The sequence below is a fragment of the Dactylosporangium cerinum genome (genome assembly GCF_042653625.1).
GTDB lineage: Bacteria > Actinomycetota > Actinomycetes > Mycobacteriales > Micromonosporaceae > Dactylosporangium > Dactylosporangium cerinum.
The window spans coordinates 40,646-95,527 of sequence record NZ_JBHSIU010000008.1 but is presented as its reverse complement, the minus strand read 5'-3'; the positions used below and the strand labels follow the sequence as shown (position 1 = coordinate 95,527).

Sequence of the window (54,882 nt, the reverse complement as noted above, 5' to 3'; positions counted from 1 at the left end):
AGAACAGGCGCGGACGCGGACGGCAGAACAGGCGCGGACGCGGACGGCAGAACAGGCGCGGACGCGGGAACGGGCGCGGACGTCAGAGCAGGCGTGGACGTCCGAGTGGTCGCGGGTGCGGGCACCGGAACGGGCGCGGACGTCGGAGCGGGCGCACGCGTCGGAACGCTCGTGGACCGGGCGGGCGTGGACGCCACCACCAGAACACGCGCCGCGGAGGCCGGAATGGTCGCGGATGCTGACGTTGTCGAGGGTCTGCTGGTGCGCCTCGCGGTTTGTGATGCCGACACGGTGCATCCCGGCGTTCTTGCCGCCCGTAAGGCGTGGACGGCCGAGTCGCGGGCTGCGTTCGCGCTGGAGCTCTTCGAGCGCTGGCTCGCCGCCGGTGCACCCGCCGCCGACGGCTGGTGCATGCAGGCCGTCGGGCTCATCGGCGACGATGCCGGTGCCCGCCGGGTCGCTGCCGACGCCAAGCACTGGCCCGGCCAGGGCGCCAGCGCCCGTGCGCAGGCCGCGCTCGACGCGCTGCGGCACCGCGGCACCGACGCCGCTCTCATCGAGCTCAACCTGCTCGCCGAGAAGTCGAGGTTCCCCGTGTTCAAGAGCGTCGCCCGTCAGCACATCGAGGCGATCGCGGACCTGCGCGGCCTCACCCCCGACGAGCTCGCCGACCGGCTCGTGCCGACCCTCGGCCTCGACGACGACGGCGGCGGCACGGTCGACACCGACGCCGGTGTGTTCCGGATCGCCTTCGACCACCAACTCCTGCCCGTCGTCCGCGACGCCACCGGCCGGGTCCACGCCGAGCTGCCCAAACCGGCCCGCGGCGAGGACAAGCAGCGGCACAAGCGGGCGAAGGACCGCATCGCCGCGCTGCGCAAGGAGGCCCGTGCCTCGGCGGCGCTGCACGTGTCCCGGCTGGAGCGGGCCATGTGCACCGGCCGCCGCGTTCCCGCCGCCATCTTCCTCGACCGGTTCGCCACCCACCCCTGGATGAGCCACCTCGCCCGCCGCCTCGTCTGGGGCGCCTTCGACGGCACCACCCTCGTGTCCACGGTCCGCGTCGCCGAGGACGGCACCCTCGCCACCGCGACCGACGAGCCCGCGACCCTGCCACCCGGCGCGACCCTCGGCGTCCTGCACCCGCTCGAGTTCCCCACGGGCACCCTTCCCACAGGCGCCCTCCCCACGGGCACCCTTCCCACAGGCTCCCCCGCCACTGGGACCCTTGCCGCCTGGGTCGAGGTCTTCGCTGACTATGAGTTGCTCCAGCCGTTCGAGCAGCTCGGCCGGCCCTTCTATGAGATCGCTGCTGCTGAGCGCAGTGCCACGGGCATTGATCGTTTCGCGGGGCACAAGACGACGTATGCCGTGCTGCGTGGCTTGGAACGGCATGGCTGGACGCGGTGGTACGACGTTGGTGTCCAGATGGCCAAGCCGCTCGGCGGCGGCGTGCACGCGGTGCTGGAGACCGACCCGGGCTGGCATGCCTCGGACACGGTCGACTCCGCGCTGCCGCAGACGGTCGGCGTGGTGGTCCTCGCGGGTGCCGGCAGCCGGACGTTTGCTGACCTGCCGCGGGTTGTCTTCTCTGAGCTGATCCATGACCTGCGGATCGTGACCTGAGCCCGGGCTGCGGCTTTCGCCTGGCCCGGTTGATGCAGTTTGTACCCCGCCGTGTTTGTTGCCTTGCGTTGCGGTTCGGGTGGGTTTTTCGACCAGACCTTCAAATATTCGCCCAACGTTGCGGGGACTTGATGGCACCGCCCGGCCTTCGGCCGTGCGACAGGGTTGCGTGGTCACCCTCGTAGCCGTCTCGCGGTGATCCCAAGCCAGGTCCGCACTCACATGATCCACCGCCGTCGAGGTCATCATTCGGTGCTACAACACCGCCTGCAGCCAAGAAACGAAAACCATCGATCACTGGACCGGTCGGTACCAGCGCTCCCGAACGGAAATCTTGAACTACCCGGTGGATTACCCCCCGTGGGACAACAGCGATTCACCGGGTAGCGAGGATCCACCGGGTTGTTTGTGACCGGCGGCGGTGTGGGACCACCGAATGACGACCTCGACGGCGCTGGATCATGTGAGTGCGGGCCTGGCTTGGTATCACCGCGAGACGGCACGGACCGGGACCACGCCACCCTGTCGCACGGACGCGCCAGCGGCCGGGCGGTGCCATCAAGTCCCCGCAACGTTTGGGCGAATATTTGAAGGTCATGCTGACCAGAACCGCGGACCGCAACCACGGTCACTCGGTGCGCAAGACCTCCGCGATGGTGAGCCGGGCGGCGGCGCGGGCCGGGACCAGAGCGCCGAGGACCGCGATCACAGCGCCGGTGACAGCCAGGAGCAGCAGGGTCCCCGGCTGCCACACGTCGAGCAGCGCGAGCGGGACGTCGACCTTCGCCGCGCTCGTGGCCAGCGGCACGACGAACCGGTAGGCCAGCACGCCCACGGGGACGCCGACCAGCCCGCCGAGCAGGCCGAGGCCGGCCATCGACGTCACCGTCATCACGACGACCTGCCGGGGTGTCATGCCGATCGACTTGAGCATGCCGAGGTCGCGGCGGCGCTCCCGGACGTTGAGCAGCACCGTGTTGAGGACGCTCAGTGCGGCCACGACGCCGAGCATCAGCGACAGCGCGGTCGACAGGCTGATCATCGAGACGGTGAACGAGTTGACGCCCACGTTGTCCCACGCGTTGAGGCCGGGGTCGGCCGCGCGGACCGACGCGAGATAGGCCGGGATGCCGGTGCCGGGGGTGACGGCGATCTCGAACATCACCTCGTGGTTGGCGATCGGCTCCTGCGGGTCCAGTCGCTGCAGGGTCTCCCAGGCGGTGAGCAGGCCGGGGTCGCCGATCGAGGCGCTCATCGTCTCGCCGACGACGGTCACCTCGGTGCGGTGGCCGTCGAGTTCGAGCGTGAGCCGGTCCCCGATGTGGATGCCGCGCTCGTGCAGCAGCGCCGACGGCACGACGACCTCGCCGGCGCCGCGCAGCCAGCGGCCCTCGACGAGCGACTCCTTGAGCCCGACCTCGTCGCGGTCGCCGCGCAGGAAGACCACCGGGATGGCCTGGGTCTGCCCGACGACGGCGACCTCCTTGCCGAGCACGGCGGTGACGTGCCGGGTGCCGGGCAGTGACCGCAGCAGCCGCTCGATGTCCTCGTCGGAGCGGGTCGTCGTGCCCTGCTGGAATTCCGGGTTCAGCGCCCGGACCGCGATCGGCGCGGTCTCGTTGCGGTCGGCGATGGTGGAGTACCGCGCGACGGTGGTGGCCAGGCCGCTGGCGAACGTCACCGTCGTCACGCCGAGCACGACCGCAGCCACGGTCAGGGCGGTGCGGGCCGGCCGGGCGAAGGGCAGCCCGAGCCCGAGGCTCACCGACCGGGGCAGCCGGGCCCCGCTCAGCCACCGCTGCACCCGCAGCCCCCGGCCGCTGCGGGGGGCGCTGCCGGCGCTGATCGCCTCGGCGGCCGGGAGCCGGCGGGCCCGCAACGCCGGCAGCAGCGCGGCGAGCAGCACCACGACCAGGATCCCGGCGGCCGCCGTGACCTGCACCCCGAGGCCGTTGCCGACGTCACCGTGGAAGCCGAGGCCCTGGAAGGCGTTGGACAGCAGTGGGCGGGCCGCGTATTCGCCGGCGACGCTGCCGAGCACCGCGCCGACCACCGCGGGGACGGAGACCATCGTCAGGTAGACCGCGACGACCTGGACCGGGGTGAAGCCGAGGGCCTTGAGGACGCCGATGTGCCGGTAGCCGGAGACGACCGCCCCGCTGACGACGTTGGCGACGACGAGGACGGCGACGAGCAGCCCGAGGATCCCGAAGACGATGAGGAACGGCACGTAGGCGCCCGGGCCGGCCGCCACCGCCTCCTTGATCACCAGGTAGGAGCTGGTGGCGAGCAGCCCGCCGGAGGGCAGGGCGGCGGTGAAGGCGGCGACGGAGGGAGCGTCGGGTTCGCCGCGCAGGCGGTACAGCACCTGGACCGTGGTCGGGTGCAGCCGCGCCAGCTGCGCGGGGGCGACCCATGCGTCGGCGGTGCGGCTGACGCTGTAGCCGAAGCCGACCACCGTGAGCGCGGTGCCGTCGCGCAGGTGCATGACGGTGCCGACCTGCGACTGCGGGTGGTAGCCGGCCGCCGGCGGCAGGTCCGCGATCACGATCTCGCCCGGCGCGGTCGCCCAGCGGCCGTCCCACAGCTCGACCCGGTCGACCGGTCCGGCGGGGTCGGCGCGCCCGACGACGGTCAGCGAGTCGGACAGGTGTATCCGGCCCGTGTCCGTCGGCGCGGGCAGCACCACCTGCTCGAACGGCCCGGCGACCGCGACGGCGCCGGCCGGCGCGGTGGTGGACCCGGCGGCGCCCGGCTCGTAGACGGCGACCACGTGGGCGCCGGCCTGGTCGTTGAAGACGCGGTCGAACGGTGCTGTCGACGCGTCCAGCAGCCGCAGCGCGACCACGAGCGTGGCGGCCGAGAACAGCACGACGATGCCGATGACGACGGTCTGCAGCTTGCGCCGCCGCACCGCGGCCCGAGCGGCCCGCCACACCGCGCTCATGCCGCCACCTCCGCTACGCTCCGGCGACGGCCCGCGCCTGCACTGAGCCCCTGGTTCACGGCCCCTCCGCTCCGCTCCGGACCGCTCACAGCGAGCGCTCCAGGCTGCGTTCGCCGACGATGCGGCCGTCGGCGACGGAGACGACCCGGTTGGCGCAGCGCTCCGCCAGCCGCTCGTCGTGGGTTACCAGTAGCAGCGTCTGGCCGATCTGGTTGAGGTCGAGCAGCAGGTCCATCACCTGCTCGCCGGCGTGGCTGTCCAGCGCGCCGGTCGGCTCGTCGGCGAGCAGCAGCGCCGGGCGGTTCATCAGCGCGCGGGCGACCGCGACCCGCTGCCGCTCGCCGCCGCTGAGCACCGCCGGGTAGGCATTGCGCCGGTCGGCGATGCCGAGCTCGTCGAGCAGCTCCAGGGCCCGCCGCCGGGCCTGGCCCGCGGAGACCCCGGTGAGCTGGGCGGCGAGCGCCACGTTCTCCAGGGCGGGCAGGTCGTCCAGGAGGTTGAAGAACTGGAAGATCATGCCGATCCGCTTGCGGCGGAACAGAGCCAGCCCGGTCTCGGTGAGCCGGCCGAGGTGCTCGTCGTGCACGACGACGTTGCCGGCGGTCGGGCGGTCCAGGCCGGCGATCATGTTGAGCAGTGTCGACTTGCCGCAGCCCGACGGGCCCATCACGGCGACGGCCTCGCCCGCCCGGATCTCCAGCGACACCCCGTCCAGCGCCGTGGTGTCGCCGTATTCCTTGCGCACCCCGTCGAGCCGCACCACCACACGTCCCTCGTCCACGCTCATACCCAAGAACGTAGGGCCGGTCACGGCGCCGGCGCGTCCTTCCCCAGATCCACTCACGGCGGGCAAACGTCATCCCGTGGGAGTACGCGACGCGGGAGGCCGTCTGCGAAGGTGGGCAGGTGTGGACCTCTGCAGCACTCGGCGTCGCGCTGGCGGCCGTGTGCGCCGTGGCCGCCGGGCTGGCGCTGGCGCTGCGGCGGGCCCGACGCCGGCACGCGCAGGCCCTCGGCGAGCGCGGCTGGCTGCTGGAGCGGGAGCGGGAGCTGGCCGCGCGGGCCGCGGTCGACGCGGAGCGGGCCAGGATCGCCCGGGAGCTGCACGACATCGTCAGCCACACGGTCAGCGTGATGGTCGTGCAGGCGTCCGCGGCCCGGGAGGTGCTGACCACGATGCCCGGCGAGGCGGCGACCGCGCTGCGTGCCGTGGAGGACGCGGGCCGGGGCGCGCTGACGGAGCTGCGGCACCTCCTCGGCCTGCTCGCTCCGGGCGCCGCCGGTGGGGACGATCCGGAGGACGGCGGCGACGCCCTGGAGCCGCAGCCCAGCCTGCACCGGCTGTCGGCGCTGGTGGACCGGGTCGCGTTCGCCGGGCTGCCGGTCGAGGTCCGGATCTCCGGCGAGCCGCGGCCGCTGCCCGCCGGGGTGGACCTGACCGCGTACCGGATCGTGCAGGAGGCCCTGACCAACGCGCTGAAACACGGCGACGGCGGCAAGGCCGAGGTGACGGTCCGCTACGCCGAGCGGTCCCTGCGCGTCGAGGTCCTCAACTCCGGGCCGAGCGTGCTGAAGGCCGACCCTCCCAGCCGGCCGAAAGGGACCGCCGGGCGCGGCCTCGCCGGCCTGCGGGCCAGGGTCGCGGTCTACGGCGGCGACCTCGACGCCAGGCGGAGGCTCGGCGGCGGCTACCGCGTCCGCGCCCGCATTCCCCTGGACCCGCCATGAACCCTGGTCCCGCCATGAACCCTGAACCCGCTATGAACCCTGAACCCGCCATGAACGAAGAACCACGACAGCCCGGCGTCCTCATCGTCGACGACCAGGAGCTGATCCGGACCGGGTTCCGGCTCATCCTGACCGCCCGCGGCATCGACGTGGTCGGGGAGGCGGCGGACGGTGCGCAGGCGGTCGAGGCCGCCCAGCGACTGCGCCCCGACGTGGTCCTGATGGACATCCGGATGCCGGTCATGGACGGGCTGGAGGCGACCCGGCGGATCCTGGAGCTGCTGCCCGCCTGCCGGGTGCTGATGCTGACCACGTTCGACCTGGACCGGTACGTGTATGCCGCGCTCCGTCTCGGGGCGAGCGGGTTCCTGCTCAAGGACGTGACCGCCGACCACCTCGCCGGCGCGGTCCGGCTCGTCGGCACCGGCGACGCGCTGCTCGCGCCGTCCATCACCCGCCGCCTGGTGGAGCGTTTCGCGGCCCAGGACGAGCCGGCGAAGGCGCCCCAGCCGACCGGTGAGGCCCTCGCCCCGCTGACGCCCCGCGAGCGGGAGGTCCTCGCCCTGATGGGCCGCGGCCGGTCCAACGCCGAGCTCGCCGCCGACCTGTACCTCAGCGAGGCCACCGTGAAAACCCACGTGGCCCGCATCTTCGCCAAGCTCGCGTTGCGGGACCGGGCGCAGGCGGTGGTGGTGGCGTATGAGACCGGCCTGGTCGTGCCCGGGGACAAGTAGTCCCCGGATGAGCTGAGCCTTCATCCACCCGGCCGCCGGCCCGACGCTGGACGGCATGACCCTCGATCTCACCGTTCCGGACCTGACCGGCAGGCTCGCGATCGTCACCGGCGCCAGCGACGGACTCGGCCGGGCACTGGCCGGGCGGCTCGCCGCCGCGGGTGCCGAGCTCGTCCTGCCGGTGCGGGACCTCGCCAAGGCCGGACGGACCCTCGCCCACATCCACGCCAAGACGCTGCGACGGGCCGACCTCGCGTCGCTGGACGATGTACAAGCGTTCGCCGAGCGCGTCGACCGGCCCGTCCACCTGCTGGTGAACAACGCGGGCGTGATGGCGCCGCCGGCGCGGCAGATCTCCCGCGACGGGCTGGAGCTGCAGTTCGCCACGAACCATCTGAGCCACTTCGCGCTCGTGCACCACCTGCTGCCGCGACTGCGGGAAGGCCGGGCGAGGGTGACATCGGTGGTCAGCTTCGGCGCACGCGACGGCCGGATCGCCTGGGACGACCTGCAGAGCGAACGCGCCTACCGGCCGATGCGCGCCTACAACCAGTCGAAGCTCGCGCAGTTGCTGTTCGCGCTGGAGCTCGACCGGCGCAGCACCGGCAACGGCTGGGGCATCACCAGCAACGCCGCCCACCCCGGTCTGGCCTCGACCAACCTGCAGGCGGCGACGCCGCTGGACCGCTGGTTCAAGCGCCTGTCGCGGGCCGGGATCCTGGTGCAGACCGCCGACCGGGGCGCCCGGCCGGCGCTGTACGCGGCGACCAGCCCGGACGCGCGCGGCGGCGGCTTCTACGGCCCGGGCGGCCCCGCGCACCTCGCGGGCGCGCCGGTGGAGCAGCGGCTGTACCGCAGCGCCCGGGACCTGCGGGACGCCGAACAGGTCTGGGCCGTCAGCGAGAAGCTCATAGGGTGAGTGGCATGGACCGGGCACAGTTGGCGGCCTTCCTGCGCACCCGGCGGGAGGCCCTGCAGCCGGAGGACGTCGGGCTGCCCCGCGGCCCGCGCCGCCGCACCGGCGGCCTGCGGCGGGAGGAGGTCGCCGCGCTGTGCGGCATGTCGGCCGACTACTACGGCCGCATCGAGCAGCAGCGCGGCCCGAACCCGTCGGAGCAGATGCTCGCCGCCCTGGCCCGCGGCCTGCGGCTGTCCGTGGAGGAGCGGGACCACCTGTTCCGGCTCGGCGGTCATCTGGCGCCGCACCGCTTCGCCCGCGCCGACCACGTCAATCCCGGCATGATGCGGATCCTGGACCGGCTCGGCGGTCATCTGGCGCCGCACCGCTTCGCCCGCGCCGACCACGTCAATCCCGGCATGATGCGGATCCTGGACCGGCTCGACGACACCCCGGCGCAGGTGATGAACTCGCTCGGCGAGACGCTCGTGCAGACCCGCCTCGCGGTCGCCCTCTTCGGGGACGAGACGGCGTTCGAGGGCCGGCCCGCAGCGTCGTGCACCGCTGGTTCACCGATCCCGCCTCCCGCGACGTGTACCCGGCGGAGGATCACCCCACGCACGCGCGGGTGTTCACGGCGTTGCTGCGGGAGGCGTACACCCCCGCGAAGGCCGAAACGGCAGGGCCGCGACGCTGGTGCAGACACTGCTGACGGCCAGCCCCGAGTTCGCCGCGGCCTGGGCGGCGCACGACGTCGGGGCACGCCACACGGACCTGAAACGGATAGCGCACCCGGAGCTCGGCGTCCTGGAGCTGTATTGCCAGACGCTGCTGGACCCGGACCAGTCGCAGGCGCTGCTGGTGTTCACCGTCGTCCCGGGGACCGAGAGCGCGGAGAAGCTGGCGTTGCTGCGGGTCATCGCCCCGTAGCGACCTGCATGGTGGAAAGGTACGCGAGCGTGGACTCCGCGCCCTGGTTGAGGTTGGGCCCGTCCTGGGTGAGGCCGTCGAACCCGCCGCCGGTCAGCGGGTCCCACATCGCGACGCCGCCGTCGTTGTCGCCGAGGAACCAGCCGGCCGCCTGTCGCACGACCAGGTCCCAGTGGCGCTGGCCGGTCGCGGCGGTGGCCGTCGCGGCGGCGTCGGCGAGCGCGGCGACCTCGATCGGCTGCTGGTCGTAGCGTTCGCGCGGACCGTCGCGCCGCCAGCCGGTGGCGGCGACGACCGACAGCCTGCCGTCGGACTCCTGGACGCCGTGCAGCCAGCGCAGCATGCGCAGGCCACCGGCGAGCAGCGCGTCGTCGCGCAGGAGGTGACCGGCCGCGACGACGACCTCGGCGAGGGACGCGTTGCCGTAGGTGAGCCGCTCCAGCGGCCAGGGCCACAGCGGGTCTTCGGCGGGCCAGCCGACCGCCGCGGCCGCGTCGCGCAGCAGGACCGCGGCGACGGTGTTCCCCGGGTCGGCGCGTAGCACCTCGGCGGCGCCGAGCCCCGCGTAGGCCATCGCGTGCACCGCGGCCGACCGGCGCGTGGCGCCGAGCAGGAACATGCCCAGCGCCTCCTGCCGGATCCACGGTGCAGTGCTGCGCGCGGCGGCGGTGCCGAGTCCCCACACGGCCCGGCCCCACCAGTCGCCGAGGCCGGGCTCATCACTCCAGCGCCGGTCGTGGCCGAGGCGGTTGTGGAAGGCGCCGGTGCCGTCCTGGGCGTGCGCGAGGAACGTCAGGTAGCACTCCGCGAGCCGCAGCACCGCCGGTGACGGGTCCGGCTCGCGGCTGGTGACCAGCAGCCCCCGGGCGACGTCGTCGGTGCAGTAGCCGTGCCCGCGCCGCACCGTCGCGTGGCGGGCGTGCTCGAACAGCCCGGTGTCGTCGGTGAGCCGGATCAGGTGAACAAAATCGGCGGTCACGCCGCGACTGCGGCGAGGCCGGACCGCGTGCGGATCAGGCCGCGGGCGAGCTCCGCGTAGCGCTGCGCGACGACCGGCCACCGCGCCGCCGCGGTCAACGGGCGGCCGCGGCTGGTCAGGTCGGCGGCCAGGCCGGGCTCGGTGAGGATGCGCCGGATCGCGCCGGCGAGGGCGGCCGCGTCCTGGTGCGGCACGACGAGGCCGGGCCCGTCGGCGAGGAGCTCGACGGCATGCGGGAAGGCGGTCGCGACGACCGGGATCCCGGCGGCGACGGCCTCGACGAGGACGCCGGAGGTCACCTGCTCGCGGGAGTCGTACGGCAGGACGACCACGTCGGCGGAGCGGACGAGCCCCGACAGGGCAGCCCGGTCCAGATACTCGCCGCGGAACCGGACGAGCTGCGCCATGTCCAGCAGGTGCGTGAGCCGTTGCAGCCCGGACCGGTACGCCTCGCCCTCATGCTCGAGCACCTTCGGGTGGGTCTGCCCCGCGATCGTGTAGGTCGGTTTCGGGTCGAGGTCGCGCAGCCGCGCGAGGGCCCGCACCGCCCACTCGATGCCCTTGCCGGGGCCGAGCAGGCCCCAGGTCAGCAGGTGCGGCTGGGCACCGTCGCGAGCCGGGTCGGCCACCGGGGTGTCGACGCCGTGCGGGATGACGTTGACCTTGGCGGCGTCGACCGCGTAGCCGGCGAGGAGCCGGTCACGGGCGGTGCCGGTCAGCGTCACGACGGCGCTGGCGGCCACCATGATCTTCTCCAGCAGCGTCCGCTGCGCGTGGCTCGGCCGGGTCAGCACCGTGTGGAGCACGACGATGCTCGGCACGGTCAGCCGGCGCAGCAGCGGCAGCACGTCCTCGCCGTCGCGGCCGGGATAGATGCCGTACTCGTGCTGCACGACGGCGACATCGTAACCGCCGAGCACGTCGGCGGCGCCGCGCCAGCCTTCACCGGGTCCCGAGCGCCACGTGTGGGTGACGTCCGCCCTCGCCCGCTGGTCGTCGCCGGCCGCGGTCACGCGGACGATGCCGTGCGGCCGCCGCTCGGCGGGCAGCTGCCCGGCGAGGGCCGAGTTGAAGCTGGCGAGCCCGCAGAGCGTCGGCGGATGCGTGCTGAGAAAGCCATAACTGATCGCCATGTGGCCGAACCTCTCGCCGGCGCCGCGGCAAGCACCGGAAGGAGGGCACGGTGACCGTCAAGACGACCGAGAACGCCGGGATTGCGGAGCACCTGGGAGGGCCGCTGGTTTCCGGGATGCCCCGAACAGTACACCCGGTGACGCCCCGGGAGCCCTGGCGAAGGCTCCCGGGACGCGGGTCACCCTTGCGTGACCAGGCGGAACGACTGTGCGGGGCCGCCCGTGCAGCCCCACTGCTGCAGCAACGCACCGTCAGCGGTCGAAACGTCCCGGACGTCGAGACATTTCCCACTGTTGCGGGCGGTGAAGCGGAACGCGCCACCGCTCAGCGCGGCCGGCAGCCACTGCTGGTTGGTGCCGCCGCCGTAGCCCCAGAGGTGGACCTGGGCGCCGTCGCCGGTCGCGCCGGCGCCGCCGTTGACGTCCCAGACCAGGTTCGGCGCGAACCGGTTGACGACCTGGTAGTAGCCGTTGCTGGTGGGACGGAACTGCCACTGCTGGTTGGTCGCGGCCGCGGCGCCGCACGTCCACTGCTGCAGCGCGGTGCCGTTGGCGGTGCCCCAGCCGGCGTCGTCCAGGCACTTGCCGCTGTTGGTGTTGATCACCTGGTACCACTTGCTGGGGTCGATCGAGGTCGCCGGCGGCTGCGACGTGACGGGCGGTTGCGACGTCGGGGTGACCGGGCCGCCGGGCCAGGTGAAGGTCGCCATGGAGCCGCCCGGCAGGTTGTAGCCGAACGACGAGCCGCCGAAGGACACCTGGAAGTTCTGGGCGCCGCCGGAGTTCACCGCGACGAGGACGATCGAGCCGTCGGGGTTGCGGAAGGCGACGTTCTCGATGCCGCCCTGCCCGTAGCCGGTCGATTCGATGCGGACCGCGCCGGGCTTGACGAACTTCGCGAGGTGCCCGAGGACGTAGTACTCGGCGTTGTACGTGACGCTGCCGCCGTTGACGGTGACCACGCCCATGCAGTTGGTGCAGCTGCCGATGACCGGGCCGTGCGAGGGGTTGAGCGCCAGGTTCCAGGTGGTGACGGTCTTCGCCCAGTTGCGGGTGGCGCCGATGGCGAGGTTGCGGCCCTGCCACAGCAGCGAGTCGGCGAAGGTGTTGCCGGACTCGACGCCGGAGCACTCGGTGAAGAAGATGTCCTTGTTCGGGTACGCGTTGCGCACCGTGCTCTGCCCGCTCGGGTCGCCGCCGTAGCAGTGCCACGCGGTGCCGGCGGTGTTGTTGCCGGTGGCGGCGAGGACCTGCTGCGGGAACGACGTGTTGTCCCAGTTGTGGTCCCAGGCGAGGATCTTGGTGCTGAGCCCGGCCGCGGACAGCTTCGGCGCGAGGTTGTTGATGATCGCCGCCTGCTGCGAGGCCGACATCAGCATGCCGGGGTAGCCGGGCGGGGAGAACTGCGGCTCGTTCTGGATGCTGAGGTACTGCACCGGCACGCCCGCCGCCTGGTACGCCTGGACGGACTTGACCAGGTAGTTGGCGAACGTGGCCTCGTAGCTGGTGCTCAGCGAGCCGCCGACCAGGTTGTTGTTGGTCTTCATCCAGGCCGGGGCGCTCCACGGCACGACCATCGTGGACAGCGACGGGTTCAGCGACCGGGCCTGGGTCAGCAGCGGCAGGATGTACGCCTGGTCGTGCGCGACCGAGAACCGGGTCAGGTTCGGGTCGGCGGCGCCGTCGTCGTACGTGTAGAAGTTCAGCGAGAAGTCCGACGCGCCCAGCGGCTGGCGCAGGAAGCTCAGGCCGATCCCGCTGGACGGGTTGAACAGCGCGTTCATGACAGTGTTGCGGGCGGACGAGTTGTAGATCAGTGAAGCGGACGAGTCGGTGAACGACGCACCGAAGCCCACCATCGACTGGTAGGTCGTGTTCGGGTTGACGGTGATCGTCGAGCCGCTGCCGGCGGTGCCGAACGCGACGTCGGCCTTCTTCGTGAGCTGGTTCGCGCGGTCCGGCGTGGTCAGCCAGACGCTGGCGTTGGTGGCGGCGAGGGCGGGCGACGCCTGGGTGACCACGTACGCGGTGCCGCCGGCGAGCATCGCGCCGGTGGCGCAGGTGGCCAGGAGACGCTTCCTGGAGCCAGGGAGGGTCATGCGGGGGTCCCTTCTGGGGGTTGGGCAGACCGGCGGGGCGGGCGGGCCCCGCCGGTCCCCGGGTTATGCGTAGAGGCGCAGGTCGGCCAGGCTCCACCAGCTGCCGCTCGTGCCCGTGTTCGTCACCCGCAGGTAGCGGGCGCGGGCCTTGACGTCGACGTTGGTGAGCTGGCCGGTGCCGGCGCCGGAGGCGACCACATGCCAGGAGGTGCCGTCGTCGCTGACGGCGAGCTCCCAGGAGCGCGCGTAGTCGCCGATGCTGCCGCCGCTGTCGATCGCGACGCGGCGGAAGCGCTGAGCACCGCCGAGGTCGACCTGCAGGTACTGGCCGGGTTCCTGAGCCTGGCCGGCGGACCATCGGGTCGAGGCGTCCTCGTCCACGGCGAGCTTCGCGTCGGCGGACGCGGGCAGCGACGTGGCGGTGGCACCCTTCAGCGACAGCAGCTGCAGCCCGTCGTCGAGCACCCGGTTGCGGGGCCAGGTGAACGTGGCGAGCGAGCCGCCGGGCAGCGTGTAGTCGAACGTGCGGCCGCCGGCGGCGACGGTGAACGTCCGGGGGTCGTCGTTCTCGTTGTGCACGACCAGCGCCGTCGATCCGTCGGGGTTGCGGAACGCGACGTCCATGATCTGGCCGTTCCAGCCCGTGGTGCCGAACGAGGTGCTGGCGATCCGGACCGCGCCGGGTTTCACGAACCGCGACAGGTGCCCGATCGTGTAGTACTCGGCGTTGGTGGTGAACGTGCCGTCCGGCTGCACCGTGATCAGCCCGGTGCAGGTGTCGCAGCCGCCGAGGTGCGGGCCGCCGGTGGAGTCGAGGGCGATGTTCCAGTTGACCGCCGACTTCGCCCAGTTGCGGGTCGTGCCGATCGCGATGGTGCGGGCGTGCCACTTCAGGGTGTCGCGGAAGAACTGTGCCGGCGGGTCGGCGGCGCCGTGCGAGCCGGAGCACTCGGTGAACCAGATGCCCTTGGCCGGGAACGCGTCGTGCAGGGCGGTCTGCGCGGACGGGTCGCCGTAGTAGCAGTGGTACGCGGTCCCGGCGAGCCACTTGGCGGCCGGGCTCCGCAGGAGCTGGTACGGGTAGTCGGTCTCCGGGTCCTGCCCCGGCGGGACGTTGACCACGTCGTTGGGGTGGGTCTGCCAGTTGTGGTCGTACCCGATGATCTTCGTGCGGGGGCTGAAGATCCGCAGCAGCGGGCCGAGGATCTCGATGACCTTGGCCTCCTGGGCGACCCGCATGGCGGTGGTCGGGTAGCCGTTGGCGCCGCCGTTCTGCGGCTCGTTCTGCACGGTGACGTAGTCGACCGGTACCCCGGCGGCGTTATACGCGAGGACGAAGCGGGTCAGGTACGCCGCGTAGGCGGCGTAGATCTTCGGGTCGTCGATGAGCGAGCCGGCGACCAGCGAGTCGTTGGTCTTCATCCACGCCGGCGGGCTCCACGGCGTCGCCATGATCTTCAGCTGCGGGTTGAGCTGCTTCGCCCGGCGCAGCAGCGGCAGGATCTGCTGCTGGTCGCGGGCGATGCTGAACTTCGACAGCGTCCAGTCCTTCTGTCCCGGCGGCACGTCGTCGAGCGAGTAGTGGCTGCTCGCGGCAGTGAAGTCGGACGAGCCGATCGGCTGGCGCAGGAAGCTGACGCCGTCACCCGTGGCCGGGTCGAACAGGGCGCGCATGGCTGTCTCGCGTTCGGTGCCGCTCAGCCGGTAGAGCACGGCGGCGGAGGAGTCGGTGATCGACGCCCCGAAGCCGTCCATGGTCTGGTACTCGCGGCTCGGATCCACCGTGATCGTCGGGTTCGGGTTGCCGGCGACCGGCCGGCCGAACGCGACCGGGGCCCGCTCGTGCATGAGCTCGGCGCCGTCGACGGTCGTCACCCACACCCGCGCGGTCACGGAGTCGGCTGCCTGCGCCTCGGTGAATCCTGTGAGCCCCACGGCGACGGCGGCACCGATCGCCACCAGCCGTAACACCTGTCGTGTCATCGCTGTCTCTCCCGGAGATCCGGATGTAACAAATGAAACATGAATGTAACGAAGCGGAGGACAGCACAGCATCGGCCCCCACCGATTGTCAAGACCACCTCAGGTGGTTGACCTATACCGGTGAGGGCCGTGGGACTGGCAGTGCGACTACCAGATGAAACGGAGTGGATGAAACAGAAAAGGCGCGATCAGCCGCGACGCAGCAGGCGGCCGACGGCGGCCATCATCTCGGTCGCCATCTCCTCGCCCTTGCCGTCCTCGGCGCCGTGCTGCATGCAATGCCGGGTGTGACCGTCGAGCAGGCCGAGGGCGACCTTGTCCAGGGCCGCCTGGATCGCGCTGATCTGGGTCAGCACGTCGATGCAGTAGCGGTCCTCGTCGACCATCTTCTCCACGCCGCGGACCTGACCCTCGATGCGGCGCAGCCGGCTCTGGAGCTGGTCCTTGGTCGCGGTGTAGCCGCGGGGCGTGGCGGTGGTCATGCCAGCCATCCTAGCGCACACCCCCGGGGGGTATGCTAGGTTCGCCGAGGTACCCATGGGGGGTATCCGAAACGTTCCGCATCTCGCGTTCAGAAGGAGCCGACATGGCCAGCACGACCTACACCGTCAAGGGGATGACCTGCGGGCACTGCGTGCAGGCGGTGAGCACCGAGGTCGGCCGGGTGGCCGGGGTGACCGCGGTCCAGGTCGACCTGGAGCACGGCGCGGTGACCGTGACCAGCGACGGTCCCGCCGACGAGCAGGCCGTCCGGGCCGCCGTCGACGAGGCCGGCTACGAAGTCGTCGGCAGCCGAGCATGAACGCCCCGAAGCGGCTCGGGGTGTTCGCGGCCTTCCTCGCCGTGGTGTTCGGGGCGGCCTTCGGGGTGGGGCGGCTGGCCGGGCCCGACGCCGTCGCCGAGAGCCGCCCGGCCGGCGAGGGCCACTCCGGGGGCGGCGGCCACGGCGGCGAACCGTCCGGCACGGGTGCCTATGCGATCAGACTCGATCCGTACACCTCCGGAAGCCTGAGTTTCACGGTCGTCGGACCGGACGGTCGGGTCGTCACAGGCTTCGAGCCGGTGCACGAGAAGCCGCTGCATCTCATCGTGGTGCGGCGGGACCTCTCCGGGTTCCAGCATGTGCATCCCGACCTGGCCGCGGACGGGACGTGGCGGGTGCCGCTCGCGCTCACCGACGGCGGGCCGTGGCGGGCCTACGCGGACTTCACCGCGACCGGCGGGCCGGCCACCGTGCTCGCGACGGACCTCGAGGTTCCCGGCGTACAGCACTCGGCGGCGCCACTGCCGGCGCCGATCACGACGACCGTCGTCGACGGCTACACGGTGCGGCTCGACCTGCACGACGGGGTGAGCTTCGGCGTCTCGCTCGACGGGCGGCCGGTGACCGACCTGCAGCCGTATCTCGGCGCGGCCGGGCACCTGGTGGCGATCGCCCAGCAGGACCTCGCCTACCTGCACGTCCACCCGACGGCGCCGGCGACCCGCGGACCGGACGTGGGGTTCGCGGTCGAGGGCGCGGGGTCGGGCACCCACCGGCTCTACTTCCAGTTCCGGCACCGCGACGTGGTGCACACGGCGGAGTTCACGGTGACCGGGATCGGAGGCGGGCATGCCCACAACTGAGCTCATGATCGGCGGGATGACCTGCGCGGCCTGCGCGGCCCGGATCGAGAAGAAGCTGAACCGGCTCGACGGCGTCTCGGCGAGTGTCAACTACGCCACGGAGAAGGCACGGGTGGTGTTCCCGCCGTCGCTGGTCGTCGCGGATCTGATCGCCACGGTGGAGCAGACGGGCTATTCGGTCCTCCCTGCCGAAAAATCCGAAATTTCGGATGCTTCCGACCCGCTCGACGCCGCCCGGCAGCGGTTGCTCGTCAGCGCCGCCCTCGCCGTGCCCGTGATCCTCCTGGCGATGGTGCCGGCCTGGCAGTTCGAGTCGTGGCAGTGGGCGTCACTCACCCTCGCCGCGCCGGTCGTGGTGTGGGGCGCCTGGCCGTTCCACGTCGCGGCGCTGCGCAACCTGCGCCACGGCGAGGCGAGCATGGACACGCTCGTCTCGGTCGGCACCCTCGCCGCGTTCCTCTGGTCGCTCTACGCGCTGTTCCTCGGCGACGCCGGCATGCCCGGGATGCGCCACCCGTTCGAGTTCACCATCTCGCGCGGGGCCGGCGCCGACGCCATCTACCTGGAGGTGGCCGCCGGGGTGACGGTGTTCATCCTCGCCGGCCGCTACTTCGAGGCGCGGGCCAAACGCCGGGCCGGGGGCGCCCTGCGCGCCCTGCTCTCCCTGGGCGCCAAGGATGCCGCAGTCCTGGCGGCGGACGGCACCGAACACCGCGTCCCGGTCGAGCAGCTGACCGCCGGCGACCGTGTCGTCGTCCGGCCGGGCGAGAAGGTCGCCGCTGACGGTGTCGTGCTCGACGGCACGTCCGCGGTCGACGTCAGCATGCTCACCGGCGAGCCCGTGCCGGTCGACGTCGGCCCCGGCGACCCGGTCGTCGGCGGCTGCCTCAACACCGCCGGGCGGCTCGTCGTCCAGGTCAGCCGCACCGGCGCCGACACCCAGCTGGCCCAGATGGCGCGGCTGGTCGAGGAGGCGCAGAGCGGCAAGGCCGACGTGCAGCGCCTCGCCGACCGGATCGCCGCCGTCTTCGTGCCGATCGTGATCACCCTGGCCGTTGCCACGCTCGGCTTCTGGCTCGGCACCGGCGGCACGGCGGCGGCCGCGTTCACCGCCGCGGTCGCGGTGCTGATCATCGCCTGCCCCTGCGCGCTCGGGCTGGCGACCCCGACGGCACTGCTCGTCGGCACCGGCCGCGGCGCTCAGCTCGGCATCCTGATCCGCGGCCCGGAGGTCCTGGAGTCGACCCGCCGCGTCGACACCGTGCTGCTGGACAAGACCGGCACCGTGACCACCGGCCGGATGTCCGTCCTGGACGTGCGCGGCCACGCGGACACGCTGCGCCTCGCCGCCGCCGTCGAGCACGCCTCCGAGCACCCGATCGCCCGGGCGGTCGCGGCCGCGGTGCCGGACCGGCCGGCCGTGGCGTCGTTCACCAGCCACGCCGGGCACGGCGTCAGCGGCATCGTCGAGGACCGCACCGTCTGGGTCGGCCGGCCGTCGTTCCTGGCCGCGCAGGGGCTGACGCCGCTCGACCTGCCCTCCTCCCTGCCCTCCTCCCTGCCGGGGACCGTCGTCGGCGTCGGTTGGGACGGGGCCGTGCGGGGGCTGATCACGGTCGGCGACACTGTCAAGCCGTCGTCTTCGGATGCGGTACGCCGAATCCGCGCCCTCGGGCTCCGCCCCGTGCTGCTCACCGGTGACGCCTCGCCCGTCGCGCTGGCCGTCGCCCACGAGGTCGGCATCGACGCGGGTGACGTGATCGCGGACGTGCTACCGGCCGGGAAGCTCGACGTCGTGCGGCGCCTGCAGGGCGAGGGGCGGGTCGTGGCGATGGTCGGCGACGGGGTCAACGACGCCGCCGCGCTCGCCCAGGCTGACCTGGGCCTGTCGATGGGCACCGGCACCGACGCGGCCATCGAGGCAAGCGACCTCACGCTGGTCCGCGGTGACCTGACCGCGGTGCCCGACGCGATCCGGCTGTCCAGACGCACCCTCGGCACGATCAAGGGCAACCTGTTCTGGGCGTTCGCCTACAACCTGGCCGCGGTGCCGCTCGCGGCGGCGGGGCTGCTCAACCCGATGATCGCCGGTGGGGCGATGGCGTTGAGCTCGGCGTTCGTGGTGGCGAACAGTTTGCGGCTGCGGCGGTTCACGGCTCTTCGCTGATCCGGTCTTCGCCCTGGTCGTGGCTTTGGCCGTCGCCGTCGCCGTCGCCGTCGCCTTCGCCTTGGCTTTGGTTTGGGTCTTCGCTGACGGGGTCTTCGCTGACGGCGGCGAGGAAGCGTTCGGCGGCGGCGGCGTTCTCGTAGCGCCAGGTCAGCAGGATGCGGCCGAAGCCGGTCTCGGCGTCGCGCTGCCGTTCGATCGCGGTCCGCACCCTCGTCACCGTCTCCCGCTGGGCGGTGACGAGGGGGGCGGCCGGCAGGTCGCGACGCAGCCGGAGGGCGAGCTTGACCAGCAGCTCCGAGCGCATGTCCCGGACGTGCCCGACGGGCCGCTCCAGCCACTCCCCCACCGCCTGCGCACCGGCCGGGGTGCTGGTCAGGATCGACCGCCGCGGCCCACGGTGGCCGGCCTCGGAGCTCTGCACGCGGACCAGGTCGAGGGCGCCGAGCCGGTCGAGCGACCGGTACACGATCGGCCGCGGCACGTGCCAGGCCCGCCCGACCGCACCGTCCTCGGCGGTCAGCGCGGCGATCGCGAACCCGTGCGTCGGCCCCTCGTCGACCACGGTGAGGACGATCCATTCGGCCAGCGACAGCACGCCCTTGAGCGTACGTGCCCGGCTGGGTAGTCTCACTGTGACTACTCGGCGGAGGGGGCCCGGCTCATGCGCATCCACGCGCCGATCGGCCAGATGCTCACCGACGGCGAGCGGGTCCGCTGCCATCTGTGCGGGCGGTGGTTCCTCTCCGTGGCCAGCCATCTCCGGGTGCACGGCTGGAGCAAGGCCGACTACATCGCCGAGTTCGGCCTGGAGCTGGGCAACCCGCTCAGCGGCCCGGCCACCCGCGAACGCCGCGCCGCGGCACTGCTCGCCCGCAGGGTCGAACCCGCGATCCGGCACGCACAGCAGCGGGCCCTCGCCCGGTCCCGCAGCGGCGCCCTCACCCTGGCCGCGGCGCAGGCCGCCCGGGGCCGCCGGCACCCGGCCGAACGTCGCGCGAAGACCCTCGCCACGCTCGCCGGCATCGACCCGCAGGCCCGCGCGGAGGGCACCCGGCGGCGGGCCCGGCAGCACCGCGAGCGGCTCACCCGCGAGGTCGCGGCCCGGTTCGGGTTCACCACCTTCGAGGCGTACCTCGCCGACCGACTCGACGCCGGCATGAGCATGGCCGCGATCAGCCGTGAGGCCGGCCTGCACAAGGACTGGGTCTCCCGGCACGCGGCTCCGGCCCTTCCCCCGGCGCGGAGCGTTGCCGACCGGCTCGCACCCGTCGCGCGGCGGCTCGGGTTCGCGGACACCGGGGCGTACCTGACAGCCACCCACGTCGAGCAGCACCGCAGCGTCGCGTCGATCGCCGCCGAGGCGGGCGTGACCAGGTCGACGGTTCTGACCGCGCTGCGCCGGCACGGCATCGACGCCGTCCCGCACGCGACGAAGCGGCACCTCGCGGACGCCCGCGGGCAGGCGGTGGCGGATTCCCTTGGGTTCCCGTCGCTGCGGGCGTACATCACCGACCGCCGGGCCGCCGGGCTGCCGTGGACCACCCTCGCCGCGGAGACCGGCCTCCCCGCGACAACATTACGCCGACACCTCGCCGTAACAGAGTCTACATATTGACGGTTATCGATATTACCTCAGTCTTGGGACGGTTTACTCAACGGGGTTGACGGAAGCCATTCACATCAACCAGCATCGCAGGCGATCACTTCCCCGATCACTGAAAGGACGAGGTCCTTGACTGAGACCCCGCTCTGGTTGCAAGGCCGCACAGCCGTCGTCGAGGCCGCCGACCCGCAGGAATTCCGCGACGGCACCCCCGACTACCACCTGTCGCACACAGTGATGCCCGAGCAGCGGACCCACCATTTCGCCCCGGACTCCCTCGAAGCCATCGTCGAGCGGATCGTGCAGGTCTTCGAGATGGAGGTGTCGCACAAGAAGGACCCCGCGACCTGGGTCTCGATGGTCACCGAGCACTTCCGGACCAACGTCAACGGCGGCCCGTGGGCGACCGCGCAGGACATCGCCGACATCGGCAGCTATAACATCCTGATCGGTGACAGCGCGTTCTACAAAACCGGCCAGGAATCGTTCGAGTCGTCCCACCACATTTTCCACCAGGCATTTCCGACGGGCTTCTACTGGGAGGTTCTGGAGGTCCTGAGCCCCCCGCCGGTCGTGACGTTCAAGTGGCGCCACTGGGGCGCTTTCACCGGCGAATACCACGGTTTCCAGCCCAACGGCGAGACCATCGAAATGTTCGGCATCAGCGTCGCGAAGGTGAACGACGACCTGAAGCTGCTCGAGGTCGAGCACTACTACGACCCCAACAACTTCCTCGGCAAGCTGACCGGCGGCTGCCCGGTCGCGCACTGACGCTTCCCCCCCCACACCCCGCGCCCCGCGGCGGCCGGACGCGCCGATGCGTGCCCGGCCTGCCGCGCGCGGGGCGGCGTCTCCGCGCGGTGGCGGGTCCGCCTGCGGGCGGGGATAAAATGGAGAGTGAGCCAACTCTTCGAGCGCTACATCCACGCAGGCGCGATGACCCGCAACGCGGACGCCCTGGCCGACCTGTTCACCGACGACGGGGTCTACGAGGCTCCGCTCGCCCCACACGGCGGCACCTTCCCCCACCACCTCGAGGGCCGCGACGCGATCCGGGCCGGCATGGCCGCCTGGTATGCCCTCCCCGCCGAGAGTCCGGGCACCGTCGACTTCGGACGGTCGCGGTACGTCCTGCACACCACCGCCGACCCCGACGTCTTCATCGCCGAGATCGACGCCGCCTTCACGGACGCGGACACCATGTCACTGGTCCAGATCTTCCGCGTCCGCGACGGCAGGATCGCCCACCTCCGCGACTACTTCACGCCGTAACGGCGGGGCGGTCAGCGCAACAGGGCGGCGAACTCCTCACGGCCGAATGCGGTGCCGGCGATGCCCCAGCCGCCCTCGGCCGCCTCGGTGAGCAGGACCCAGGTGCGGGCGGGCTGGGACGGGTCGGCGCTGACCTCCGCGACGATGCGGGTCGCCTCGGCGACCAGGGAGCGCTGGCCCTCCCTGGTCAGCGCGCCGGGCGGGGTCAGCACCTGGATGCGGACCGTGCGGGCCTCGTCGGTGCCGGCGGTGTGCACCGTCTCGGCGGGCATGCGGTGGATGTACGCGCCGGTGTTGTCCAGGTGGGCGGGGCCCGGCTCGGCGACCCCCTCGGCCTGCAGCAGAGCAGCGGTCAGCTGGGCGGCGAGCGTGCGGTCGCTGCCGGCGGGGAAGAGGTCGGCGGGGGCGTAGACGTCGATCATGGGCATGGCGAGGCTCCGTCCTGGACTATGCTGGTCGTCATAGAACGTAGATTATGCCGACCGTCATAGTCAAGGAGGGTGCGATGGCGGGTGACGTCCGCGGGCGGATGGTGGAGGGGGCGGCACTGCTGCTGGCGAAGCAGGGGTTGCAGGCGACCTCGTTCTCGGAGGTGCTGAAGGCGACCGGGGCGCCCCGTGGGTCGATCTACCACCACTTCCCGGAGGGCAAGGACCAGCTGGTCGGGTCGGCCCTGGAACTGGTGGCAGGGCGGATGCTCGACGGGCTGGCCCAGTTGGAGGGGCGCGGGGTCGTGGAGGTCACCGAGCACGTCCTGCACCTGTGGCGGACCGTGCTGGAGCGGTCGCGGTTCAGCGCCGGGTGCGCGGTGCTCGCGGTGACGGTCGCGGCGGAGCCCGGGGAGTTGCTCACGCACGCCGCGGAAATCTTCCGGGCCTGGCGGTCCCGGCTGGCCGGGCTGTTCGCCGCCGGCGGGCTGGCCGCGGAGCCGGCGGCCCGGTTCGCGGCGACGGTGATCGCGTCCACGGAGGGTGCGGTCGTGATGAGCCGGGCCGAGCAGAGCATGGAGCCGTTCGACCTGGTCGCGGCCGATCTGCTGGACCAGGCCCACCGACTGTCCAAGTAGGACCGAAGGGCCGAAGGGCAGGAAACACAAGCGAGGGGGAGCCCCGCAGGACTCCCCCTCGCCGCAGCGGATCCGCCGGACTACTCGGCGGTGAACGTCACCCGGCGACGACGGCGCAGGGTCGCGACCAGGGCCACCCCACCGACGACCAGCGCGGCACCGGTGCCGACCAGCGGCAACGTGGTGCTGGAGCCGGTGAGGGGCAGGTTCGGCGTCGGCGACGGGCTGACCGACTTCGACGCGGACGGCGACGTCGACGCCGACTTCGACGGAGACGGCGAGGGAGACGCCGAGGGGGACGGAGACGGCGACGTCGAGGGCTTCGGGCACGGGCCGTTCAGCGCGATGCGGTCACTCGCACCCGTGGCCCTGTAGTTGTCTCCTGAACAGCAGGTTTCCCACAACGACTCCCGCCTCACGAAACTTGACGTCCGACAACATACGGCCGGGTGAGGGAACGCGAAACCCGTTGCAGGGCTGAGATTTTGGGACTGATCCTGATTTGGTCGATTCATCCCGGAAAATGTTGAAGATCGACTTCCTTCGCGGTGACGGTAGGCGATCGGGCCGGTGGAAATGTGCTACCACGCCTACCCTGGCGAGGCATGAGACAGGGATTCGCGCTGCTCGCGGTCGCACTGCTCGCGGCCTGCACGTCCGAGCCGAAGCCGGCACCGCCGGTCGCCTCACCGGTGACCGCACTGATCGGAGACCACACACTGACCGTCACCTTGGGTGACAAGGAGCGCACGTTTCTGCTGCACGTGCCGGCCTCGTACGATCCGGCCCGGACCGTGCCGGTGGTCGTCGCGCTGCACTACCGGCCCGGCAGTGGCACCGCGATGCGCGAACTGACGGGGCTGGACGCCAAGGCCGACGCGGAGGGGTTCCTGGTGGCGTACCCGGAAGGGGTCGGCGGGCAGTTCAACGCGTTCGGCTGCTGCGGCGCCCAGGACGACGTCGGGTTCGTCAAGGCCGTCGCCGGCCGGCTCGTCGAGAACTGGCACGCCGACGCCGGCCGGATCTTCCTCGCCGGCGTCTCCAACGGCGGCGACCTGAGCTTCCGGACCGCGGTCGAGGCGCCCGGCGTGTTCGCCGCGATCGGCGTGGTCAGCGGCGGCTTCGCCGGCGGGCGGACCGAGGCCGCGGACTACAAGCCGACCTCCCCGGTGTCGGTGGTGACCCTCATCGGCGCCGACGACCCGCAGGCCACGACCTTCCGCACCGGCTTGGACACCTGGCGGGGCCGGCTCGCCTGTTCCACACCCGGAGCACCGACTTCCAAACCCGCAGCACCGTCGGCGTCGCCGGCCCTGGATCCGGGCGTACACCTGACCACCAGCCACTGCCTGGACGGCAGCGACGTGGACGCATACGTCATCGACGGCGGCGCCCACGCGTGGTTCGGCGCGACGGCCGGCGAGCTCAAGGACACCGCCGCGAAGATCAAGGCCACCGACGTGCTCTGGGCGTTCTTCGCGGCACACCCGCGGCAGCGCTAACCTTCGCTGATCGACCAGACCGCGCGAGGACGAGGACGTCGCCGTGAAGACCATGCTCGACTTCCTGTCAGGGCTGGCGGCGTCGCGGCTGGCCGAGCTCGCCGCCGCCCACCGACCCGACGGGCCGGCACCGCATGGGCCGAAGGCGCTCGCCGAGCTGCTGCTCGACCCGGGCACGGTGACCGGGACGATCGCCGCGCTGAGCCTGCCGGAGCTGCAGGTCGCCGAGGCCCTGTCGCTGCGCGCGGCCGGGACCCGGCGGGCCGACCTGGCGCACCTGCTCGGCGTGGAAGTCGGCGACGCCGACCTGGGCCTGGTGCTCGGCCGGCTGGAGTGGCACGCCCTGGCCTGGCCCGACGGCGAGTGGATCCGCACGGCGCCGATCCACGAGGTGATCGTCGGCGGCTACGGGTTCGGCCCGTCGGCCCGGCTCGAGCTCGCCCAGCTGAGCCTCGACCGGCTGCAGCGCATCGCATACAACCTGGACGCGCCGGTCGGGCGGGACCGCGCGGCGCTGCTCGACGGGGCCTGCGCCGCGCTCGCCGACGCGGCGACGGTCCGGGCGAAGTTCGCCGCCGCGCCCGAGGCCACCAAGGACCTGCTCCTCGCGCTCGCCGGGGGCGACCCGTTCTACTTCGACCCGCGGCAGATGGGCGCCCTGCGCACCAACCGGCCGACGGCGCTGCGCTGGGCCGTGGACCACGGCATGGTCATGTGGAACCCGATCGGCATGGCCGCCGTGCTCCCCAGCGAGGTGGGCGTGGTGTTGCGGCAGGCCCAGGAAGACGGGTTCCGCGCCGACTTCGACCCGGCGCCGCCGCTGCAGGTGCCGGTCGAGGTCAGCACCGAGATGGTGCAGCGGGACGGCGCCGCCGCGATCCGTGCCGCGCTCGCCCACGTCACCGCGGTGCTGGAGGCGTGCGGCCGGGCGCCGGTGCCGATGCTGAAGGACGGCGGGGTCGGCACCCGTGAGCTGCGCCGGCTCGCCAAGGCCGTCGGCGGCGACGACCTCGAGATGCGGCTGTGGCTCACCATCGCGGGCGTCACCGGCCTGATCGGCATCACGGACAACCGGATCGCGCCGTCGGCGTACTACGACGACTGGCTGAAGCTCGACCCGCCCGCGCAGTACGGCGAGCTGCTCACCGCCTGGCTGATGATGGACGCCGCCCCGCTGGACACCGGCGCCCCCGCGCTGCTGCGGACCCAGCGCGACGAGGCCGTGAGCGTGCTCCGGCGCAGCCTGGTGTCGCTGCTCAACGGCCTGCCCGACGGCTATGCGCTGCCGTCGCTGGACGGGATCAACGAGCTGCAGATGTACCTGCGGCCGCTGCTCACCGGCGCCGACCCCGAGGAGGCGTACCCGACGACCTACCTGCTGTGGCGGGAGCTGGAGCTGATGGGTCTCGGCGCCCTGCACGCGCCGACGAGCCTGTGCCGGGCCCTCGCCACGGAGGCCGGGCTGGACGGCACACCCCAGCGCCCGGTGCTGCTCGCCGAGCTGGAGCGGCTGATCCCGGCCGCGCAGCACACGGTGCTGCTGCAGAGTGACCTGACCGCCGTCGCGACCGGCGCCCCGGCGGCGGCGCTCGCCGAGTTCCTCGACCTGGCCGCCGACCGGGAGTCCCGCGGCGGCGGCCACACGTGGCGCTTCTCCGAGGCGTCGGTGCGCCGGGCGTTCGACACCGGCGCCGCCGCCGACGAGCTCCTCGCGGCGCTGCGCGAGGCGGCCACCGGCGGTCGCGTCCCGCAGCCCCTGCAGTACCTGGTCACCGACCTGGCCCGGCGGCACGGCGCGGTGCGGGTCCGGCCGGTCGGCTGTGTGCTGCGCAGCGAGGACACGACGCTCCTCGCCGAGCTGACGAGGGTGAAGAGCCTGGGCAAACTCGGCCTCACCGAGCTCGCCCCGACGGTCTACGCCAGCGCGCTGCCCCCCGAGCAGACCCTGGCCGCGCTGCGGGCCGCCGGCTACGCCCCGGCCGGCGAGCACGCCGACGGCACGATCGCCTTCGATCAGATCCGGAAGCACCGGGTGGCGGGACATCAGGACAGTTTCTGACCGCATCTCGCCGTAGCGTCATGGGCGTGATCCTCACCAGGCGCCAGCTCAACCGCACCTACCTGCAGCGCCAGCTGCTGACCACCCCCGACGCCGCGCCCGACCCGCGCCCGGTCGAGGAGGTCGTCGCGCACCTCGTCGCCGTGCAGGCCCAGGAGGTCGACGCGCCCTACGTGGGGTTGTGGACCAGGACCCGGCAGCCGGAGCACGAGCACCTCACCGCGGCGCTCACCGACGGCCGGGTGGTGCGCGGCGGGCTGCTGCGCCGCACCCAGCACCTCACCGCCGGCGCGGACTACCGCTGGCTGAAGCCCCTGCTGCGGCAGCGGCTGGGCACCGGCGGGATGTCCCCGTTCGCCGCCGAGTTCGCCGGGCTCGACCCGGCCGACATCGGCGCGGCCGGCCGGGACATCCTGCGCGGGCAGACCATGACCCGCCCGAAGCTGGCCAAGCAGCTCGCCGAGCGGTTCCCGGGCCGCAAGGGCATCGCCCTGGCCTGGGTCGTGCAGCTCCAGGAGAACCTGATCCACCCGCCGCCGTCCGGGGTGTGGCGCCGCCGCGGGCACGTGACCTGCGCGCTCGCCGAGGACTGGCTGGGCGGCCCGCTCGAGGAGCACCCGTCGGTGTGGACGCTGCTGTCGCGGTACCTCGCCTCGTGCGGCCCGGCGAGCGTCGCGGACCTGCAGAACTGGTCGGGGATGAAACGGCTCCGCGACGAGGTCGAGCGGGAGCGGCACCGGCTGCGGGTCTACCGTGACGAGCGCGGGCAGGAGCTGTTCGACCTGCCGGACCTGCCGGTCGGCACCGGTGAGGAGACGGCGCCGGTGCGCTTCCTGCCGGAGTTCGACAACCTGGTGCTCAGCCACGAGGACCGGACCCGGATCATCAGCGACGAGGACCGGGCGCGGGTGTGCCCGGGCTACTCGATGGTGCACCCGACGTTCCTGGTGGACGGGTTCGTCGCGGGGCTGTGGTCGGTCACCGCCACGGCGCTGACCGTGACGCCCTTCCGCCGGTTGTCCGACGTCGATGCGGCGGCGGTGCTGGACGAGGCCGGCCGACTGCGGGCGTTCCTTCAGGTCGACGTGGCCGTCCGGCTGGACCGGAGCTGACCGGCCAGCCTGCCGGCCAGCACTGCGGCGCCGAGGGCCGGGTCGTGGGCCGTGCCGATCTCCCCGCCACGTGCGCGGAGCGCCTGGAGCACCCCGGCCCGCACCGGCGTGTCGCCGGACAGCAACCCTCCCGCCAGCACCACCGCAGCATCGGGAGCGTCGAGGGCGTCGAGCGTCGCGATCAGCCGCTCGACGGCCTCGCCGACGATTGCGGTCGCGGCCGGATCCCTGGCGGTGGCGAACTCGCAGACGACCGGGGCGAGCGCGGCGAACGACCCGAACGGCAGCCGCTGGGCCCAGTGGACCAGGTCGTCGGCGGAGGCGGCGCCGGCGTGCAGCGCCACCCGGACGGCAAGCGCTGACGAGGACCAGTGCCGGGCGGCGTGCCGGACCGCCTGGAGGCCGAGCCACAGGCCGGAGCCCTCGTCGCCGAGCAGCCAGCCGAGGCCGTCCACCACGCGCTCGATCCGCGGCCCATCGATCAACGCCGCGACCGCGCCGGTCCCCGCGATGAGCACCCGCCCCGACGTGGCGGTGGTGCCCGCGGCGAACGCGGTCACCACGTCGGCGACGACCGTGACCGGGCAGGTCAGCCCGATGTCCGTCCACTGGCCGGTGAACGCGGCGGCGACGCCGGGGTCCGCGACGATGCTGACCCCGGCGACTCCCACCACGCCCGCGACGACCCCGCCCGGGTCGTGCGGGCCGAGTGCCTCGCGGACCGCCTTGCCGATCGCCACCGCGGCCGCCGACCCGACAGCGGACGGGTTGCCGGGACCGGCCGTCCCGCGCCCCAGGACCGTCCCGTCCGGCGTGACGACGACCGCTTTGGAGGCCGTCCCGCCGGCATCGACCCCGAGGATGAGCACCATGGCGATGATGGAAACATAGAAAATGCTTATTGACTAGAAGTTGAAGTGGTCGTAATTTTCATCGCCAAGACGCAACGATGAAAAGGATGACCGGAGTGACGGGTGAGAGCGGCGGGCTGCTGGGGCGGCTGCGCATCGAGGGGCCGACCATGCCGGAGGCCCTTGCGAAGATCGCGGAGATGATCCTCAGCGATCCTGAGACGGCTGCGCACGCGAGCATCGTCGACCTCGCCGAGCGGTCCGGCACGTCCACGGCGACCGTGACCCGGTTCAGCCGGACGCTCGGCTTCAAAGGCTACGCCAACCTGCGGGTCGCCATCGCGACCGAGACCGGGCGCGCCGAACAGGCCCGCTGGGAGACCGACATCAGCGGCGACATCGCGCCCGACGACCCCCTGGACGGGGTGCTCGACGTGATCACCGCCGCCGACACCAGGGCGATCCAGGCGACCGCGTCCGGGCTCGACGTCGCGGCGGTCGAGCGGGTCGCGGCCGCGATCGCGACCGCCGGCCGCGTCGAGATCTTCGGGCTGGGCAGCAGCGGCACCGCCGGCCGGGAGATGGCGTTCCGGCTCGAGCGCATCCGCGTCCCGGTCTGGTACCGCTCGGACACCCACACCGCACTGACCAACGCGGCGCTGCTCGGCCCCGGCGACGTCGCGATCGGCCTGTCGCACTCCGGCCGGACCCGCGAGGCGATCGAGACCCTCGCCGAGGCCGCCGACCACGGCGCGCTGACGGTGGCGGTGACCTCCTTCGGGCGCTCGCCGCTGGCCGAGGTCGCCGACGTGGTGTTCACGACGTCGGTCCACGAGACCACCTTCCGCGTCGCGGCCCTCTCCGCACTGCACTCGCAACTGCTGGTCCTGGACCTCATCTACGTGGCGGTCGCGCAGCGCACCTATGAGCGGACCGCCGAGGCCCTCGAGCTCACGGTGCGCGCCGTCGACGCGCACCGGGTGCCCGACACGACCAACAACCGCAAGAGACCACGGAGGGAAAAGCCGCTGTGACCAGCATCAGAAGTGGGGACTACGTCGAGGTGATCCGCGCCGCGATCGAGCGCGTGAGCAGCACCCAGGTGGAGCAGGTGGCGCGGGCCGCCGACCTGATGACCGCCACGCTGCAGGCCGGCGGGGTGATCCAGGCGTTCGGCTGCGGGCACTCCGAGGCCCTCGCGATGGAGATCGCCGGCCGGGCCGGCGGCCTGGTGCCGACCAACAAGATCGCGCTGCGCGACATCGTCCTCTACGGCGGCGACGCCGCCGGCGTCCTCGGCGACCCGCAGCTGGAGCGCACGCCGAGCGTCGCGCACCGGCTCTACGATCTCGCCCCCGTCAAGCCCGACGACACGTTCGTCATCGCCTCCAACTCCGGTGTGAACGGCGCCGTGGTGGAGATGGCGCAGCTCGTCAAGCAGCGCGGGCACGCCCTCATCGCGATCACGTCGCTGGAGCACTCGGCGCGCGTCGACTCGCGGCACGAGAGCGGCATGAAGCTCAGCGACTTCGCCGACGTGGTCCTCGACAACGGGGCACCCTACGGCGACGCGTCGCTGCCCCTGCCGGGAGGTGGCGCCGTCGGCGCCGTCTCCTCGGTCACCGCGGCCCTGCTGGCCCAGCAGATCGTCACCGAAGTGGTGGCGCGCCTGTTGGCACTCGGCGTCACGCCGCCGATCTACCTGTCCGACAACGTTCCAGGCGGGCGGGAGCACAACGCAGCACTCGAAGCGCGGTACGCCGGGCGCATCCGGCGTACCGCTTAGGAGAGAAGGCCCAGTCATGAACCCATCACCCTTCGCTCAACCGTACCCGACGAGACGGACCGTCCTTCGCGCGGCGGTCGCGGCAGGCGCGACGCTGCCGCTGCTCAGCGCCTGTGTGACCAGCGGTGACGACGACAAGCCGGCGAGCGCGGCCGGCGACAAGAGCGCCACGAACCCGCTGGGCGTCAAGGAGGACGCGGCCCTGGAGGTCGTCATCTTCAAGGGCGGCTACGGCGACGACTACGCGAAGAAGGCCGAAGGCCTCTACACGCAGAAGTATCCGAAGGCGACGATCGATCACAAGGGCATCCAGAAGGTCGGCGAGGCGCTGCAGCCGCGGTTCGTCGCCAACACCCCGCCGGACGTCGTGGACAACACCGGCGCCGGGCGGCTCGACCTGGCCGCCCTGGTCGGCGCGAAGCAGCTGTCGAACCTCAACGATCTGCTGGACGCACCGTCGTTCGACGACCCGGCGGTCAAGTTCAAGGACACGCTGCTGCCCGGCGTGGTCGAGGACGGCACGTTCGACGGCGCCCCGCTGGTGCTCAACTTCACCTACACCGCGTGGGGCATCTGGTACTCCAAGCCGCTGTTCGCGAGCAAGGGCTGGACGTACCCGAAGACGTGGGACGAGATGATCGCCCTCTGCGCCACGATCAAGGCGGCGGGCATCGCCCCATGGACGTATCAGGGCAAATACCCTGAGTACATGAACGACCCGCTGCTGAGCATGGCGGCGAAGACCGGCGGCACGGACCTCATCAAGGCCGTGGACAACCTGCAGCCCAACGCCTGGAAGGCCGACGGGCTCAAGGCCGCCGCCGAGGCGTTCGCGGAGCTGGCCGCGAAGGGCTACATCATGGCCGGCTCGGAGGCGCTGTCGCACACCGAGGCGCAGGCCGCGTGGTGCCAGGGCAAGGCCGCGTTCATCCCCTCCGGTTCCTGGCTGGAGGCCGAGCAGAAGGACGTCGCGCCGAAGGGCTTCGACATGGTCATGGGCGCCGTGCCGGCCCGCACCAGCTCCGACAAGTTCGGCGCCGCCGCGATCCAGGCGGCGAGCAGCGAGTCGTTCATCGTGCCCTCGAAGGCGAAGAACGTCGCCGGTGGCCTGGAGTACCTGCGGATCCTGTTCTCGAAGCAGTCGGCGCGCAGCTTCGCCGAGACCGCCGGGACGCTGCCCGCGATCGCCGGCGCGACCGACGGGCTGACGCTCAGCAGCGGCCTCGGCTCGACCCGCGACGCGGTCAACGCCGCCGGCAAGGAAGCCTTCACCTACCGCTTCCGCACCTGGTACGCGCCCCTGGCGAAGGCCGTGGACGACGCCACCGGCGAGCTGATCAACAAGCGCGCGACGCCCGCGGAGTGGGCCGACCGGATCCAGAAGGCCGCTGACGCGCTCGCGAAGGACAGCTCCGTCAAGAAGTACACCCGCTGATGAAACACGGTCGGCTCCGGTTCCTCATCGGTGCGCTGCTGCCCGCGCTCGTGCTGCACGTCGTCTTCGTGCTGTCACCGTACGGGCAGGCGTTCTACCTGTCGCTCACCGACTGGACCGGCGTGGCCGGCGAGGCGCACTTCGTCGGGGCGGGCAACTACGCCCGCCTCGGCGGCGACTCCCTGTTTCTCGACGCCGTGCGCAACAACGCGGTGATGCTGATCTGCGTGCCGCTGGTGACCATCGCGCTGGGCCTGTTCCTGGCCAGCATGCTGCACCTCGGCGGCGGCAGCGGCCGGAAGGGGATCCGCGGGTCGGGTGCCTACCAGATCGTCTACTTCTTCCCTCAGTTGCTGTCGCTGGTGATCGTCGCGGTGCTGTGGCAGTTCGTCTACAACCCGACCAACGGCCTGCTCAACGGGGCGTTGCGGGCGGTCGGCCTGGACGGCCTCGCCCGCAGCTGGCTGGCCGAGCCGAAGCTGGCCCTGCCAGCCATCATGGCGGTGCTGGTCTGGTCGTCGGTCGGCTTCTACATGGTGCTGTTCAGCGCGGCGATCGACGGGATCCCGAAGGAGCTCTTCGAGGCGGCGCTGCTCGACGGCGCCGGCCGCTGGGCCACGTTCCGCAGGGTGACCCTGCCGCTGGTCCGCGACACGGTGCAGGTCTCCTTCGTCTATCTGGGCATCACGGCGCTCGACGGGTTCGCGGTCGTGCAGATCATGACCGTCGGACCCGGCGGACCCGACGGCGCGACCGAGGTCATCGGACTCTCGCTCTACCGGGCCGCCTTCACCTACGGCAAGTTCGGCTACGCCTCCGCGATGGGCGTGACGCTGTTTTTCGCCACCCTGACCCTCGCGGTGCTGGCACTGCGTTCGGGTCGCAAAGAGCGGCTGGAGCTGTCATGAAAAGGGTCCCCATCCACCTGGCGATGCTGGCCTGGGGAGTCGTCACCGCGCTGCCGTTGCTGTGGGCGATCGTCAGCTCCTTCAAGACCGACAGCGACATCCTCAACGACCCGTGGTCGCTGCCCACGGAACCGCAGTGGGGCAACTGGAGCCGCGCCTGGAGCCAGGCGAACATCGGCCGGTACTTCTTCAACAGCCTCATCGTCGTCGGCGGCGGCCTGCTGCTCACGATGCTGCTCGGCTCGATGGTCGCCTACGCCCTGGCCCGGTACGAGTTCCGCGGCAACCGGCTCATCTACTACGTGTTCGTAGCGGCGATGTTCTTCCCGGTGTTCCTGGCCCTCGTGCCGCTGTTCTTCGTCGTGGAGCAGCTCGGCCTGCTCGGCACCTACCAGGGGTTGATCCTGGTCTACGCGGCCTACGCGGTGCCCTTCACCATCTTCTTCCTGCACGCGTTCTTCAAAACGCTCCCCTCGGAGGTGGCGGAGGCGGCATTCCTGGACGGCTGCTCGCACGGCACGGTGTTCTTCCGCGTCATGCTGCCCATGGCCCGTCCCGGTCTCGTCGCCGTCGGCATCTTCAACTTCCTCGGGCTCTGGAACCAGTACCTGCTCCCCCTGGTTCTCAACCCCGACCCAGATCGGTATGTCCTGGCGCAGGGTTTGGCCGCCCTGTCGGTCAGTCAGGGGTATCGCAGCGACTGGAGCGGTCTGTTCGCCGGTCTCACCATCGCAATGCTGCCGGTGCTCATCGCTTACGTCGCGTTCCAACGGCACATCCGAGCCGGTATGACCGCCGGCGCGGTCAAGTAAGGTCCATCAACTCCTTTCCCCTCAAGGAGGACTGTGCCCATGTCCATCGGTAAACGTCGATCTTTGGCGGCTGCGGCCGGAGCCGCGCTGCTCGTCGGGGTCGGCGCCGTCGCCGTGACCGCGGCCACCGTCGGCACCGCCAGCGCCGCGGCGAACAACTGCGGATACCTGTTCGACGACTTCAACTACAGCTCGTCCTCCGACCCCAACCTGACCGGCCACGGCTGGGTGCCACGCACGTACGCCGGCGGTCCCGGCGTGCCCGGCGCCACCTGGTCGGCCAACAGCATCACCTTCCCGACCAACGGCGGTCAGAAGGTGCTGCAGCTGCAGGCGTCGACGGACGGCACCGGCGGCGGCACCAACCAGGCCGAGCTGTACTCGGCGCAGAAGCGGTACTTCGAGGGCACCTACGCAAGCCGGGTCCGCTTCACCGACACGCCCGTCAGCGGCAACGACGGCGACCACATCAACGAGACGTTCTTCACCATCAGCCCGCTCAACGGTGACCTCGACCCCACCTACAGCGAGCTGGACATCTCGGAGTACCTGCCGAACGGCGGCTGGGGCGAGACCGGGCCGATCAACTACCAGACGACCTGGTACACGTACCGCGGCGACCCGTGGTTCGCCGACAACGTGCACTCGGAGCAGCGCTCCAGCCTCGACGGCTGGCACGACCTGGTCGCCACCGTGGCGAACGGGCACGTCATCTACTACATCGACGGCGTGCAGGTCGGCGACCACTCCGGCAAGTTCTACCCGCGCCAGACGATGACGATCAACTGGAACCTCTGGTTCATCGACACCGCGACGCACACCGGCGGCCTGTCGACCTACATCCAGCAGGTCGACTGGGTCCTGTTCGCCAAGAACCAGGCCCTGACCCCGGCGCAGGTGACCGCGCAGGCGGGCGCCTACCGCTCGGCGGGCAACAGCTTCACCGACACGGTCGACTCGGCGGGCCCCTGCGTGACGCCGAGCGGATCGACGTCGCCGCAGCCGTCTTCGTCGCCCTCGAAGTCGCCGTCCGCGTCGCCGTCGCCGTCCACCTCCACCCCGCCGGCCACCAGCTGCACGGCCGCACCGGAGTGGTCGATCAGCGCGGTGTACACCACCGGCCAGACGGTGAAGCACGAGAAGAGCAAGTACGGCGACCCCAACGGCCCCGCCTCGGGCCAGGGCAAGCACCTGTGGCGCGCCAAGTGGTGGACACAGGGCTCCGAACCCGGCTGGACCGCCAACTGGGAGGACCTCGGCCACTGCTGACCGAGGGGTGGGGCCGCCTGATCAGGGCGGCCCCACCGCTATGCCACCGCCAGGAACCTGGCCACGTTCGTGTCGTTGACCCCGTCGCCGGCCTTCCACCAGCGGATCGGGTACGCCAGGTCGGTGTTGCGCTGCGCGCGGTCGTCGTGCTCGACGAAGCCGTCCGCGAAGCCGCGGTGCGCGTCGGTCTGCAGGATCCCGCAGTATCCGAGGATCTCGAGCAGCACGTCGCGCTCGTGCTTGTTGCCCGGCACCATCCGCAGGGCCGGGCCCGCCTTGGCGGCGGTCGTCGCCGGCGGCAGCGCCCGCAACGCCGCCAGCACCGACCGGCACAGCGCGACATCCCGCTCCCCCGGCACCGGCTGCGGGGTGCTCAGGAACTCGGTGAGGTCGAACGCGACGTATCGCGGGTCCTCGTGCCGGACCCCGCCCCAGGTGCGCCGCTCGTGGTCCAGCTCGGTCACGCTGATCGGGGTGTCGCGCTCGTACAGGCCGCACACCCGGCAGCCGGCCATGCCCTGCCGGAACGGGTGCTCGGGCAGGTGCCGGCCCACCGCGTAGGAGCCCAGCGCCGAGCGCAGGTCCAGCCGCCGGGTCGCCAGGCTGACCACGAACGCCGCGCCGACCGCGGCCGGGTCGACCCGCGCCACCGCCGCCCGCGCCGCGGCGACCCCCTCGTCATGGGTCACCGGCCAACCCTAGCGGTGACGTCCATGCGACAGTGCCGGGACCGAACTGTGGTGCCTGCCTGGTCGTGTTCCCGGACATGGCCCGTTTCCTGTTCGCGTCCATGCCTTCCGCCGGACACACGAACCCGCTCAAGCCCATCGCCCGTGCGCTCGTCCAGGCCGGGCACGCCGTCGACTGGTACGCCGGACTGCGCATGCGGGAGGGGGTCCTCGCGACCGGCGCCGCGTTCGTGCCGATGCACCCCGAGCTCGACCAGCACGGCGACACGTTCAGCGACGACCACCCCGGCCGCGCCGGGAAGACCGGGCTGGCCGGCATCAAGTGGGACCTCAAGCACCTGTTCCTTGACCCGGTCCCGCGGCAGGTCGCCGAGCTGCACGCGCTCGTCGCCGGGCAGCGGTACGACGCGATCGTCGCCGACATGGGGTTCGTCGGCGCCTCCGCCTTCCACGAGCTGACCGGCGCGCCCTGGGTCTCGGTCGGGATCAGCCCGCTGCCGATCCCGAGCCGCGACACCGCGCCCTTCGGCACCGCCCTGCCGCCGTCCGCCTCGTTCGCCGGCCGGCTGCGCAACCGGGCCCTCTACGCCGCGATGGACCGCGTCCTGCTCCGTGACGTGCAGCAGCACTGGGCGGCCATCCGGGCCCGGCTCGAGCTGCCGCCGACGTCCGCGTCGCCGTTGTCCAACATCTCGCCGATGCTGCACCTGCAGAACGGGGTCGCCGCCTTCGAGTACCCGCGCTCGGACCTGCCGCCGCAGGTGCGGTTCGTGGGCTCGCTGGACGCCGGGCCGGCCGCGGACTTCGTCCCGCCGCCGTGGTGGTCCGACGTCACCTCCGGTGGCCGTCCGGTCGTGCACGTCACGCAGGGCACGGTCGCCAACGCCGACCTGTCTGCCCTGGTCACCCGCACGATCCGGGTCCTGGCGGGCGCCGATGTGCTGGTCGTGGCGACCACCGGCGGCGCCGACCCGGCGGTGCTGGGCCCGCTGCCGGCCAACGCCCGCGCCGCCGCGTTCATCCCGCACGGCGCGCTGCTGCCGTACACGAGCGCGATGGTCACCAACGGTGGTTACGGCGGCGTGCAGACCGCGCTCGCGCACGGCGTGCCGCTCGTCGTCGCCGGCGTCACCGAGGACAAGCCGGAGGTCGCGGCCCGGGTCGCGTGGACCGGCGCCGGCATCCGCCTGCGCAGCGCCGCCCCCGGAGACGAGGACCTGCGCGCGGCGATCGACCGGGTGCTGACCGAGCCGTCGTTCACGGCCGGCGCGGCCCGCCTCCGCGACGCCTACGCCGCCATCGACACCCCGGCGACCCTCCTCGCCCTGGTGGGCGCGGTGGCCGGCAACGCGGCCGGCATCAGGTGACCAGCAGGCGCTGCTCCCAGGGTTCGAGGTCGTGCTTGTAGCGCCGCCCCGCGACGTACGTGTCGTGCGCGGTCGGCACCGACAACTGCGTGAAGCGCCACAGTCCCCGCGTGATCGTGAGCCGGGCGTTGTACTGGAGGATCGCGGCGACCAGGTCGGCCACGTCGTCGCGGCGCACGCCCTCGAAGGTGTACTCCGCGCACAGCACCATCGCGTCCGGCGCGGTCGGCGACGCGATGACGATCAGGGAGGGATCGTCGTCGTCCAGGCCTACGACGGTGAAGGTGGTCGCCCCGTCTTCGAGCAGCCGGGTGGAGATCGTGGCGGCCGGCACCCGCGCCGCGATCTCCGCCTCCGGGAACACCGTCACCCGCCGAGCACCCACTGGCCGACGCCGTCGTGGTAGGCCGGTTCCTGCAGGCTCGCCACGTCGCCCAGCATGGCCTCCAGCGTCCCTTCGAGGTCGTCGAACGCGTCCTCGTCGACGCGCATGAAGACGGCCATCTCGCCGGCGCCGAAGCTCTCGAAGTGCCACAGCTCCCCGCCGCCGGCGGGCGGTGGGTCGCCGGCGGCGACGATCACCGGCGGGTCGATGCGCCGGCGGATCGCGCCCAGCAGCGCGGACAGCAGGGCGGCCCGGTCGATGCCGCGGAGGACCGCGCGCAGGACGGCGGCCCGGGCGCCCGCCGCGTCGGTCACTCCTGCGTCGACGGTCTCGACCCGCGCGGCGGGGGTCAGGGCGATCGTCACGGTGCCGTAGTCGGACCACTCGGTGAGCCACCGCTGCACCACCGGGACCGCGTCAGCCAACAGCCGGTCGGGACCCGGCAGTGCCAGGTGCACGGTCAGGTCATCCACGCGGGCACCTCGGCGTCCGTGACCGGGGTTGCCGCCAACCGGGCCGCGACCGCACGGTGCCAGGGCCGGTCCTCGTCGGCCTCGTCGCCGGCGACCAGCAGCAGCCGGCCCGGCGGCAGCGCGGCCGTGAGCCGGTCGACGGCCGCCTCCAGGGCGTCGTCCTCGGTGCAGTCGAGTTGCTGTTCGCGGCGCAGGCGGGTGCCTGGCGTGCGCAGCGGGCACGGCCCGAGGCCGAACTCGGCGCCGATCGCGTCGAGGCCGAGCAGCGTCGCGCCCATCAGGCGGAACCCGAGCAGCCCGGAACCGGCGTCCACGGCCCAGGTGCCCGGGAACCAGACGGCCGGCACCCGCACCTCGGCGACGAGCCGCCTGCGGTGGCCGCCGAGCTTGGCGGCGCCACCGGCCGAGGCCACCGGCGCGGCGGTCGCCACCATGCGCAGCTCCACCGTGCGGGTCGCCCCGAACCGCTGCCGCAGCCATTTCCCGCCGTCGAACGCCCGGTCCACCCGGTCCTGGACGTGGCCGACGACCAGGCTGTCCGCCCCGGTGGTCTCGATGTCCAGCCAGTAGGTCACAGCGCGGCGGCCCGGTCCAGCAGCATGGTCCGCTCGCGCTCGTTGCGGGTCATCGCCGCGGCCCGTTCGAACTCCGCGCGGGCCTCGTCGCGGCGGCCGAGCTTCACCAGGAAGTCGGCGCGGACCGTCGGCAGCAGGTGGTAGTTGCGCAGCGACGCGTCGGTGAGCAGCGGGTCGAGCACGGCCAGGCCGGCGGCGGGCCCGTCGGCCATCGAGACGGCGACCGCCCGGTTGAGCTCGACGACCGGGGACGGCGGCAGCTCGGCGTACAGGGCGGCGATGCGGTGCCAGTCGGTGTCCGCGGCGGTCGCCGCGCGGGCGTGGCAGGCGGCGATCGCGGCCTGCAGCGTGTACGTGCCGCCGCCGAGCTCCTCGGCCCGGTCCAGGGCGGCCAGCCCGCGGCGGATGAGGAGCCGGTCCCACCGGCTCCGGTCCTGTTCCAGCAGGACGATCGGCTCGCCGGCCGGGCCGGTGCGCGCCGCCGAGCGGGACGCCTGGATCTCCATGAGCGCGATGAGGCCGTGCACCTCCGCCTCGGCCGGCGTGAGGCCGGCGAGGACCCGGCCGAGGCGCATCGCCTCTTCGCAGAGGGCGGGCCGCATCCAGTCGTCGCCGGCGGTGGCCGAGTATCCCTCGTTGAAGATCAGGTAGATGACCTCGAGCACGGAGGCGAGGCGCTCGGCACGGGCCGCGGCGTCCGGCAGCTCGAACGGCACCTTCGCGTCGGCCAGGGTCTTCTTCGCGCGGCTGATGCGCTGGCCGACGGTCGCGCCCGGCACCAGGAACGCCCGGGCGATCTCGTCGGTGGACAGCCCGCCGAGCACCCGCAGGGTCAGCGCCACCCGGGACTCGGAGGTGAGCACCGGGTGGCAGGCCGTGAAGATGAGCCGGAGCAGGTCGTCCTCGATGGTGTCCTCGCCGATGGCGTCGAACTCCCCGTCGACGGTGTCCGGTTGCAGCAGGTCGGGCATCCGCGCCTCGAACCGCTCCCGGCGCCTGATCTGGTCGATCGCGCGTCGCTTCGCGGTCGTCATCAGCCAGGCGCCGGGGTTGCGCGGCACGCCCTCGGCCGGCCACTGCTCGAGCGCGGCCAGGAGGGCGTCCTGGGCCAGCTCCTCGGCGAGGCCGACGTCACCGACCATCCGCGCCACCCCGGCGATGACCCTGGCCGCCTCGATCCGCCAGACCGCCTCGATCGCAGTGTGGGTGTCCGTAGTCACGCAGCCAAGGTAACCCTCAGCCGTGCTCGCCGACCTTGCGGACCTCGACCTCGACCTCGTCGAACAGCGCGGCGAAGCGCTGGCCCCACTCGACGGCCTCGGCGTGGTCGCGGACCTGGACGATCGCGAACCCGCCGATGACCTCCTTGGCCTCGGCGAACGGCCCGTCGACGACGGTCTGCTGACCGTTCTTGACGGTGATCGTGGCCGCGCCCGCGGAGCTCGGCAGCAGCCCCTCGGCGGCGAGCAGCACGCCCGCCTTGTTGACATCGGTCATGAACTCGCCCATCCGGACCAGGAACTCCGGGGTCGGCGACCACTGGGCCGGGTCGGCGTCGTTGAGCTTGTGCATCAGCATGTACCGCATCGCGAATCTCCCGTTGTAGGTGCTGTCACCAACGCGTCGAACGGTGCCGTCCGGCTTCGACATGATCCTGGAAATATCTCAGCTCGTCCGCCGCGTCCCCGATCTCGCGGCGCAGGACCGGGTCGAGCCCCGCCCGCGCCAGCAGCGCCCCGGCGAGTTTCAGCGATCGGCCGGCGTACCGGGGGAACGCCTGCCGCACCAGCAGCATCGCGAACAACTGGTAGCGGCCGGCCACCATGGCGGGCGCGTCGGCGAAGAACCGCTCGACGTAGGGGTCGGTGAGGGCCTCCTGGCCGGGCTGCCAGAAGCCGGTCGCGGCCGCGAGCGCGATCCGGGGCCGCTCGTCGCGCACGATCCGCTCCCAGGCGTCGGCCTTCGCGGCGGCGTCGGGGCGGGCGGCGCGGCACGTGGCGGCGTGCAGGGCACCGCCGGTGCTCGGGTCGCGGCGCTCCTCCGCGGCGATGTCGGCCTCGCCGGCGCCGCCGAGCGCGACGAGCCGGCCGAGCACCTGCCACCGCAGCTCCTGCGTCACGACCAGCCCGGGCGGCCCGGCCGTGACGCGGGTCAGCACGTCGTCGGCGCGGTCGTGTCCGGCGTGCCCAGGGTGCCCAGGGTTCCCGGCGGGCCCGGTTTCGACGGCCGGGGCGTCGGTGAGCACGTTGATCGGGTCGTCCGCGAGCCAGTCCGCGAGCAACGCGACCTGGGCCGGCCCCGCGACGGTGGTCAGCGCCGTGGCGAGGGCGAACTGCCGCCCGCTGCGCGGTTTCGCCGCCGACAGCCCGGCGGCGCAGATCGCGGCGAGCGGGCCGAAGGGCACCAGCCCGCGCCCGGCCAGGCTGTCCCGGGCGAACCCGAGGACCTCGACCAGCACGCTGGTCTCCGCCTCACCCGCCAGGGCGGCCTCCAGCAGCGCCAGGAAGTCCTCCGGCGGCAGTTCGCCGTCGTGGGTCGCGTCCATCGCCGCCGTCCACAGCTGCGCCCTGGCGAGCGGGTCGGTGACCGCGGGCAGGACCGACGGCAGCGCGGCAAGACCCGCGGCGTCGAGGCGCACCTTGGCGTAGGTGTCGTCGCCGGCGTTGAGCAGCAGGACCGCCCCGGCGGGCAGGTCCCCTTCCAGGTCTGCCGAGCCCCCGTCGAGGGTGACGTCGCCGCGACGGACGACGGTGCCGGTCCGGTCATACACCGCGGTCCGGAACCGGTGCGGGCGCAACGGTGCCCCGTGCTGCTCGACGCGCCCGGAGACGGCGCGCAGCGTGTTGACGCCGGTGGTCCGCAGCCACAGATCCGCCCAGCCGGTGAGATCTGTGCCGGACACCTCGCCGAGCACGGCGAGGAAGTCGGCGAGGGCGGCGTTGCCGAAGCGGAACCGCTCGAAGTAGACCCGCAGCCCGGCGAGGAACACGTCGTCGCCGAGCAGCACCGAGAGCTGCCGCAGCGCCGCGGCGCCCTTGGCGTAGGAGATGCCGTCGAAGTTCAGGAACGCCGCGGTGGTGTCGGCGACGTCGTCGGGGGCAACCGGATGGGTCGACGGGCGCTGGTCGGCGAGCATGCCCCAGCGCTTGCGCCACACCACGAACCCGGCCGCGGCGGCCGGGTAGCGGCCGGTCTCGGCGGCGACCCGCCAGCCCATCAGCTCCGCGAACGCCTCGTTGAGCCAGATGTCGTCCCACCACCGCAGGGTGACCAGGTCACCGAACCACATGTGCGCCATCTCGTGCGCCATGATCACGAAGCGGCGCTGCAGCTCGTAGTCCGGGGCCGCGGTCCGGAACAGCAGCTCCTCGCGGTAGTTCACCATGCCCGGGTTCTCCACCGCGCCGCCGGCGAAGTCGGGGACGAACGCCTGGTCGTACTTCTGGAAGGGGTACCGGATGCCGAACAGCTCGTGGTAGCGGTCGAAGCTCGCGGCTGTGGCGGCGAACAGCGCATCGGCGTCGCCGTCGAGCTGCGGCGCGAGGGACCGGCGGCACAGCAGGCCGAGCGGGATGCCGTCGTGTTCGGCGGTCCGCACGTGCCAGGGCCCGGCGAGCACGGTGAACAGGTACGGCGCCAGGGGCGGGGTCGGCTCGAAGGCCCAGTGCCCGTCGTGGGCCTCCCGCAGCGGTGCGTTGCCCCGCACCGTCCACTGTGGAGGAGCGGTGACGGTCAGGGTGATGGGCGCCTTCAGGTCGGGCTGGTCGAAGCAGGCGAAGATGCGCTGCGCCTCGTCGAGGGGCGCCTGCCCGTAGAGGTACGTCGCGCCGTCGGCAGGGTCGACGCTGCGGTGCAACCCCTCACCCGCGGTGGAGTACGCCGCGGTGAACGTCACCTCGAGCCGGTTGGCGGCGAGCAGCCCGGCCAGCGGCAGGCGGTTGCCGTCGACCGTGTCCGGGTCCAGCGCCCGACCGTTGAGGACGATGCGGTCGGGCCGGGCGTCCTTCAGCTCCGCGAACGTGGTGGCGCCGAGGTCGGTGCAGCGGAACTCGACGACGGTGCGGGACGTGAACGTCGACGGGTCGGTGACGTCGAGGGCGACCTCGTAGCGGTCCACCCGGAGCAGTCTGGCGCGGGCCTCGGCTTCGAAGCGGGTCAGGCTGGGCATGCCACCGAACCTACCCGGGGATCGCCACCTCACGAGGCGAGTCGGCGGCCGCGCGTGCCGTCACCCGGCCGGCCAGCAGCGCGCCCGCGACGGCCGGGAGCAGCGCGATCAGGAACGCGGCCAGGTAGGCGACCGGCCCGGCGGTGACCAGCGCCGCGAACACCGACCCGCCGACCGCGAGGACCACGGTGGTCAGCAGCGAGTCGGCGACCGACAGCGCCGAGCTGTTGACGCCCTGCTCCCCCGGCGGGGACAGCTGCAGGACGAGCGCGGCGACCGTCGGGGACGCCAGGCCCATGCCGAACCCGGCGACGCACCAACCGGCCACCACGACCACGACGGGGACGGCGGGGGCGACGAGCGCGACCGCGGACAGCACCCCGAGCGCGATGCCGGACAGGCCGACCCGCAGCCGGACGGCCGGGGTGAACCGCTGCCCCTGACGGGCCTGGATCCAGGACCCGGCGGACCACAGCAGCGCCCCAGCGGTGAGGGTGAGCCCGGCGAGGGACGGGGTGAGTCCGCGCTCGCGGGTGAGCAGCAGCGGGATGAACACGTCCGCCTGCATGAACGCGGCGCCGGCGAACCCGCGCACCAGGATGACGGTGGGCAGCCCGCGGCCGCCGGTGAACGTCCCGGCGGGCAGCAGCCGCGGCCCGCAGACCGTGACGACCAGCAGCCCGGCGCCGATGGCCGCCAGTTGTCCGCTCTGCCCGCCCCAGTGCAGCAGCAGCACCCCACCGGCGACGCCGAACGCCCACGGCACGCGGCTGTTCGTCGGCGTTTCGGCAACACCGTCGATCGGGCGCAGGTGGGGCTGGATCACCGCGGCGACCGGCAGGGTCGCGATGGCGATGAGCAGGAAGACCCAGCGCCAGCCGAGGTGTTCCACGATGAGCCCGGCGACGGCGGGCCCGACGACGGCCGGCAGCACCCAGGCGGCGGAGAAGGCGGAGAAGACCTTCGGGTGGGCGGCGGCGGGGTACGCGCGACCGACGACGACGTAGAGCGCGACCGTGATGAGCCCGCCGCCGAAGCCCTGCACGAGCCGGCCGGCGATGAGCGTCCAGATGTCCGGGGCGAGGCCGGCGAGGAGCAGCCCGAGGCTGAACAGCACGACCCCGACGAGGGTCGGGACGGCCGGGCCGCGGCGGTCGCACCAGGTGCCGGCGGCGACGGTCGCGACGATCCCGGTGGCGAACGGACCGCCGAACGCGAAGCCGTAGAGGGCGAGGCCGTCGAGGGCCTGCGCGACGGTCGGCATGGCCGCCGTCACGGCCACCGCCTCGAAGGCGACGAACGTGACGAGCGTGACCATGCCGACCGTGAGCGCGTTGCGTTTCTGCACGTGGTTACCGTGCTACTTCAACAGCACTTCAGGTCAACCCAGCGGCGCCTCCACCACCCACGTGGTGTCCGCCACGTAGTTGGCCGGGTTGTCCGAGGGCCGGGCGCCGCCGTTCGAGGCGATCCAGAGCTCGGTGGCGTAGTGCCGCAGGTACATGTCCGGGAAGTTGTAGGACTGGAACCGCACCCCCGCCTTCGCGCAGAAGGTGGCGTCGGCGGCGAAGACCGCGGAGCCGTCACTCGCCGCGAGCTTGATCCGGTAGTCGTTGTGGCGCAGGTACCGGCCGGGGAAGTTGCGCGACTCGAAGGAGTAGCACGTGTTGTCGGCGAGCCCGGGCACGATGTTGAACGTCGCGTCCTGCCGGTCCAGCGTGGGAGACCCGGCGCTCACCTGGCTCAGGATGCCGAGGCTGGACTGGTGCCGCACGTAGCGGTCGGTGAAGCCCGGCGTGGTGGCCCGCACCGAGTGGAAGCCCGCGGCGATGGTCACGTCGCTGCGGAACCAGGGGGTGCCGATCCGCCAGGTGGTGTCGGCGGCCCAGTTCGTGGCGCTGTCGTAGGCGTTCGTCCCGCCGTTGGCGGCGATCCAGACCTCGGAGTTGTAGTGCCGCAGGAAGCGGGTCGGGAAGTTGTACGACCGCAGCGAGACACCCGTTCCGCTGCTGCCGTCGGCGGCGCAGAAGGTGGCGTCCGCGGCGAAGAGCGACGAGCCGTCGTCGGCCGCGAGCTTGACCCGGTATGCCTGGTGCCGCAGGTACTGCCCGGGGAAGTTGCGCGACTCGAGGGAGTAGCAGGCCGCGCTGGCCAGGCCGGGGCGCAGCACGAACGACGCGTCGAGCTTGTCGGCGGCGGAGCTGGCTGTGCTGATCACCGACGTGACGGCGAGGTTGCTCTGGTGGCGCAGGGTGCGGTCGGTGTACCCGGGCGTGGTGACCCGCAGCGAGACGCCCTGGCCGACCGGCAGGATCGAGGTGGCGCCGCCGGTCGTCGACAGCTGGATGACCGTCACGGAGTTGGCCGGGAAGTTGTGCGTGAAGCTCGCGCCGGCGGCGCGGGTCGTGGTGGTCGGCACGATCGCGGTCGGGCTCGTGATCGAGTTCCGGCCGTTCGGGTCGCCGGTGAGGGTCGTGACGGTCGCGGTGCCGCCGACGCTCGCCGCACCGGTCACGTTCACCTGCGTGTCCACTGTGGACGTGGAGCGGTTGACGACGGTGACGTACACGGCGCCGCCGGTGGTGCGGGTGGCGACCTGGGTGAGGCCCGTGCCGCCGCTGAGCGTGGTCGGGACCACGTGGTCGCCGACTCCTGCGCCGAACATCTTCTGCACGTAGTAGGACGGCGACCCGAACGAGCTGACCGCGTTGAAGCCGATCAGGTTCGACGACCACTGCCAGTTGTCCACCGAGGTGAGCGCCGGTGCGTAGGCACCGCCGATGACGAGGTCGGCATTGCGCACCATGCCGGTCATGAACGCGGCCTCGGCGAGCGCGCCGGACAGCGTGCCGGTCGGGTTGCTCGACGTGCCGTTGGTGACGCCGTACTCGCCGACGAGGACCTTCGGGCCGTTGCGGTCGGCGCCGTCGTAGCGGGTGGCGAGCGCGGCGAAGGCGTCTGGGTCGTTGTTGTAGTAGTGGTCGTCGATGACGTCCATCGGCCGGCTGGTGACGGCCCGGGTCGCGATGATCTGCAGCTGCGGGTATCGGGCCTTGATGGCGTCGTAGAGCATCGGGTACCGGTAGGCGTTGTAACTGTCGGTGCCGTCGAACCAGTCCTCGTTGCCGATCTCCACGTAGCGCAGCGGGAACGGCGCCGGGTGCCCGTCCGCGGCCCGCCGGGCGCCCCACGTGGTGCCGGTGCCGCCGGTGACGTACTCGATCTCGTCGAGCGCCTCGTCGACGTACTGCTGCATCTCGTTCTGCGGGGTGACGCTGCCGTTGAGCGTGTAACCGGCGAACACCCCGAGCATCGGCTCGGCGCCCGCCTGCTCGGCCATCTGCAGGTAGTTGAGCAGGCCGAACTGGTCGGTTGACCAGTAGCCCCAGGCGTCGTTCTGGTGACCGGGGCGCTGCTCGACCGGCCCGATGGTGTTCTTCCAGGCGAACCGGTTGGCGATCACGGCGCCTTCCAGGTAGTTGCCGCCCGGCACCCGGAAGAAGCCGGGATTGGTGTCGGTCATCAGCTGCTGCAGATCGCGGCGCAGGTTGCCGGTCGGCTGGAAGGTGGGGCCGATCGCCTGGACGACGTTGAGCCAGACCTGCTGCCCGGCGCCGACGCCGTTCGCGGCGATGACGAACCGGTTGGCGGTCGACACGGGCGCGCCGGCGCCGGTGGTGAGCGTGGTGGTGAACCTCTGCCAGCCGGTGCCGAGGCCCGACACGCTCGACGTGGCGTGCACGGGGCCGCCGGTGCTCTCGATCGTAACCGTGAGCGGGCCGGTGAAGCCGGCGGTGGCCCGCGCCCAGAACGCGACCTGGTAGGTCGTCGACGGCCGGACCCCGATGCCGTAGAAGCCGCTGTTCGCGGCGCCGACGCGCTGACCGGCGCCGTTGGTGCCGACCGTGAGCCGCAGGGCGCGCTGGTTGGCGGGGTTGAGCGGGCCTGCGGTGTCCGCGGCGATACCGCCGCTGCCCCCGCCGCCGGTGATCAGCGACCAGGAGGAGGGCGGGTTGGCGTTGCCCTCCCTCATGGTGCTGTTGCGCACCACGTTGGCGTTCAGGCCACCCTCCATCGAGTGGTTGATGTCCTCGATGATGTGGCCGAACTGGTACGGCCCGACGGCGGTGGTGGTGTGCCCCGCGTCGACGGTGAGGGTGGCGGTGGCGGCGTGCGCCGGCGTGATGGACACCACGATGGCCATCGCTGTTAGCGCTAACACAACCGGGGTACGGATTTTCTTCACAGTCAGACTCCTAGGGGCTGGCGGGCTCCGGCGCTCAGCCTGACCGTCGTCGGGGCAGCCAGTCAAGTCCCTGGATGTTAGCGGTCACGTCCCGGACGCATTTCATCGCCTGTTGACATGCACTCCGCGCCGGGGTCAACATGTGTTGGCCAACAGTTGTTGACCTACCGTGGGAGATGCCATGAAGACCGTCGTCGTCGGTGCCGGGCCGACCGGACTGCTGCTCGCCGGCGACCTCGCCGCCGCGGGTGTCGAGGTGACCGTCCTGGAGCGCCGCGCCACCGACTCCAACCTGACCAGGGCATTCGGCGTGCACGCCCGGACCCTGGAGCACCTCGACGCCCGCGGGCTCGCCGACGACCTGGTGGCGACCGGGACGCCGGTGTCCCGCCTGCGGCTGTTCAACCGCATCAAGGTGGACCTCGGGACGCTGCCGACCCGGTTCCCGTTCCTGCTGATCACCCCGCAGTACCACGTGGAGCGGCTCCTGGAGCGGCGCGCGCTGGACCTGGGCGCCCGCATCGTGCGCGGCGCGACCGTCACCGGCGTCGAGGCGGACGCGGTCCTGACAGGCGGCGACAGCTACGAGGCCGATTACGTCGTGGGCGCCGACGGCGTGCACAGCGCGGTCCGCGAGGCGATCGGCATGCCGTTCCCGGGCAAGGCCGTGCTGCGCTCGATCATGCTCGCCGACGTGCGCCTCACCGACGCGCCCGAGGACGTCCTCGCGGTGAACTCGGTCGGCGACGCGTTCGCGTTCGTCGCGCCGTTCGGCGACGGCTGGTTCCGGGTCTTCGCCTGGGACCGGCTCGCCCAGCAGCCGGACAGCGCGCCGCTGTCCCTCGACGAGGTCCGCGACGTGACCCGGCGGGCGCTCGGCACCGACTTCGGCATGCAGGAGGCGCGGTTCCTGTCCCGGTTCCACAGCGACGAGCGGCAGGTCCCGCAGTACCGCTCGGGCAACGTCTTCCTGGCCGGCGACGCCGCGCACGTGCACTCGCCGGCGGGCGGGCAGGGCATGAACACCGGCCTGCAGGACGCGGCGAACCTGGCGTGGAAGCTGGCCGCCGTCGCGCAGGGCTGGGCACCTCCGGGGCTGCTCGACTCGTATCAGACCGAACGCCACCCGGTCGGTGAACTGGTGCTGCGCAGCAGCGGCGGCCTGATCCGCCTGGCGATGCTGCACTCACGGTTTTCGCGGGCCGGCCGCGACCTGCTCGGCGGGGCGCTGCTGCACGTGCCGACGATCATGCGCAAGGCCGCCGGCACCGTGTCCGGCATCGGCATCGACTACCCGGGCGCGCCCCGGCAGCCGGATGTCCTGCTCTCGACGGGTTCGCGGGTGTACGAGCTGCTGCGGGCCGGACGGCACGTGCTCCTTTCGCCCTCTCCTGTTCCTGGTTACGAAGACCGCTTGGTCCACGGGGTGAACGACCGTTTTGTCCTCGTCCGGCCGGATGGACACACCGCCTGGACGGACACAGAGCGGGACCTTCCGGTCGCGCTGCGGCGCCATCTGGGCCCGCCGCGGTGATCCGCGACACCACGCTCTTGACATGGGAGCGGTGATCCATGTGTCATGCCGATCACAAAGCGGTTCTCGGCGGGTTGCCGCCGCTCTCCGGCCGTCATCACGGTCCGGATTGCGGCGCACACGGGGACGACGGATTCGCTTGCGAGACGTGCCGGGCCCCGCGCCGCCACGGGGGGCCCGGCACCTCGCTTCAGTTGTGTCCGAGCTTGGGTTTGTCGCCGGCTTTCTCCACCACCACGAACTGGCCCATCATGCCCTCGTCCTCGTGCCGCAGGACGTGGCAGTGGAACATGTACGCGGTCGTCGGGTCGGCGTAGTCGGCGAACCTGGCGATGATCTCGTAGCGCTTCCCCGGTTCCAGGAACAGCGTGTCCTTCCAGCCTCCGAGCTCCGGCTGGGGTGCGGCCCCGTCCACGGACAGCACCTGGAACTGCACGTCGTGGATGTGGAAGCTGTGCGGCGTGTCGTGCCCGTTGGCGACGCTCCACACCTCGACGGTGTCCTTGACGACGACGGCGTCGACGCGGTCCATGTCCATCCGGTCGTCGTTGATCTCCCGCCCCTGGAACGTGAACGTCCGCCGCTGCGCCGCCTGGCTTGGGTCGAGCCTCTCGATGTCGGCGAGGTGCTGCGGCACCTTCAGTTGGTTTGGTTGTGCGCCCAGCTGGTTCGGTTTTGCGCGCAGTTGCAGGACGTCGAAGGCGTCCCGGCCGCCCTGGAACCGGCCCAATCCGGTCGGCGCGCTGCGCAGCTCGACCCGCTCACCCGGCCGCATCGCCACGACGACCTCAGCCCGCTCCCCGACCGACAGCCGGACGGTTTCGGTGGGGTACGGCGCCGACAGGAGCCCGCCGTCGGTGCCGATCAGCTGCATCGGCCGGCCGTCGGACATCGTGAAGTCGTAGACCCGCGCGGTCGAGGCGTTGAGCAGCCGAAGCCGGACCAGGCTCGTCCGCACGTCCAGGAACGGCGCCGGCGTGCCGTTGACGAGGATCTCGTCGCCCAGGATGCCGATGTCGCTGAGGAACCGGTCGCTCATGCTCAGCTGCCCGCCGTCGAAGTTCTTGTCCTGCACGATGACCGGGATGTCGTCGACGCCGTACTCGTGCGGGAGGTCGTCTTGTTCGTCGTCTTGTTCTCTGTCTTGGACGATGAACATGCCGGCCAGGCCCCGGTACACCTGACGTTCGGTGAGGTCGCTCGGGTGGGGGTGGTACCAGAGCGTCGCCGCCGGCTGGTCCACCGTCCAGGCGGCCTGGTAGTCGCCGCCGACCGGGATCGGGTGGTGCGGCCCGCCGTCGACCTTCGCCGGCAGGTGCATGCCGTGCCAGTGCACGGTCGTCGGCTCGTTGAGCCGGTTGTGGACGTTGACCTTGATTTTCTGGCCGCGCTCGGCCCTGAGCGTCGGGCCGAGGTAGGCGCCGTTGTACCCCCACGTCCGGGTGCTCCTGCCGTGGCCGAGGTCGCTGTCGCCGGGCTCTGCGGTGAGGTCGAAGACCCGGGTGCCGTTCGCGTCGACCGTCGACTCGGCCAGCGGCGGGATCTTGAGCGGCCGGTCGAACGCCACCTTGCCGACGGTGTCGACACCCCCGCTGGTCAGGAGCCAGGTGACCGCCGCGACGCCGCCCCCGCAGAGCAGGAGCAACACCCCGAGCCCACCGAGAAGCCACTTACGCACCGTCGTCCCCCCTCAATAAGTAGCGCTGCTACATGTAGCTTGCCTGCTGTAGGGGGTTCTGACATTGGGGGTTGTCCCTGAGGTTTTCCCGGATCTCGTCCCGGCGCCGCCCGGCGATACTGAGCGGGTGGTTATCGACGCCTACGTGACCTCGCTCGGCGCCGCGCTGCGCGGCCCCCGCGCCGCGAAACGCGAGCTGCTGACCGAGGTGCGCGACAGCCTGCACGACGCCGCCGCGCACTACGAGTCCACCGGCCTGCCCGCCGCCACCGCGGCTTCGCTGGCCGTGGACGAGTTCGGCGCCGTCCACGAGCTCGCCCCCGACTACCAGCGCGAGCTCGCCCTCTCCCAGGCCCGCCGCACCGCCCTCTTCGTCGCCGCCGCGATCGCCGTCCAGCAGGCGATCTCCGAAGTCGCCTGGCGCTCCGCCGCCACCACCTGGACCTGGCACCCCGGCAGCGGCTACATGTTCCTGGCCCGCACCGTCGACTACACCGGCTACACGGTCGTCGTCGTCGGCCTGCTCACCGCCCTGGCCTGCGGCATCGGCAGCCGCTACGTCACCGTCGGCCGCACCTTCGTCCGCGCCACGGGCATCGCCGCGATCGCCATCTGCGCCTTCTTCGTCCTCGGCGGCACAGCCCTCTCCCTGCTCAGCCCCGCCTGGCACACCACCGCCACGAACACCTCGCCGCTGGCCCTGACCACCTCCGCCATCACAGCCGCCACCCCACTGTGGATGGTCCTGTCCGGCCTCCGCTGCCTACGCGCCGCCTCCCCCCGCCCATCCCTCTCCTGACGCCCCTCACGGCTCAGCAAGATGGCCGGGGACCAGTCCCCACAGAACACCCCCCCGCACGGACAACCACCCACGGCCCCGCGACGCGGAGGACCGTCGCACGGGGGTGTGCGCCCCGAGCCAAACGACGCGGAACCAAGCCCCGGAGACCGCCGGCGCGAACCAACCGGTGTGCAACACCCGAACCGCAGCCGGAGTCACAGCAGGCCCAGAACGGAACCCGCCCCCGCCCCCACCGCACAGCCAACCACCCTCACGAAGCCTCGCCGCGAAACAGGCTGCATGAATCACGGCGGTCCAGCAGAGCCAAGCGCGCAGAGACCCACCGCCGAGGAGACAACCGCCCGGAGGACCACGCTCGGAGGACCACCGCCCGGAGGATCACCGCCCGGAGGATCACCGCCCGGAGGATCACCGCCCGGAGGATCACCGCCCGGAGACCCGATCGCCCCGGAAGACGCGCCATGCGGCGACCCGACCACACCGAGATCCGGCCGCGTGATGACTGACCGCTCGGAGCACCCGCCGTGCGGAAGCTGACCGCGCAAGCCCCTCCGCTCGGAGAATTCCCCATGGCACGACCCGGCGTCGCAGCGGAGACCTGGGCACGCCCGGACCTGGCCGCGCCAAGGCACCACACAAAGACCTGACCGCCGGGCGCCTCCGATGAACTCGCCGAGCGGAGACCTGGTCGCGCAGAGCACCCACCGCGCAGAGCACCCACCGCGCAGAGCACCCACCGCGCAGAGCACCCACCGCGCAGAGCACCCACCGCGCAGAACACCCACCGCGCAGAACACCCACCGCGCAGAACACCCACCGCGCAGAACACCCACCGCGCAGAACACCCACCGCGCAGAACACCCACCGCGCAGAACACCCACCGCGCGGAGAGTTCTCCATGGTGCGACCCGGCGTCGTTGCGGAGATCTAGGCGCACCCGGACCCCGTCGCACCGAGGCACCACCGGGAGACCTGACCGCCCGAAGAACCCGCCGCGCGCAGACCCGGACGCGCAAAACTCGACCGCTCAGAGAACCCGCCGTGCGAGCCCTGGACGCACAGACCTGACCGCTCGGAGCAGCCGCCGTGGCGCGGCCTGGTGTGTTGCGGAGAGCTGGGCGCGTATGGACCTGGTCGCGTCGGGGCGCCGTGCGGAGAGCCGGGCGTGCAGGGATCTGAACGCACGGGGGATCAGCGCACGGAGGGCCCTGCCGCGCGAACGGTGGTGGGGTGCGGGACGCCGGCGTGGTCCGGCAGCGTCCTTTATGGACCTCGGCAAGCTGGCGTGCCGGCCTGGGAACCTGGTCGGCTCGGGGGCGGGATGCGGCACGGCGCATGCCCGGGTGGTGGTTCGGGACGGGGACGAGCAGGTCCGGTGTGTGGTGGGCGCCGTGCGTTGCCGGGTGTGGCGGGTGGTCGTCGCGTGGGGTGACGCCGGCGCCGCGTCGCGGGGCGTCTGGTGCGGTGTGGCTTCCGGGTCGTTGGGGCGCTGTGGCGGCTGGACTCGGTGGTCGTGGAATATCGTTGTTCCTCGACCGTTGGCGGGGGCTGCGCACCAGCGGGCACCGATGCGGGTGTCACGTCCGCCGTGGCCGACGTGGGCGCAGGTGTCGACTGCTCCGGCGCGGGAACAGTCGTCGCGCGCACGTACGCCGGCACGGGACGAGGCCGGGGCGCTGACCCTCCGGCCACCGGCGCGGGTCGCGGGCATGGGTGCTGACCTCGCAGCTGCGGGCACGGGCACAGACGCAGATAGGGGCGCCGACTCCGCAGGCACGGGCGCGGGCAGGGGTGCTGACTCCGCAGCGGCGGGCGTAAGCACAGGCACGGACGCAGGCACAGACGCAGACGCAGGCACAGACGCAGGCACAGGCACAGACGCAGGCACAGACGCAGGCACAGACGCAGACGCAGACGCAGACGCAGACGCAGGCACAGACGCAGACGCAGGCACAGACGCAGGCACAGACGCAGACGCAGGCACAGACGCAGGCACAGACGCAGACGCAGGCACAGACGCAGGCACAGACGCAGGCACAGACGCAGGCACAGGCACGGACGCAGGTGGGGGCGCCGACGCTGCGGGTGCGGGCAGGAGCGCAGACGCCACAGGCGTAGACACAGGTACTGGCGCAGGTGCGGATGCCGCGGGTGTAGGTGCGGACGTCGACGCCGTGGGCGCAGGCAGGAGTGCGGGCGCCGATGCCACGGGCGCGGGTGTATGCGCCTCCCGCGCAGGAAGCGGCACCGGCGCAAACCTCGCAGACGCCGGCACCGGCCGCGCCGGACGAGGCACAGACGCCGGCACCGCCCGCATCGGACGAGGCGCAGGCGTCGGCACCGCCCGCGCCGGACGAGGCACGGACGCCGGCAGCGCCCGCACCAGACGAGGCACCGGCACCGGCCCTACCGGACGAGGCACAGACGCCGGCACCGCCCGCGCCGGACGAGGCACGGACGGCGACCGCGTTGTCCCCGCCGCCTCAGGAAGGGGCAGGGACGCCTGCCCAACAGGCGCACGGGCTGGTGCGGGCGCCGCGACCCGCGCAGGTGTTGGCAGCGGGCTCGCCGGTGCCACAGCGCCCCTGGGCGCCGGTACGCGGCGGGTGGGTTCGGGCCGGGCAGGGAGCACCACGGCTGCCTGTGAAGGTGATGGCCGGTCGGCCTCCGCCAGGGCCCTGTCCGAACGGATCCGGGCCAGCTTCGTCGCGTGCCGGGCGGCCAGGCCGTGCCGGCGGGCCTCCGCGAACTCCGCGCGGGCCCGCAGTTTCTCCTCGCGGCGGCGGCAGAACGCGGCCGCCGCCGCCGCGAGGCGGGCGTCTCCGTCGATCATTTCAGGTGCGGGGATCGCACCGGAATCTGGTGCGTCCAAAGAGAAGTAGGGTCGTGGCACCGCCGCCTCCCCCCGGTAGGCGCTGCCCCCCAATTCTCAAGCGTGCCCACCGCCGCGTCCAGTGGCATGACGCGTTGTGAGCATCCCCGTACCCTCCGGCCCGCAGTGTCAGGGCGTGCGGTCCAGGAAGCCCAGGACCTGGTTGATCCGGCCGTCGGGGGCGATGGTCACCACGTCGAACCCGGCGACCGGTGCAGGCTGGCCGGCCAGGCCCGCCTCCCAGGTGAAGCGGGCCTGGTCGTGGTGGCCGTCGACGGGGCCGCTGCGGGTGATCACGAAGCCGGGGAACTGGGCCTGCACGCCGGCGATCAGCCAGTCGATCTCGCCCGGGCTGCGAGCCGTCGACATGGGGTCGACGAACGTCACGTCGGGGGTGAACAGGGCGTCGATCGCCGCTCGGCGGGCGGTGGGGTCCGTGGTGTTCCAGGCCTCGATGTACTGCTCTACCAGCTTCTCGTATTCGCTCATGCCGGTGACCTTGTCACCGGGGAAGTGGCCTGGTCGATTCCCTCGGAGGTAATGGACAGCGCTCCTACGATTGGATCATGACGCAACCAGTCGGGGTACTGCTGCGGGAGTGGCGGGAGCGGCGGCGGCTCAGTCAGTTGGAGTTGTCGATCCAGGCGGAGATCTCCACGCGGCATCTGAGTTTTGTGGAGACGGGGCGGTCCAAGCCGACGAGTGCGATGATCCTGCGCCTCACGGAGCAGCTGGACGTGCCGCTGCGGGAGCGCAACACGATGCTGCTGGCCGGGGGTTTTGCGCCCGCGTACCCGGAAGGCCGGCTGGACGGTCCGCAGTTGCGGGCGGTGCGTCAGTCGCTCCGGCAGGTGCTGACCGGGCACGAGCCGTTTCCGGCGGTGGTGGTGGACCGGTGGTGGACGATGCTCGACGCCAATACGCCCGTCGGGCTGCTCACCGCCGGAGTGGCGGCCGAGCTGCTGGAGCCGCCGGTCAACGTGCTGCGCCTGTCGCTGCACCCGGACGGGCTCGCGCCACGGATCGCCAACCTGGAGCAGTGGCGGGCGCACCTGCTGGGGCGCCTCGAGCGGCAGGCCCGCGCGACCGGCGATCCGAAGCTGGACGAGCTGCTCGCGGAGCTGACGGCGTACCCGGGCGGCATCGGCCCGACCCCAGCCGCGCATGACGTGGTGGTGCCGCTGCGGATCCGCCACGAGGGCACTGAGCTGCGGTTCTTCGGCATCACCGCGGTGTTCGGCTCGCCGCTGGACGTGACCGTCGCGGAGCTTGCCATCGAGTCGTTCTTCCCCGCCGACGCAGCGACGGCGGACGCGCTGCGAACCTGAGAACAGCGCAGAACACGAAGCCGGACCGTGGCACGTTTCTGGGATTCGGGTGGGTGCGGCCTTCCGTAACGTCATATGCATCGCAAGGCCACACCACACACCACCCACCAGAGGGAGCACATCATGAGCGACTACGACGGCGGCGACACCGGCTACGACGGCGGCGCGGACTACGGTCACGTCGAGACCGGCCAGGAGCACGAGTCCCTGGACCAGCTGCACCAGGTCAACGCCAGC

Annotated in this window: 47 protein-coding genes and 1 pseudogene; 27 read left to right on the top strand and 21 right to left on the bottom strand. The window is 72.2% G+C overall.

Translation table 11 applies throughout. The features are described from left to right. Positions 1-1,626: DUF4132 domain-containing protein (locus tag ACFPIJ_RS05175; protein WP_380113443.1), on the top strand; the 1,626-nt coding region annotated here is incomplete at its 5' end. A 628-nt stretch (positions 1,627-2,254) separates the two neighbouring features. Here ACFPIJ_RS05175 and ACFPIJ_RS05170 read toward each other — a convergent pair. Together ACFPIJ_RS05170 and ACFPIJ_RS05165 are read right to left on the bottom strand one after the other, a co-directional pair. After that, positions 2,255-4,573: an ABC transporter permease gene (locus ACFPIJ_RS05170; protein WP_380113441.1), complete on the bottom strand. Its 2,319-nt coding sequence runs from the start codon at positions 4,571-4,573 to the stop codon at positions 2,255-2,257. Positions 4,574-4,658: 85 nt separating this feature from the next. Continuing rightward, positions 4,659-5,360, bottom strand: a complete 702-nt coding sequence (locus tag ACFPIJ_RS05165) for an ABC transporter ATP-binding protein (protein ID WP_380113440.1) — start codon at positions 5,358-5,360, stop codon at positions 4,659-4,661. A gap of 167 nt (positions 5,361-5,527) precedes the next feature. Here ACFPIJ_RS05165 and ACFPIJ_RS05160 point away from each other — a divergent pair, with 167 nt between their 5' ends. The 5 genes and pseudogenes from ACFPIJ_RS05160 to ACFPIJ_RS05140 all read left to right on the top strand — a co-directional run bounded on the left by ACFPIJ_RS05160 (position 5,528) and on the right by ACFPIJ_RS05140 (position 8,863). Beyond that, positions 5,528-6,301: a sensor histidine kinase gene (locus ACFPIJ_RS05160; protein ID WP_380113448.1), complete on the top strand. Its 774-nt coding sequence runs from the start codon at positions 5,528-5,530 to the stop codon at positions 6,299-6,301. A gap of 50 nt (positions 6,302-6,351) precedes the next feature. Then, entirely contained in the window at positions 6,352-7,035 is a 684-nt protein-coding gene (locus tag ACFPIJ_RS05155) for a response regulator transcription factor (RefSeq protein WP_380113439.1), read from the top strand. 55 nt (positions 7,036-7,090) lie between these two features. Continuing rightward, entirely contained in the window at positions 7,091-7,954 is an 864-nt protein-coding gene (locus tag ACFPIJ_RS05150; protein WP_380113438.1) for an SDR family oxidoreductase, read from the top strand. A 5-nt stretch (positions 7,955-7,959) separates the two neighbouring features. After that, positions 7,960-8,421, top strand: a pseudogene (locus tag ACFPIJ_RS05145) (helix-turn-helix domain-containing protein); the annotation flags it as partial. 208 nt (positions 8,422-8,629) lie between these two features. Beyond that, entirely contained in the window at positions 8,630-8,863 is a 234-nt protein-coding gene (locus ACFPIJ_RS05140; RefSeq protein WP_380113437.1) for an MmyB family transcriptional regulator, read from the top strand. Here the strand turns inward: ACFPIJ_RS05140 and ACFPIJ_RS05135 are convergent. From ACFPIJ_RS05135 to ACFPIJ_RS05115, 5 genes are all read right to left on the bottom strand, one after another. Continuing rightward, positions 8,850-9,842 carry a glycosyltransferase gene (locus ACFPIJ_RS05135; protein ID WP_380113436.1) on the bottom strand — a complete coding sequence of 331 codons (993 nt, stop codon included), beginning with the start codon at positions 9,840-9,842 and terminating at the stop codon, positions 8,850-8,852. The two genes, ACFPIJ_RS05140 and ACFPIJ_RS05135, sit on opposite strands and share 14 nt — an antisense overlap. After that, a complete protein-coding gene (locus tag ACFPIJ_RS05130) occupies positions 9,839-10,975 on the bottom strand; it encodes a glycosyltransferase (protein WP_380113434.1) in 1,137 nt (378 codons plus the stop codon). Before ACFPIJ_RS05130 ends, ACFPIJ_RS05135 begins: the two co-directional genes overlap by 4 nt. 179 nt (positions 10,976-11,154) lie before the next feature. Further along, positions 11,155-13,074 (bottom strand): RICIN domain-containing protein, encoded by a 1,920-nt coding sequence (locus ACFPIJ_RS05125; protein ID WP_380113433.1) that lies wholly within the window; start codon positions 13,072-13,074, stop codon positions 11,155-11,157. Positions 13,075-13,137: 63 nt separating this feature from the next. Continuing rightward, the gene (locus ACFPIJ_RS05120) at positions 13,138-15,057 is read right to left on the bottom strand and encodes a discoidin domain-containing protein (RefSeq protein ID WP_380113431.1); all 1,920 of its coding nucleotides are present in this window, start codon (positions 15,055-15,057) and stop codon (positions 13,138-13,140) included. A gap of 188 nt (positions 15,058-15,245) precedes the next feature. Beyond that, positions 15,246-15,539 carry a metal-sensitive transcriptional regulator gene (locus ACFPIJ_RS05115; protein ID WP_203853531.1) on the bottom strand — a complete coding sequence of 98 codons (294 nt, stop codon included), beginning with the start codon at positions 15,537-15,539 and terminating at the stop codon, positions 15,246-15,248. A 104-nt stretch (positions 15,540-15,643) separates the two neighbouring features. Here ACFPIJ_RS05115 and ACFPIJ_RS05110 point away from each other — a divergent pair, with 104 nt between their 5' ends. Genes ACFPIJ_RS05110 through ACFPIJ_RS05100 form a run of 3 tightly spaced genes read left to right on the top strand, consistent with a single transcriptional unit; the run spans position 15,644 to position 18,850 of the window. After that, entirely contained in the window at positions 15,644-15,859 is a 216-nt protein-coding gene (locus ACFPIJ_RS05110) for a heavy-metal-associated domain-containing protein (protein WP_380113430.1), read from the top strand. Continuing rightward, positions 15,856-16,683 (top strand): hypothetical protein, encoded by an 828-nt coding sequence (locus ACFPIJ_RS05105; protein ID WP_380113429.1) that lies wholly within the window; start codon positions 15,856-15,858, stop codon positions 16,681-16,683. Before ACFPIJ_RS05110 ends, ACFPIJ_RS05105 begins: the two co-directional genes overlap by 4 nt. After that, positions 16,670-18,850: a heavy metal translocating P-type ATPase gene (locus ACFPIJ_RS05100; protein WP_380113428.1), complete on the top strand. Its 2,181-nt coding sequence runs from the start codon at positions 16,670-16,672 to the stop codon at positions 18,848-18,850. Before ACFPIJ_RS05105 ends, ACFPIJ_RS05100 begins: the two co-directional genes overlap by 14 nt. Here the strand turns inward: ACFPIJ_RS05100 and ACFPIJ_RS05095 are convergent. Next, entirely contained in the window at positions 18,834-19,448 is a 615-nt protein-coding gene (locus ACFPIJ_RS05095) for a PadR family transcriptional regulator (RefSeq protein ID WP_380113427.1), read from the bottom strand. The two genes, ACFPIJ_RS05100 and ACFPIJ_RS05095, sit on opposite strands and share 17 nt — an antisense overlap. 66 nt (positions 19,449-19,514) lie before the next feature. On the opposite strand from ACFPIJ_RS05095, the gene ACFPIJ_RS05090 reads away from it, so the two are divergent. From ACFPIJ_RS05090 to ACFPIJ_RS05080, 3 genes are all read left to right on the top strand, one after another. After that, a complete protein-coding gene (locus ACFPIJ_RS05090; protein WP_380113426.1) occupies positions 19,515-20,468 on the top strand; it encodes a hypothetical protein in 954 nt (317 codons plus the stop codon). 117 nt (positions 20,469-20,585) lie between these two features. After that, complete coding sequence (locus tag ACFPIJ_RS05085; RefSeq protein WP_203853525.1) at positions 20,586-21,227, top strand: nuclear transport factor 2 family protein; 642 nt, start codon at positions 20,586-20,588, stop codon at positions 21,225-21,227. Between the two features lie 126 nt (positions 21,228-21,353). Continuing rightward, positions 21,354-21,728 carry a nuclear transport factor 2 family protein gene (locus ACFPIJ_RS05080; protein ID WP_380113425.1) on the top strand — a complete coding sequence of 125 codons (375 nt, stop codon included), beginning with the start codon at positions 21,354-21,356 and terminating at the stop codon, positions 21,726-21,728. An 11-nt stretch (positions 21,729-21,739) separates the two neighbouring features. Here the strand turns inward: ACFPIJ_RS05080 and ACFPIJ_RS05075 are convergent, their stop codons facing one another. After that, entirely contained in the window at positions 21,740-22,156 is a 417-nt protein-coding gene (locus ACFPIJ_RS05075) for a tautomerase family protein (RefSeq protein WP_380113424.1), read from the bottom strand. 77 nt (positions 22,157-22,233) lie between these two features. On the opposite strand from ACFPIJ_RS05075, the gene ACFPIJ_RS05070 reads away from it, so the two are divergent. From ACFPIJ_RS05070 to ACFPIJ_RS05050, 5 genes are all read left to right on the top strand, one after another. After that, positions 22,234-22,794 carry a TetR/AcrR family transcriptional regulator gene (locus tag ACFPIJ_RS05070; RefSeq protein ID WP_380113423.1) on the top strand — a complete coding sequence of 187 codons (561 nt, stop codon included), beginning with the start codon at positions 22,234-22,236 and terminating at the stop codon, positions 22,792-22,794. A gap of 90 nt (positions 22,795-22,884) precedes the next feature. Then, the gene (locus tag ACFPIJ_RS05065; RefSeq protein ID WP_380113422.1) at positions 22,885-23,169 is read left to right on the top strand and encodes a hypothetical protein; all 285 of its coding nucleotides are present in this window, start codon (positions 22,885-22,887) and stop codon (positions 23,167-23,169) included. A gap of 230 nt (positions 23,170-23,399) precedes the next feature. Next, a complete protein-coding gene (locus tag ACFPIJ_RS05060; protein ID WP_380113421.1) occupies positions 23,400-24,296 on the top strand; it encodes a CE1 family esterase in 897 nt (298 codons plus the stop codon). A 52-nt stretch (positions 24,297-24,348) separates the two neighbouring features. Next, positions 24,349-26,355, top strand: coding sequence for a helicase-associated domain-containing protein (locus tag ACFPIJ_RS05055; RefSeq protein WP_380113447.1), 2,007 nt, complete (start codon positions 24,349-24,351; stop codon positions 26,353-26,355). A gap of 26 nt (positions 26,356-26,381) precedes the next feature. Beyond that, entirely contained in the window at positions 26,382-27,467 is a 1,086-nt protein-coding gene (locus ACFPIJ_RS05050) for a winged helix DNA-binding domain-containing protein (RefSeq protein WP_380113420.1), read from the top strand. Here the strand turns inward: ACFPIJ_RS05050 and ACFPIJ_RS05045 are convergent. Next, complete coding sequence (locus ACFPIJ_RS05045; RefSeq protein WP_380113418.1) at positions 27,431-28,339, bottom strand: N-acetylglucosamine kinase; 909 nt, start codon at positions 28,337-28,339, stop codon at positions 27,431-27,433. The two genes, ACFPIJ_RS05050 and ACFPIJ_RS05045, sit on opposite strands and share 37 nt — an antisense overlap. An 86-nt stretch (positions 28,340-28,425) precedes the next feature. On the opposite strand from ACFPIJ_RS05045, the gene ACFPIJ_RS05040 reads away from it, so the two are divergent. The 6 genes from ACFPIJ_RS05040 to ACFPIJ_RS05015 are packed head-to-tail and all read left to right on the top strand — an operon-like array spanning position 28,426 to position 34,528. Next, entirely contained in the window at positions 28,426-29,352 is a 927-nt protein-coding gene (locus tag ACFPIJ_RS05040; RefSeq protein ID WP_373318949.1) for a MurR/RpiR family transcriptional regulator, read from the top strand. A 29-nt stretch (positions 29,353-29,381) separates the two neighbouring features. Beyond that, on the top strand, positions 29,382-30,104 hold the full coding sequence (locus ACFPIJ_RS05035) for a sugar isomerase domain-containing protein (RefSeq protein WP_380113446.1): 723 nt from the start codon (positions 29,382-29,384) through the stop codon (positions 30,102-30,104). Between the two features lie 16 nt (positions 30,105-30,120). Then, positions 30,121-31,539, top strand: a complete 1,419-nt coding sequence (ngcE, locus tag ACFPIJ_RS05030; protein WP_380113417.1) for an N-acetylglucosamine/diacetylchitobiose ABC transporter substrate-binding protein — start codon at positions 30,121-30,123, stop codon at positions 31,537-31,539. Further along, on the top strand, positions 31,539-32,447 hold the full coding sequence (locus tag ACFPIJ_RS05025; protein WP_380113416.1) for a carbohydrate ABC transporter permease: 909 nt from the start codon (positions 31,539-31,541) through the stop codon (positions 32,445-32,447). The genes ngcE and ACFPIJ_RS05025 overlap by 1 nt, the downstream gene beginning before the upstream one ends. Further along, the gene (locus ACFPIJ_RS05020; protein WP_380113415.1) at positions 32,444-33,259 is read left to right on the top strand and encodes a carbohydrate ABC transporter permease; all 816 of its coding nucleotides are present in this window, start codon (positions 32,444-32,446) and stop codon (positions 33,257-33,259) included. The genes ACFPIJ_RS05025 and ACFPIJ_RS05020 overlap by 4 nt, the downstream gene beginning before the upstream one ends. 39 nt (positions 33,260-33,298) lie before the next feature. Beyond that, positions 33,299-34,528 (top strand): glycosyl hydrolase, encoded by a 1,230-nt coding sequence (locus ACFPIJ_RS05015; protein WP_380113414.1) that lies wholly within the window; start codon positions 33,299-33,301, stop codon positions 34,526-34,528. Positions 34,529-34,566: 38 nt separating this feature from the next. On the opposite strand, the gene ACFPIJ_RS05010 is transcribed toward ACFPIJ_RS05015, so the two are convergent. Beyond that, entirely contained in the window at positions 34,567-35,217 is a 651-nt protein-coding gene (locus ACFPIJ_RS05010) for a hypothetical protein (RefSeq protein WP_380113413.1), read from the bottom strand. A gap of 77 nt (positions 35,218-35,294) precedes the next feature. Between ACFPIJ_RS05010 and ACFPIJ_RS05005 the strand changes: the two genes are divergently transcribed. Then, a complete protein-coding gene (locus ACFPIJ_RS05005) occupies positions 35,295-36,584 on the top strand; it encodes a glycosyltransferase (protein ID WP_380113412.1) in 1,290 nt (429 codons plus the stop codon). Here ACFPIJ_RS05005 and ACFPIJ_RS05000 read toward each other — a convergent pair. From ACFPIJ_RS05000 to ACFPIJ_RS04965, 8 genes are read right to left on the bottom strand one after another with little or no spacing between them, the layout of a single operon-like run. Then, positions 36,577-36,954: a hypothetical protein gene (locus ACFPIJ_RS05000; protein ID WP_380113411.1), complete on the bottom strand. Its 378-nt coding sequence runs from the start codon at positions 36,952-36,954 to the stop codon at positions 36,577-36,579. The two genes, ACFPIJ_RS05005 and ACFPIJ_RS05000, sit on opposite strands and share 8 nt — an antisense overlap. After that, complete coding sequence (locus tag ACFPIJ_RS04995) at positions 36,951-37,442, bottom strand: hypothetical protein (RefSeq protein ID WP_380113410.1); 492 nt, start codon at positions 37,440-37,442, stop codon at positions 36,951-36,953. The genes ACFPIJ_RS05000 and ACFPIJ_RS04995 overlap by 4 nt, the downstream gene beginning before the upstream one ends. Next, positions 37,430-38,017: a hypothetical protein gene (locus tag ACFPIJ_RS04990; protein ID WP_380113409.1), complete on the bottom strand. Its 588-nt coding sequence runs from the start codon at positions 38,015-38,017 to the stop codon at positions 37,430-37,432. Before ACFPIJ_RS04990 ends, ACFPIJ_RS04995 begins: the two co-directional genes overlap by 13 nt. Then, a complete protein-coding gene (locus ACFPIJ_RS04985) occupies positions 38,014-39,237 on the bottom strand; it encodes an RNA polymerase sigma factor (protein WP_380113408.1) in 1,224 nt (407 codons plus the stop codon). The genes ACFPIJ_RS04990 and ACFPIJ_RS04985 overlap by 4 nt, the downstream gene beginning before the upstream one ends. Positions 39,238-39,253: 16 nt before the next feature. Next, complete coding sequence (locus tag ACFPIJ_RS04980; protein WP_380113407.1) at positions 39,254-39,604, bottom strand: YciI family protein; 351 nt, start codon at positions 39,602-39,604, stop codon at positions 39,254-39,256. A 25-nt stretch (positions 39,605-39,629) separates the two neighbouring features. After that, a complete protein-coding gene (gene pepN / locus ACFPIJ_RS04975; protein WP_380113406.1) occupies positions 39,630-42,185 on the bottom strand; it encodes an aminopeptidase N in 2,556 nt (851 codons plus the stop codon). 10 nt (positions 42,186-42,195) lie between these two features. After that, positions 42,196-43,533, bottom strand: a complete 1,338-nt coding sequence (locus ACFPIJ_RS04970; RefSeq protein WP_380113405.1) for an MFS transporter — start codon at positions 43,531-43,533, stop codon at positions 42,196-42,198. A 33-nt stretch (positions 43,534-43,566) separates the two neighbouring features. Next, the gene (locus tag ACFPIJ_RS04965) at positions 43,567-45,708 is read right to left on the bottom strand and encodes an AbfB domain-containing protein (RefSeq protein ID WP_380113445.1); all 2,142 of its coding nucleotides are present in this window, start codon (positions 45,706-45,708) and stop codon (positions 43,567-43,569) included. 892 nt (positions 45,709-46,600) lie between these two features. Between ACFPIJ_RS04965 and ACFPIJ_RS04960 the strand changes: the two genes are divergently transcribed. Further along, positions 46,601-47,965, top strand: a complete 1,365-nt coding sequence (locus ACFPIJ_RS04960; RefSeq protein WP_380113404.1) for an FAD-dependent monooxygenase — start codon at positions 46,601-46,603, stop codon at positions 47,963-47,965. 190 nt (positions 47,966-48,155) lie between these two features. Here ACFPIJ_RS04960 and ACFPIJ_RS04955 read toward each other — a convergent pair whose 3' ends face one another. Continuing rightward, entirely contained in the window at positions 48,156-49,643 is a 1,488-nt protein-coding gene (locus ACFPIJ_RS04955) for a multicopper oxidase family protein (RefSeq protein ID WP_380113403.1), read from the bottom strand. Between the two features lie 127 nt (positions 49,644-49,770). Here ACFPIJ_RS04955 and ACFPIJ_RS04950 point away from each other — a divergent pair, with 127 nt between their 5' ends. Beyond that, positions 49,771-50,442 (top strand): permease prefix domain 1-containing protein, encoded by a 672-nt coding sequence (locus ACFPIJ_RS04950; protein ID WP_380113401.1) that lies wholly within the window; start codon positions 49,771-49,773, stop codon positions 50,440-50,442. 3,004 nt (positions 50,443-53,446) lie between these two features. Here the strand turns inward: ACFPIJ_RS04950 and ACFPIJ_RS04945 are convergent. Further along, entirely contained in the window at positions 53,447-53,806 is a 360-nt protein-coding gene (locus ACFPIJ_RS04945) for a nuclear transport factor 2 family protein (RefSeq protein ID WP_380113400.1), read from the bottom strand. 77 nt (positions 53,807-53,883) lie between these two features. On the opposite strand from ACFPIJ_RS04945, the gene ACFPIJ_RS04940 reads away from it, so the two are divergent. Next, on the top strand, positions 53,884-54,645 hold the full coding sequence (locus ACFPIJ_RS04940) for a helix-turn-helix domain-containing protein (protein ID WP_380113399.1): 762 nt from the start codon (positions 53,884-53,886) through the stop codon (positions 54,643-54,645). Positions 54,646-54,882: the final 237 nt, after the last annotated feature.

Bases quoted from the DNA above. Each gene is read 5' to 3' on its own strand.
- ACFPIJ_RS05055 (WP_380113447.1), top strand. From the start codon at position 24,349: ATGCTCGACTTCCTGTCAGGGCTGGCGGCGTCGCGGCTGGCCGAGCTC.
- ACFPIJ_RS05005 (WP_380113412.1), top strand. From the start codon at position 35,295: ATGGCCCGTTTCCTGTTCGCGTCCATGCCTTCCGCCGGACACACGAAC.
- ACFPIJ_RS05040 (WP_373318949.1), top strand. From the start codon at position 28,426: ATGACCGGAGTGACGGGTGAGAGCGGCGGGCTGCTGGGGCGGCTGCGC.
- ACFPIJ_RS05020 (WP_380113415.1), top strand. From the start codon at position 32,444: ATGAAAAGGGTCCCCATCCACCTGGCGATGCTGGCCTGGGGAGTCGTC.
- ACFPIJ_RS05150 (WP_380113438.1), top strand. From the start codon at position 7,091: ATGACCCTCGATCTCACCGTTCCGGACCTGACCGGCAGGCTCGCGATC.
- ACFPIJ_RS05075 (WP_380113424.1), bottom strand. From the start codon at position 22,156: ATGCCCATGATCGACGTCTACGCCCCCGCCGACCTCTTCCCCGCCGGC.
- ACFPIJ_RS05100 (WP_380113428.1), top strand. From the start codon at position 16,670: ATGCCCACAACTGAGCTCATGATCGGCGGGATGACCTGCGCGGCCTGC.
- ACFPIJ_RS05110 (WP_380113430.1), top strand. From the start codon at position 15,644: ATGGCCAGCACGACCTACACCGTCAAGGGGATGACCTGCGGGCACTGC.
- ACFPIJ_RS04945 (WP_380113400.1), bottom strand. From the start codon at position 53,806: ATGAGCGAATACGAGAAGCTGGTAGAGCAGTACATCGAGGCCTGGAAC.
- ACFPIJ_RS05025 (WP_380113416.1), top strand. From the start codon at position 31,539: ATGAAACACGGTCGGCTCCGGTTCCTCATCGGTGCGCTGCTGCCCGCG.
- ACFPIJ_RS05120 (WP_380113431.1), bottom strand. From the start codon at position 15,057: ATGACACGACAGGTGTTACGGCTGGTGGCGATCGGTGCCGCCGTCGCC.
- ACFPIJ_RS05155 (WP_380113439.1), top strand. From the start codon at position 6,352: ATGAACGAAGAACCACGACAGCCCGGCGTCCTCATCGTCGACGACCAG.
- ACFPIJ_RS05125 (WP_380113433.1), bottom strand. From the start codon at position 13,074: ATGACCCTCCCTGGCTCCAGGAAGCGTCTCCTGGCCACCTGCGCCACC.
- ACFPIJ_RS05070 (WP_380113423.1), top strand. From the start codon at position 22,234: ATGGCGGGTGACGTCCGCGGGCGGATGGTGGAGGGGGCGGCACTGCTG.
- ngcE (WP_380113417.1), top strand. From the start codon at position 30,121: ATGAACCCATCACCCTTCGCTCAACCGTACCCGACGAGACGGACCGTC.
- pepN (WP_380113406.1), bottom strand. From the start codon at position 42,185: ATGCCCAGCCTGACCCGCTTCGAAGCCGAGGCCCGCGCCAGACTGCTC.
- ACFPIJ_RS04980 (WP_380113407.1), bottom strand. From the start codon at position 39,604: ATGCGGTACATGCTGATGCACAAGCTCAACGACGCCGACCCGGCCCAG.
- ACFPIJ_RS05115 (WP_203853531.1), bottom strand. From the start codon at position 15,539: ATGACCACCGCCACGCCCCGCGGCTACACCGCGACCAAGGACCAGCTC.
- ACFPIJ_RS04940 (WP_380113399.1), top strand. From the start codon at position 53,884: ATGACGCAACCAGTCGGGGTACTGCTGCGGGAGTGGCGGGAGCGGCGG.
- ACFPIJ_RS05170 (WP_380113441.1), bottom strand. From the start codon at position 4,573: ATGAGCGCGGTGTGGCGGGCCGCTCGGGCCGCGGTGCGGCGGCGCAAG.
- ACFPIJ_RS05015 (WP_380113414.1), top strand. From the start codon at position 33,299: ATGTCCATCGGTAAACGTCGATCTTTGGCGGCTGCGGCCGGAGCCGCG.
- ACFPIJ_RS05130 (WP_380113434.1), bottom strand. From the start codon at position 10,975: ATGGCGATCAGTTATGGCTTTCTCAGCACGCATCCGCCGACGCTCTGC.
- ACFPIJ_RS05045 (WP_380113418.1), bottom strand. From the start codon at position 28,339: ATGGTGCTCATCCTCGGGGTCGATGCCGGCGGGACGGCCTCCAAAGCG.
- ACFPIJ_RS05060 (WP_380113421.1), top strand. From the start codon at position 23,400: ATGAGACAGGGATTCGCGCTGCTCGCGGTCGCACTGCTCGCGGCCTGC.
- ACFPIJ_RS05105 (WP_380113429.1), top strand. From the start codon at position 15,856: ATGAACGCCCCGAAGCGGCTCGGGGTGTTCGCGGCCTTCCTCGCCGTG.
- ACFPIJ_RS05090 (WP_380113426.1), top strand. From the start codon at position 19,515: ATGCGCATCCACGCGCCGATCGGCCAGATGCTCACCGACGGCGAGCGG.
- ACFPIJ_RS04965 (WP_380113445.1), bottom strand. From the start codon at position 45,708: ATGACCGACACCAATCCCGGCTTCTTCCGGGTGCCGGGCGGCAACTAC.
- ACFPIJ_RS05165 (WP_380113440.1), bottom strand. From the start codon at position 5,360: ATGAGCGTGGACGAGGGACGTGTGGTGGTGCGGCTCGACGGGGTGCGC.